This window comes from Paenibacillus sp. ALJ109b, assembly GCF_010747435.1.
Lineage (GTDB): Bacteria > Bacillota > Bacilli > Paenibacillales > Paenibacillaceae > Paenibacillus > Paenibacillus taichungensis.
This window is the reverse complement of sequence record NZ_JAAIFP010000016.1, coordinates 57,672-115,342: the sequence shown is the minus strand read 5'-3', so window position 1 is coordinate 115,342 and position 57,671 is coordinate 57,672. Positions and strand designations below refer to the sequence as shown.

The window sequence follows — 57,671 nt, the reverse complement described above, 5'->3', positions numbered from 1 at the left end:
AAGGGAAGTTTGCACAGGCGGCTGAGCTGCTGGAAGACATGTCACCCGATTATCCTGATTATTTGGCTGCTCGCAACAACTTGGCGCTTGCCTATTATTATATGGGGCTGTTTCCCAAAGCGAAAGAGACGATTGCCGAGGTACTGGAGCAGGAGCCAGGTAATTTGCATGCACTGTGTAATCTGGCGATTTTCCACCAGAACGAGAATCGAGCCGACCAAGTGCTGCTTCTGATCAAAAAATTGCGTGTCATCGTGCCTTTCCAGCACGAACAGGTCTACAAACTGGCTACCACGATGGGTATCCTGGGACAACATGATACGGCTTATGTACATTTCCGTCGCCTGTTGAAGGATGAAGAAACCGCTGCGGACCCGGCTCTCGCACATTATGCAGCAGTCGCAGCTTATAATACTGAACGTTACGATTCCGCTGAACGTCTGTGGCGTCATGTAGGCAAGCTGGATCCGGGTTCGGAAGTATCCCGGTACTATCTGTCGGGTCTTGAGGCTGTGAGACAAGGAGAAAAAGATCCGGAGAAACTAAGTTATCACTATCATCTGCCATTTGACGAGCAATTCAGACAATGGGAGAACTATGGCAATGGCATACCTGAAGAGATGAAAAATGATCCATTGATCCGTTCCTCTTTCTTCTGGGCGTTGCGACATGGGGATCGGGCTACCAAGCTTCAGGTCATTCATGCTCTTGGCATGATTGGTGATTATGAGGTGCAACAGGCACTGCAATCCTTTATCCAGGAACCTGGTGAGGATCAGGAATTGGTGGAAGCCGCTCGTTCCGTATTAAACGGTCTTAGTTCAGAAGAAGCTGAGCAGGATGATTCTCCTGTTCTGCGACCGCTAACTGCATTGAGCAAACGCACCATTCCGAAGATGGAGTCGATGACGGAACAAACGGAGACGAAAGCTTCTTCGCATTGGCAGGCGGTCGTGGACCGTGCGTTACAGATGTCTGAAGCCAAAGCCGAATTGCAGCAAGAAATGGAACGGCTGTGGACCGATTATGTATCTCGCGTACACCCGGAGGTGCCTGGCACGAAGCAAATTGAAGGTTTGGCTGCGGGATTGGAATATCTGGCTGCTAAAATTCATAGTCGTCCAGTGACCTACCAAAGCATAGCCGACCGGTATGGCATATCAGCTGCCACTGTCAGCAAATATGCACGGCAAATCAATAAAGTGTGCAATTCCAACCCACCGATCCAGTAAATGTTCCTTGAAAATCTCGCTTTGGGATAGACTTCATTGCGTGAAGGATACATAGGCCTGGAAAACGGGTAAACTTAACGAATAGGTCTCGACATGCCTGTAGGATATCATCATAGCAAGTTAATCGCCACTCAACACACTCTCAACCTTATTAAGGAGGCTGTATCTATATGTCTAAATACAGAACGATTGTGATCGGAACCGGACCTGCGGGTCTGACAGCAGCGATATATCTAGCTCGTGCTAATCTAAACCCACTGGTTATCGAAGGTCTTCAGCCGGGTGGTCAATTGACGACGACAACGGAAGTTGAGAATTTCCCTGGTTTTCCGCAAGGCATTATGGGTCCGGAACTGATGGACAATATGCGCAAGCAAGCGGAGCGTTTTGGAGCTGAGTTCAAAAATGGTTGGGTGGAAGAAGTGGATTTCAGCAAACCGCCCTTCAAGGTTAAAGTTGGAGGCATCGGAGAACTGGAAGCCGAATCGATCATTATCTCTACCGGCGCTTCGGCCCGTTATCTCGGTATTCCCGGAGAGCAGGAGAATGTGGGACGTGGGGTAAGTACCTGTGCCACCTGTGACGGATTCTTTTTCCGTGGTAAAAAGATCGTTGTTGTTGGCGGTGGAGACTCTGCGATGGAGGAAGCCAGCTTCCTGACCCGCTTTGCAACAGACGTTACCTTGGTTCACCGTCGGGACGAATTACGTGCATCGAAAATTATGCAGGATCGGGCTCGCAGCAACGAGAAGGTGAAATGGGCTTTGAACCGTACACCGCTCGAAGTTGTGCCTGAGGCTCTTGGTGTTAAAGGGCTAAAGGTACGCAATAACGAGACTGGACAGGAAGAATTGCTTGAAGCGGATGGCGTATTCATTGCCATTGGACACACACCGAATACGGGTTTCCTGAGCAACCAAATTACTTTGGATGAACACGGCTATGTTGTCGTTAAACCGGGTACAACCGAGACCAATATTCCGGGTGTATTCGCCTGCGGTGATGTTCAGGATACGAAGTATCGTCAAGCCATTACAGCAGCAGGTTCAGGATGTATGGCTGCAATGGACTGCGAGAAATTCCTTGAAGGCAGCATTGTGCATGACTGGAGCGAAACACTGGATAAGTAAGCATGAAAAGGGCATGGTTTGGCATAAATTAAGTAGAAGAGACAACGGGAAGTCTCATGATGTGAGAAGCCGGAAGGCTTCTCTTTTTTTGAAACCAAAGTGGGCATGAGATCGTATACATAATGGGCATATTAGCTGTGAGGTGAAGACTTTGGGGGAAATGATAAAAGATTGGTTACAAAATGCAACAGTGCGGCGTTTTCTCATTCTGCTGTTGTTTTGTTTGGTTCTATTCAGCATGGGGAGTATGCTGCACATGATTTTGCTGTTATTCCTGGTGACGTATGTCATGAACAGGTTGCAGCATTTTATCACAGAGAAGTTGAATCGTTTATTTCCGGTTAACTATAAAGTTGTAGTCATCCTGCTCTATCTTATCGTTATTGCAGCCATTGTACTGGGCATCTCCAGGTATTCACCACGAATTGTGGATCAGGTCGTTCAGTTAACGAATGAGATCATGAAGTTTCTTGATACCGCTGACGGGGATAATTTTGCTTCCAAAATTGCAGGTTATCTTCAATCGTTCGATATTAAAAACTATACCAACGATGCATTGAAGTATATTTTTGCGTTAAGCAAATGGTTGGAGTTCATTCTGTTGGTTATCATCCTGAGTCTGTTCTTCTTGTTGCAGAAGCGGGAGATTTCCAAGTTTACCTCCAAGTTCAAAACAAGCAAGATCGGCTGGTTCTATAATGAAGTGGCTTATCTTGGAGATAAGTTTGTATCTTCTTTTGGTAAAGTGATCGAGGCACAATTGTTGATTGCGGTCTTTAATACAGCTTTGACGATTCTGGGATTATGGATACTCGGTTTCCCGTATTTGTTCGCTCTGACCATTCTGGTATTCATGCTGAGTCTGGTACCCGTTGCGGGGGTTATCATCTCACTGATTCCGCTGTGTCTAATCGGTTATCAACTGGGTGGGTTACAGCTCAGTGTGATCGTGATCATTATGATCGTCATCATTCATGCGTTGGAGACGTACTTCCTGAATCCGAAGCTGATGGCGCACAAAACCAAATTGCCGATGTTCTACACGTTTATCGTACTGATTCTGTCTCAACATTTCCTGGGGATCTGGGGGCTTATCATCGGTATTCCGATCTTTGTCTTCCTGCTCGATATTCTGGACGTCAACAAGATGGAAAAAACGGAAGAGCCTGTACGTGTGGAAACGAAGTTGTGACCAGTAGCTGAATATCTGCTGAAGGATAGGTTTAGGGAATGTTCATAAAAGTAGAGAAACGCCTCCTGTTATGGGAAGGCGTTTTTTGCGCCGTTAGGGTTAAGGGTTGCAACAACTGAACCACGGGTGAGCTCATAATGAATCACGTCCTTGTTCTGTTCTATAAGATATTTCCATCTTATCGAACTGCCTGAGACGTGATTAGTAAGGATTGTCATGAGATTCAGATGACAATTGTCATCTTTTACGCATGGAACGAGTGGATATGCAATATCATGAGTTGAGGCCTCCTCCTCTATGGAGGAAGGAATAAAGCCTGCGTTTTTAATAGAGACAAATGAGGTTGTATACGTATTCAAAGATAGCCTGTGATGTTGTTCACAATAGCGAGGAAGCTAATCACAGCAAAGGTCTTATCGTCTTGACCCAGGCGTATCCTTCAATTATAGTTGGTACGTAGGATTAAACTATTATAGATAGATAAAGGTGGCTTGTAGCATGTCTGAGAAAATCTACGTTGGGGTCGATCTCGGCGGAACAGCAATCAAGGTCGGTATATGTGATGAACACGGTCAGCTTATGCATACGTATGAAGGACCGACTGAAGTGGATAAGGGCGTTGACACGGTCATTGCCAACATCGAAAAGTATGTCCGTCATATCGTTGCCGAATCGCCTTACAGCTGGGAACAGCTTGAAGGTGTGGGAGCAGGAGTGGCTGGGTTCACCAATGTACGCGAGGGAATTATCGTTCTTGCCCCTAACATTGGATTTCGGAATGTAGCCATTCGTTCAATTTTGGAAGAACGTCTGGGCAAGCCAGTCAAAATAGATAACGATGCAAACGTGGCTGCACTGGGTGAAGCTTGGGCAGGTGCTGGCAAAGGCGTGGACAACTGTGTGTGCTATACGCTTGGTACAGGCGTTGGTGGCGGACTGATCCTGAATGGCAAGATCTATCAAGGTTTCTCCGGTATGGCTGGTGAGCTTGGTCATGTCAGTGTTGTTCCTGATCTGGAAGCAATTCAGTGCGGATGTGGCAAAATGGGATGCGTGGAAACTGTATCTTCAGCAACCGGAATTATTCGTATGGCCAAAGATGCTGTAGAGCGTGGAGACCATACATCACTGGCACTCGTCGACAAGATTGCAGCTAAAGAAGTATTTGATGCTGCTAAGGCGGGCGATGAAGTTGCTCTTCGTATCGTCAATCGTGCAGCGTTCTATCTGGGCAAATCGATGGCGGCTGTAGCGGCTGTGATTAACCCGGAGATGTTCATTATCGGTGGCGGTGTATCCAAAGCGGGTAATATTTTGTTTGATGAAGTAAGGACTGTATTTGCGAAACTGACACCTGAACCGCTGCAAGAAGGGGTTAAAATTCTTGAAGCAACGCTTGGCAACAATGCAGGGATTGTTGGCGCGGCTGGTCTTCTCTTGCGTTCCTAGTAACCTCGTAACAGATAATCCGACAGCAATATGATAAGGAGGGGACATTTATGCTTGAAGGTGAAGTTTCACCGGGCACAGGCGCCACGCTCATTATCATTACGGGCATGTCCGGAGCAGGCAAGACGATTGCAGTACAAAGCCTGGAGGATCTTGGTTTCTTCTGTGTGGATAATCTTCCACCGGTATTGATTCCAAAATTCGCGGAGTTGATTGAGCAATCGAACGGCAAAATTGGTAAGGTCGCACTGGTTATTGACCTTCGCGGTCGTGAGTTCTTTACGGCTTTGTCCGAGTCACTGAACTATATTAAAGATCATTTTACCATTCATTGTGAAATATTATTCCTGGACGCGACAGACTCTGTATTAGTCCAGCGCTATAAGGAGAGCAGGCGCAGACATCCACTGGCTCCTGAGGGCATGCCGCTTGATGGCATCCGGCTGGAACGTAAGATGTTGGAGGAACTCAAAAATTCCGCCACTCAGGTACTGAATACCAGTACGATGAAGCCTGCTCAACTGAAAGAGCGCATCATATCCCGCTTTTCTCATCTGGAAAGCCATATGCTGTCGGTAAATATTACGTCGTTTGGGTTCAAATACGGTATTCCGATCGATGCGGATCTGGTGTTTGATGTTCGTTTCTTGCCAAATCCGCATTATATTGAACATTTACGTCCGAATACGGGACAGAATAGTGATGTATATGAATATGTTATGAAATGGCCGGAGACGCAGGCGTTTCTGACCAAGCTGCTGGATATGCTGCATTTTCTGATTCCGCAATACCGGAAGGAAGGCAAAAGCCAGGTTATTATTGGAATCGGCTGTACCGGAGGCAAGCATCGTTCGGTAGCAATATCGGAATATTTGGGCAAAATGTTGGGAAGCAGCGAAACTGAGGCTGTCACCGTGAGCCATCGCGACGCCGACCGGGACCGTCATTGAAGAGGGTGAAGGGATGAAAGAAGCCGGACCACGAAGAGAACGTCCGAGAATTGTAGTTATGGGCGGCGGAACCGGATTATCCGTGATGCTGCGCGGTTTGAAGGAAAAGCCGCTGGACATCACGGCCATCGTGACGGTGGCGGATGACGGAGGAAGTTCGGGCATCCTGCGTAATGAGTTGCAAATGCCGCCTCCGGGCGACATTCGTAACGTACTTACAGCGCTGGCTGATGTAGAACCGTTGTTGTCGGATATGCTGAATTATCGCTTCAATACAGGCGCGGGGCTTGCAGGCCACAGCCTGGGTAACTTGATTTTGGCTGCAATGACGGATATATCGGGCGACTTCGTGACCGCTGTGCGGGAACTTAGCCGCGTGTTTGCCGTTCGGGGTGAGGTATTGCCCGCAGCCGGGCAGGCCGTTATACTGCATGCAGAGATGGAGGATGGCTCGATTGTTACGGGCGAGTCCAAGATCCCTGAAGCTGGCTTACGGATCAAACGTGTTTTCCTTGAACCGGATCACGTGGAGCCGTTGCCAGAGGCTGTTGAGGCTATTCGTCAGGCAGACGCCATTCTGATTGGGCCAGGTAGTCTCTACACGAGCATTCTACCCAATCTGCTTGTGCCTAAGCTGGCTGAAGCTGTCGTTGAGGCGGACGCAGTGAAAATGTTTATTTGTAATGTGATGACACAGCCGGGAGAGACGGATAATTACACGGTGAGTGACCACCTCAAGGCGGTACATGAACATGTAGGACACCAAATTTTCGACTATGTCATTGTAAATAATGGTGATATTCCGCTGCAGGTGCAAAATAAGTATGCGGAAAAAGGAGCTAAACCGGTTGTGCTGGATATGAATGTGCTGAAGAGTGCCGGCTATCAAGTCGTTGCGGATACGTTGGTCCTATTCCGGACTTATCTGCGTCATGATGCCGACAAGCTGAGCCATCACATCTATCAACTTGTACAAAATTGGATGTTACGGAAGAGGTGAAGTCCCATGTCGTTTGCAGCACAGACCAAAAAAGAACTAACGATGATCGAAAGCGAACCGTGCTGCGAAAAGGCGGAACTTTCAGCCCTCATCCGTATGCTTGGTGCGGTGCAGTTATCGAATAAAAAAGTCATCTTGGATATTTCGACGGAGAATGCCGCCATTGCAAGACGGGCATACTCTCTGCTTAAAAAGCATTTTCAAGTGCATACGGAATTGCTTGTCCGCAAAAAAATGCGGCTGAAAAAGAACAATGTATATATTGTTCGGATTCCAACCATGGTACAGGAGATTCTAAAAGATCTGTACATTGTTTCCGAAGGATTTCTGTTTACTCCCGGGATCAGTGGAGAACTGTTCAATAATAACTGCTGTAAACGTGCTTATCTTCGAGGCGCATTTATGGCAGGAGGATCAGTCAACAATCCCGAAGGTTCATCCTACCACCTGGAGATTGCGTCCATGTATGAGGAGCACTGTCAGGCCCTTGTGGACCTGGCGAATGAATTTCATCTCAATGCCCGGTGTATAGAACGCAAAAAAGGATTCATCCTATACATTAAGGAAGGCGAGAAAATCATCGAGCTGCTCAGTATCATTGGTGCACATCAGGCCCTTTTCAAGTTCGAGGATGTGCGTATCATGCGAGATATGCGTAATTCCGTCAACCGAATCGTCAATTGTGAGACAGCGAACCTGAACAAAACGATTGGGGCGGCCGTCAGACAGATCGATAACATCAGACTGTTGCAAAAGGAAGTTGGTCTGGAGTCGTTGCCCGAAAAGCTTCGTGAAGTGGCTGAAGTGAGGCTCGCCCATCCGGATATCAACTTGAAGGAAGTAGGCGAACTGCTTAAGGGTACAGTTAGCAAGTCTGGAGTGAATCACCGGCTCCGCAAAATTGATGAGCTGGCAGAGAAGGTTCGTAACGAGCGTTACGGTTAAATTAAGAGTAGGGTAGCCTGGAAGCTGATTGTTTTGGTTTTCGCCAAAAAGTCAGTATAAAGTCAGCCCATAAGGATCTGGAGAGCTGCTCAGGTGTAATGAGGTGATGTAAAAAGGCTAAAATGGGTCATAATAATGACATCCCAATCACCCTGAGTTTTTTCTTCTAGTGTCCTGCTCTGGTTATATGGTATAATGTTATAAATATAATTGTGTATTTAATGTCCAGATTTCATAATAGGGGGTAAGTTTCCATGACAAAGCACCCGGTAGTTGTCCGTTTGAAAACGGGTCTCCATGCCAGACCTGCGGCACTGTTCGTTCAAGAAGCGAATAAGTACTCATCTGAAGTGTTCGTCGAGAAGGACGACAAAAAAGTAAATGCAAAAAGTATCATGGGGATCATGAGCCTTGCAATCAGTACTGGTACGGAAATCCAGATTAGTGCAGAAGGTGCGGACGCCGAACAGGCTGTAAACGCTTTAGTTAGTCTGGTAAGCAAGGAAGAGCTTGAGAACCAATAAGATATGATTTGAACCCAATGAAGAAGTCCCGAAAGGGGCTTTTTTGCGTTTTAAGGCTGTCAAGTGCAACATTATGGAATTAAGCCCGTCTGTTAGGTATCAAATCGATTTGAGTTTGAGATGTTAAAACTTAAGGAGGCTAACGTAATGGGTAAATTATGGTTGAAACCGCTGGGCGCGGTGATGGTTGCAGGTACATTGCTTGTAGGAGGTACTGCGTGGGTAGCACCTAGTAATTATGCGTATGCTGCTGAGGTACAGGGGGTACAGCAAAACGTGATTAACGTTGTGGGTACAGGTGAGATTCAAGTGAAGCCGGACATCGCTTATCTTTCCATTGGAGTGAACAGTACAGCAGATACTGCAGCCTCTGCTCAAAAAGCGAATGCAGCGAAAATTCAAAAGGTTAGCAATCTGCTGAAAAGTACATGGAAAATCAGTGCGGATGATATTCAAACGAACCAGTTCTATGTACAGCCTAACTACACGTATAGTGAAAAAGACGGAGAGAAGATCAAAGGGTACACAGCTCATCACACATTGACTGTAACGTACCGGGAGATGGACAAGATTGGTGAACTCCTGGATGCTGCATCCCAAGCTGGTGCCAACAATATTGAAAATGTTCGTTTTACGGTAGAAAAACCGGAGAACTTTGAAGCTCAAGTGATTGAGAAAGCTGTTGCCAATGCGGATGTGAAAGCTGGAGCAATTGCAAAAGCAGTTAAACGCCAACTGGGTGCTGTTCTATCCGTGAGTCAAGGTGACGCCAATGTACCTGTGTTCTATGCAAGTGAGGCTCTGATGTCCAAATCGTCAGCTGATTCTGCTGGTAGCACAGAAATTGAAACAGGACAGGTTAAAGTAAGCACAACGCTGAATATTACGTATGAAATGAAATAGGTGAAATAAAGTAAATAAAGGCTGGATGTCCGTTAAAGATGGGCTTGAGCTGGCGAAAGGCAATAATGACAAAGACGTTGTCCATCGGACAACGTCTTTTTTGTTATAAAGGCGGACTTTGATGAAGTTTGAAAAGAAGAGGTGAAATATGACGAAATGAATTGCTGGTTTTTGGTATCTTTTTTGTCCATTTGTTCGTAACAAAACCTTCATTATAGGCATCTGGATCGAACAACATTGTAACTGGAGCTGTAAACCTTTCCGGAATTGGGTTAATTATAATAAAGAGGTGAGCGTGTGGGGCATACGATCAAATCAGGATACATACGCAATGACACTCAATTTGAATTCGAGAGAGGAGTTTTATATATGACAACATGGAAAAAATGGACTAGTGCACTACTGGCGGCAGGAATTATTGTGGGGAGCGGGGCTGTATGGCAGGATAGTTCTGTACAGGCAGCTTCAGTATCCACGAAAGTGACAACACCTACTGAGGTAACTCTGAAATCAGGAGGCAAAACGCTTACTCAAAAAGGACTCCTTCAAGGCGGCTCCACTTGGGTATCGCTTACCGCAGTGAAAGATGTTGCAGGTGGAAGTTTGAAATATGATGCAAAGGCTAAGGAGTATTCCTTAACGGCAGCTAATAATACGATGACCATCAGCCTGATTGATGGGGCACCGAGTGTTAGAATTAATAACTACTATCCGCAAGTGGAAGCGAAGCTGATCAATGGCCGATTGTATATTCCGTTTTCTGCAATGAGAGATTATTTGGGTGTTCAGGGCAACTGGGATGGAAAAGCCAAGACACTGACGCTGAGCAAAGTGAAGCAAAATAGCGTGACAGTCAAAGCGGCAACAGTGAAAGTCAGCATCAAGAACGCTGAAGTCGATATTCAATATCCTCAGGTGAGCGGACTGGCTAACGATAAAGCAGAAGCAGCTATCAACAAGGTGCTGAAAGATGAAGTCGATGCTTTTGTAGCAGATTTCAAAAAACAAACCAAGGAATTTGGTGACGCTGCAGCGAACCGTCCATATGCATTTGAGAGTTCTTATGTTGTGACGTATAACGAAAATGGTGTGCTTGGGCTCATTACGCAAAGTTATCAAGATTATGCTGGCGCACATGGCATGACGTTCCGTACAGGTCACACCTTTGCTCTGGATTCCGGCAAGGAACTGAGTCTGGATGATGTGATCCAAAATAACAAAACCGTACGTGAGACAGTAAGTAAAAAAGTGGGAGATCAGCTTAAAGCAAGTGGTGGTTACCTTGAAGGCTATAAAGGTCTGAATAAAGATCAGGATTTCTATGTAACACCAACAGGTGTAGTTGTATTCTTCCAGTTGTATGAATACACAGCTTATGCGGAAGGCTTCCCGGAATTCCCGTTCACATACAAAGAGCTACTTCCTAAAGGCACAGAGCCGTTCAGTGGCTTAACAGCAGACAAGTAAAGTATGTGTTGAGCTTATTGCTAGCGTAACGATATGAAAGTTAAAGTGAATCGATTAAATATGTATCATGCACTCTTAAATTATCATCAAAAAAAGGACGCCCTCGTCATGTTGACGAGAGCGTCCTTTTTTCATATAGCCAACTCAACTGAGCGTTGCCGTTTGAGTTGGCTATATGGTTAATTGGCGATTCGGCTCGGCTTAGATGCCTTGGGAACCTACGTTTTCGATAACTTTATCGATGATACCGTAATCAGCAGCTTCAGCAGCACTCATAAAGTAGTCACGATCTGTATCTTTCTCGATACGCTCCAGCGGTTGGCCTGAGCGCTCAGAGATGATGCGGTTCAAGGTATCACGCATTTTCAGGATGCGGCGGGCACGAATTTCGATGTCCGAAGCTTGACCTTGCGCACCACCAAGTGGTTGGTGAATCATGATTTCGCTGTTAGGCAATGCAAAACGTTTACCTTTGGCACCTGCGTTCAACAGGAATGCACCCATGGAAGCCGCCATACCTACACAGATGGTAGATACATCCGGTTTGATGAATTGCATTGTATCGTAAATTGCCATACCGGCTGTAATGGATCCGCCTGGGCTATTGATGTATAAGTGAATGTCTTTCTCCGGATCTTCCGCAGCTAGGAACAACATCTGTGCCATGATGGCATTCGCCACAACGTCATTTACATCACTGCCAAGGAAGATGATACGATCCTTCAGCAATCTGGAATAGATGTCATAGGCGCGCTCACCCCGGTTGCTCTGTTCAACGACCATTGGAATATAACTCACGTGAAAAACCTCCTCGGAAATGTAAATGTTAAATTGGTGTTTATATATAAACTGTTACCGTATTACCCACATCATAAACAATTTCAAACAAAAAGTCAAAGAAAGTCAAACTAAGTTTGAAAAAAAAGAAACCTATTCGGTTTCATTGGTTAAAAGGGTTATGAGCTACTAATTAAGAATGGCGCGCCCGCCAAGAATCGAACTTGGATCTCAGGCTTCGGAGGCCTACGTCATATCCATTGGACCACGGGCGCACATTAATTATTGCTGCAAATATAGTTGCTTAAAAAGCAGTTTTGAAATAGAAGTTTCAAATATGTGACAGCAATAATGATTATAGCTCATGAATAATTGAATTGCAAGCAGATGTTCGTCGTGTTGGTTTGGAATACCCTGAAGTTGATCATGATGAAGATAAGTGGATAAAGAACGCAAATAAGTAAATGCTAAAAGAGGTTTTGGACATGCCATATGAAAAACAATAGCAAGCAATATGTAGATGAGTATTTTTGTTTTGCTTCTATATATGGTATCGAACATGTTGTCCTCGCTCATGGGAGATTGACATTGTGAAAATAGGCGCGTACAAACGCCTGAAACGTGTCGAATTAACGCTTCGAAACACTTGCATGTCGCGTCAGTTTTAGGTAGAATAGACGTGGGACTTAAAAAGTTAACCCGGGACGTTTTAGGGCCATGAAAGAGAGCTTGGAACGAGAAGCTTGCGGGAGTGGAAAGCATGCGAACGATTTTAGAAGTGCAAAAGCAGCTTCTGCCTGATCTCATGGATGTCTTGAAGAAGAGGTATACGATTCTGCGCCAGATCATGTTATCGGATGTGATCGGACGAAGAACGTTAGCTAATTCCATGCAGATGACCGAGCGGGTTCTGAGGGCTGAGACCGATTTATTAAAGGCTCAGGGACTTATTGAAATTGACAGTGCAGGGATGAAGATCAGTGAGGCAGGGCATGAATTGCTGCAGCAGTTGGAACCCGTCGCCAAAGAGCTGTTTGGATTATCCGAACTGGAAGAACGCATCAAGCAAGCCTACGGTCTGCAAAAGGTAGTTGTGGTTCCTGGCGATTCGGACATTTCTCCATTTGCCAAACGGGAACTGGGCAGAGCCGGAGCGAAGGCTCTGGGTAATATTATGAGTGATAACGATGTTGTCGCCGTAACTGGCGGTTCAACAACGGCTGAAGTCGCAGAGCAACTGACTCCGCCAACTTCGCTGAAAGGTGTCTGGTTTGTACCGGCACGCGGTGGGCTGGGAGAAAGCCTCGAAATTCAGGCCAATACGATAGCATCCACGATGGCAAAACGGGTAGGAGCTCAATACAAACTTCTGCATGTACCGGATTTGCTTAGTGATCATGCCTACGAATCACTAATCCAGGACCCAAGTGTTCAGGAGATTCTGCAGCTGATCCGAAAATCGCGGATCGTCATTCATGGAATCGGTGATGCCGTAGAGATGGCACGGCGCCGCAAACTTGCGACAGAGATCATAGATGAACTCCAGGAGCAAGGGGCCGTATCTGAATCATTCGGTTATTACTTTAATGATCAGGGTGAGGTGGTACATACCATGCTTACGCTGGGCATGCGACTCCAGGATATTGAACGAACCGATGTCGTAATTGGGATTGCGGGTGGCAAGAGCAAGGCTGCTGCCATACATTCGGTCCTGCGATTTGGTCAGGAAGATATTCTGATTATTGATGAGGCTGCTGCTGAAGTCATCGTCGCCGAAATGGAATAAGGTTTTATTTTGCACCACAACCATTGTTGTCTTGACGGACTTCACCGTCTGTCTTGAATATATAAGCTTCATAAAAAATCAATCAAAACTTGGGAGGAACTTACTCATGATTAAAGTAGGTATTAACGGTTTTGGACGTATTGGTCGTTTGGCATTCCGCCGTATTCAAAATGTAGAGGGCATTGAAGTTGTAGCAATCAACGACTTGACTGATGCTAAAATGCTGGCTCATTTGCTCAAATATGATACAACTCAAGGTCGCTTTGATGGCGATGTTGAAGTACACGATGGCTTCTTCAAAGTGAACGGCAAAGAAGTTAAAGTATTGGCTAACCGTAACCCAGAAGAATTGCCATGGGGCGACCTGGGCGTAGATATCGTTCTGGAATGTACTGGTTTCTTCACAACTAAAGAAGCAGCTGAGAAACACTTGAAAGGTGGAGCTAAGAAAGTTGTTATCTCCGCACCAGCTACTGGCGACATGAAAACCATCGTTTACAACGTAAACCATGAAATCCTCGACGGTACTGAAACTGTAATCTCCGGCGCATCTTGCACAACAAACTGCTTGGCACCTATGGCAAAAACACTGCAAGACAAATTCGGAATCGTTCAAGGTTTGATGACTACAATTCACGCTTACACTGGCGACCAAAACACATTGGATGCTCCACACCCTAAAGGTGACTTCCGTCGTGCTCGCGCAGCAGCTGAAAACATCATCCCTAACACAACTGGTGCTGCTAAAGCAATCGGTTTGGTTATTCCAGAACTGCAAGGTAAACTCGACGGTGCAGCTCAACGTGTACCAGTAGCTACTGGTTCCCTGACTGAGCTCGTAACTGTATTGGGTAAAAAAGTTACTGCTGAAGAAGTTAACGCAGTAATGAAAGAGGCTTCCGATCCACAAACTTTCGGATACACAGAAGACGAAATCGTATCTTCCGATATCCAAGGTATCACTTTCGGTTCCCTGTTTGATGCAACTCAAACTAAAGTTCTGACTGTTGGCGACCAACAATTGGTTAAAACTGTAGCTTGGTATGACAATGAAATGTCCTACACTGCTCAACTGGTTCGCACTTTGGAGCACTTTGCAAAAATGATCAAGTAATATCTGCAATAACATAGAGCGGAAACAGATGCTATTGTTTCCGCTCTTTATATATCAACATTTTGCAAATTTCTCAAAAACACCAGGATTGACAAGGGATTTGGGCCCTTGATTGGTCCACCAAATACATGGGTGCGGAGGAAATACAGATGAACAAAAAAAGTGTACGTGATATCGAATTGACAGGAAAACGGGCTTTTGTCCGTGTAGATTTTAATGTGCCGCTCGAAGATGGTAAAATTACAGATGACAAACGTATTCGTGCCACGCTTCCTACGATCAACTACTTGATCGAAAAAGGCGCTAAAGTTATTTTGGCAAGTCACATGGGTCGTCCAAAGGGCGAAGTTGTTGAATCCATGCGTTTGACTCCAGCTGCAGAGCGTTTGTCCGAATTGCTCGGTAAAAAAGTTGTTAAAGCTGACGATTCCGTTGGCGATGCAGTAAAAGCTCAAATCGCTGAACTGAACAACGGCGACGTATTGTTGCTTGAGAACGTTCGTTTCCATGCAGGCGAAGAGAAAAACGATCCGGAACTGGCAAAACAATTTGCTGAACTGGCTGATGTTTTCGTTAACGATGCATTCGGCGCTGCTCACAGAGCACACGCTTCGACAGAAGGTATCGCTCACCTGTTGCCAGCAGTATCCGGTCTGTTGATGGAGAAAGAACTTGAAGTGTTGGGTAAAGCAATCTCTAACCCTGAGCGTCCTTTCACAGCAATCATCGGTGGTTCCAAAGTTAAAGACAAAATCGATGTGATCGACAACCTGCTGAACATTGCAGACAACGTAATCATCGGTGGCGGTCTGACTTACACGTTCTTCAAAGCACAAGGACATGAAATCGGACAATCTCTGTTGGATGATTCCAAACTGGATGTTGCTCTTGGTTTCATTGAAAAAGCGAAAAAATTGGGCAAAAACTTCTACCTGCCGGTAGATATCGTTGTATCTGACGATTTCAGTGCAAGTGCAAACACACAAATCGTTGACATCGACGGCATTCCTGCAGACTGGGAAGGTGTGGACATCGGACCGAAAACGCGTGCAATCTATGCTGAAGTGATCAAAAACTCCAAGCTGGTTGTATGGAACGGACCAATGGGCGTATTCGAAATCGAACCTTTCTCCAACGGTACACGTGAAGTTGCCGAAGCTTGTGCAGAGACAGCAGCATACACCGTAATTGGCGGTGGTGACTCCGCAGCAGCAGCTGAGAAGTTCAAACTGGCTGACAAAATGGACCACATCTCTACAGGTGGCGGTGCATCACTCGAGTTCATGGAAGGCAAAGTGCTTCCTGGCGTAGTTGCATTGAACGACAAGTAAGCTTTAAGCTATAGCATGAAGGAGTTGAAAACCATGAGAACACCGATTATCGCAGGTAACTGGAAAATGTTCAAAACGGTTTCCGAATCCAATGACTTCATTCAGGAAGTTAAAGGAAAAGCGGAAGTTGAAGGCGTAGAGACTGTTATTTGCGCACCGTTTACGAATCTGCCATCTCTGGTAGAAGCCGTTAAAGGCACAAACATCAAAATTGGTGCACAAAATCTTCATTTTGAAGACAATGGTGCATTCACAGGTGAAATCAGCGGCGTTATGCTGAAAGACCTGGGTGTGGATTATGTCATTATTGGTCACTCGGAGCGCCGTCAATATTTTGCGGAAACCGATGAGACTGTCAATAAAAAGTTGCACGCAGCATTCCGTCACGGATTGACTCCAATCTTTTGCCTTGGCGAAACGCTTGAAGAGCGCGAAGCCAACCAAACGAAAGACGTATGCAAAGTGCAAACAGAAGCTGCTTTGGCAGGTCTGTCTGCAGAGCAAGCGGCACAAGTGGTTATCGCTTATGAGCCAATCTGGGCGATTGGTACAGGCAAATCCTCCACTTCCCAAGATGCGAATGAAGTTATTGCTTACATTCGTACGCTCGTGAAGGATCTGTACGACCAAAAGGTAGCAGATGCAGTTCGTATTCAATACGGTGGCAGTGTTAAACCTGAGAACGTAACAGAATACCTCGGACAAAGCGACATCGACGGCGCGCTTGTTGGCGGTGCCAGCTTGCAGCCGGCTTCGTTCATCGCGCTTGTTGAGGGGGCGAAGTAATGACAGCTCCAAAACCTGTAGCACTGATCATTATGGACGGCTTTGGTCTGCGTAACACGGAGGAAGGCAACGCGGTAGCGCAAGCCAAGAAACCGAACTATGACCGTTTTATGAGCCAATTCCCACATACAACTCTCACTGCTTGCGGTGAAGCTGTAGGTTTGCCCGAAGGGCAAATGGGGAACTCCGAGGTAGGTCACCTGAACATTGGGGCCGGCCGGATCGTATACCAGGATTTGACTCGTATCTCCAAATCGATTCGTGACGGTGAATTTTACGATAATGAGACACTCGTTAAAGCTGTTCGCGAAGCGAAACAAAACGGTAAAAAGCTTCACTTGTATGGTTTGTTGTCCGATGGCGGCGTACATAGTCACATCGACCACTTGTTCGCTATGCTGGATCTCGCCAAAAAAGAAGAAATGAATGACGTATACATTCATGCCTTCATGGATGGCCGTGATGTTATGCCAGATAGCGGTAAAGAGTTCATGCAGAAGCTGATTGCCAAAATCGAGGAAGTCGGTGTAGGACAAATCGCAACGGTTCAAGGTCGCTACTATGCGATGGACCGTGACAAACGTTGGGAACGTGTTGAGAAATCATATCGTGCCATCGTTTATGGAGATGGACCAAAATACACTGATCCACTCAAAGCGGTTGAAGAATCGTATGAAAAATCCGTATTTGATGAATTCGTTGAACCAACGGTTATCGTTAAAGCGGATGGCCAGCCGGTAGGTTTGGTGGAGAGCGGCGATTCCGTCATTTTCCTCAACTTCCGTCCTGACCGTGCGATCCAACTGTCGCAAGTATTCACGAACCAGGATTTCCGTGGCTTCGACCGTGGTCCGAAGTTCCCTGTGGGCTTGCACTTCGTGTGCCTGACCTTGTTCAGCGAGACCGTTGAAGGTTATGTGGCGTACTCGCCTAAAAACCTCGACAACACGCTGGGTGAAGTTCTGGTGCAAAATAACAAGAAACAATTGCGTATTGCAGAAACCGAGAAATACCCGCACGTAACCTTCTTCTTCAGCGGCGGCCGTGATGTTGAGCTTCCGGGCGAAACACGCGTGCTGATCAACTCACCTAAAGTTGCAACGTACGACTTGCAACCGGAGATGAGCGCGTATGAAGTAGCTGACGCATGTGTTCGCGAGATTGAAGCAGACAAACATGATGCCATCATTCTGAACTTCGCTAACCCTGATATGGTTGGACACTCCGGCATGCTGGAGCCTACAATTAAGGCAGTAGAAGTAACAGACGAATGTATGGGCCGTGTTGTGGATGCAGTTCTCGCTAAAGGCGGCGTTGTGCTGATTACTGCGGATCATGGTAACGCGGATATGGTGTTCGATGAGCAAGGACGTCCGTTCACGGCTCACACAACGAACCCGGTTCCATTCATCGTTACAGATGCTAACGTTACCCTGCGTGAAGGCGGAATCCTCGCGGATATCGCTCCAACGATTCTTGACTTGATGCAATTGCCTAAACCGGCTGAAATGACAGGTACATCCGTCATTGCTACCCGTAAATAAATTACTCAACACCATATATAAATTGGGCGGTTTGGCGTTTGCCTATGAATGAAGGCAGCAGAAATAGTCTGAAGAAGCAACGCGCTCGCCTTTATCGCATGATTTCAACTTATGAAGATAAGTTCAAAGAAATCAGGAGATAACAGCGATCGGAAGACGATTCTGCTGACGTAGTGAAATAAGGGCAAACACAATTTGGTCCAAAATTAAAATTCCAAATTAAAAGGAGATTATCACTCATGACTATTATTTCTGACGTGTACGCTCGCGAAGTCCTCGACTCCCGCGGTAACCCTACAGTTGAAGTTGAAGTATACCTGGAGTCCGGCGCAATCGGACGCGCTATTGTTCCATCCGGTGCATCCACTGGTGCCCACGAAGCTGTTGAGCTTCGCGATGGCGACAAATCCCGTTACCTCGGTAAAGGCGTTCTGCAAGCTGTTAAAAACGTAAACGAAACAATCGCTCCAGAAGTAATCGGTATGGATGCATTGGATCAACTGGGTATCGACAAATTGATGATTACTTTGGATGGTACGCCAAATAAAGGTAAACTGGGTGCTAACGCAATCCTGGCTGTATCCATGGCTGTAGCTCGTGCAGCTGCTGACGCTCTGGATCTGCCATTGTACGTTTACCTGGGCGGATTCAACGCTAAAGCACTTCCAGTACCAATGATGAACATCATCAACGGTGGTGAGCATGCTGACAACAACATCGACGTTCAAGAGTTCATGGTTCTTCCAGTTGGAGCTCCAAGCTTCAAAGAAGCTCTTCGTGTAGGTGCGGAAATCTTCCACAACCTGAAATCCGTACTGAGCTCCAAAGGTTTGAACACAGCTGTAGGTGACGAAGGTGGTTTCGCACCGAACCTTGGTTCTAACGAAGAAGCAATCACTACAATCATCGAAGCAATTGAAAAAGCAGGTTACAAACCAGGCGTTGACGTATTCCTGGGTATGGACGTAGCTTCCACTGAGTTCTACAAAGATGGTAAGTACACACTTGCTGGCGAAGGTAAATCTTACACTTCCGCTGAGTATGTTGACCTTCTGGCTTCATGGGTTGAGAAATACCCAATCATCACAATTGAAGACGGTATGTCTGAAGATGACTGGGATGGTTGGAAATTGCTCACAGAAAAATTGGGAGACAAAGTACAACTCGTTGGTGATGACCTGTTCGTAACGAACACAGAGCGCCTGGGTAGAGGTATCGAAGAAGGTATCGGTAACTCCATCCTGATCAAAGTTAACCAAATCGGTACATTGACTGAAACATTCGATGCAATCGAAATGGCTAAACGTGCAGGATACACTGCTGTAATCTCCCACCGTTCCGGTGAGTCCGAAGACAGCACAATCGCTGACATCGCTGTTGCAACAAACGCGGGTCAAATCAAAACGGGTGCTCCTTCCCGTACAGACCGTATCGCGAAGTACAACCAATTGCTCCGCATCGAGGATCAACTGGGCGAACTTGCTCAATACAATGGTCTCAAAGGTTTCTACAACCTCAAAAAATAAGTTGTCTTACGACAACTCATGGGCAAGCCGGGTAACCGGCTTGTCTTTTTTATTAAGTTGATTTTAATTACTTAAGAAGATTAAAAGGTTGAGAATGGTGGGGTTATCTCAGTAATTGAGGAAATGCCACTACTTGTATCACATTAATAGCTGTGTTACAATTAAAGTAACTGTTTTTATGGTGAGATGTTATGCCCACATGGGTAGGAGGTGGAAAGAATGGATATTGCTTTGAAATTGCTGCTCGTGGTGTTTTCGATCGGTCTAATCACTGTAGTATTGCTGCAGCACGGGAAAAGCGCTGGTTTGGCGGGTGCCATCTCCGGTGGTGCGGAACATCTTTTCGGTAAAACGAAAGCGCGCGGACTGGATCTTTTCCTGCAACGTGCAACAGTTGTACTGGGTGCAGGATTCTTCATTTTGTCTATCATCGTTACGGTTGTCTCCAAGTAAGCTGGAGTGCCTTATGTAACGCGATAGTTTCGAGCAGGAACGCTTGAATGATTAACCTTCGTTTCGAGAAGAAACGGAGGTTTTTTAATAAATTCATCCATGACCAGTCTTTTCCAATGAACCACATGATTCTGATCTTCGATTTCTTCTCACTTCCGTTCGGTTACCTTCCTACATATTCGCCCTGTTCTGGGCCGATTCTTTTCTGTCTTTTCGAGAGCAAAACACATGTAGCATAAATGCTGTTATGATGCATGAAAGCGCGGTTATGCAAGGGGCCATGCATGCTTGGTTTATTTTGCAGGGTACGGATGCGCCGGATTGAATTCGTGTATACTAGGGTATGAGATAGTGAGGCCTGCGGTAAAGGGCTTTACATCTGTAAGGTTACTGTTACATAGAGAGATGAGACAAGATTACACTTTTATGTTTCCCGAGGTGAATATTAATGATAACAGAACAACAATTGCTCGACTTCATGCGGGAAACCGCTTATAAACCGATGACTTATCAGGAACTGGAACAGCACTTCGAGATTGAAGATGCGGCTGATTTCAAAGCCTTTTTAATTATGCTTAATACGCTGGAGGAATCCGGCAAAGTCTTGCTGACCCGCAATAACCGCTACGGTATGCCAGAACGTATGGATTTGGTGCGCGGACGTTTGCAGGCTCATGCAAAGGGGTTTGCTTTCCTCATCCCTGAGGATCGGGAACATCCGGATGTGTACATCCACGCTAACGATATGAAAAGCGCGATGAACGGCGATACGGTATTTGTTAAGGTTACTTCTCAAGGGCCTTCTGGTGGGCGTTTGGAGGGTGAGATTGTCCGTATTGTTACCCGTGCGGTCACGCAAGTGGTCGGTGTATTCCAAAGCCACGAGGTTTTTGGTTTCGTCATTCCGGACGATAAGCGGATTAACCGAGATATCTTCATCCCACGTACGAACTTTAATGGAGCTGTAGATGGGCAAAAAGTTGTTGCAAAAATTATCAGCTATCCAGAGGGCCGGGCAGCAGCAGAAGGTGAAGTGATCGAGATTCTCGGTCATAAGGATGAGCCGGGTATTGATATTTTGTCCGTAATCCGTAAACATCAGCTGCCTGAAGCCTTCCCGGATGAAGTGGTGGAAGAAGCGGAAAAAGCACCGGATGCCATTACGGAAGAAGAAATTATCCAGCAAGGTCGCCGTGATCTGCGTGGACTTAATATCGTTACGATTGATGGCGAAGACGCGAAGGATCTCGATGACGCTGTCAATGTGGAGAAACTGCCTAACGGTAACTACCGTCTGGGCGTTCATATTGCCGATGTAGGCTATTATGTGCAGGAGAACTCCAAGTTGGACCAGGAGGCTTACAACCGCGGATGCAGCGTGTATCTGGTGGACCGTGTTATTCCGATGCTTCCGCAACGGTTGTCCAACGGGATCTGTAGTTTGAACCCACAAGTAGATCGCTTGACCCTTTCTTGTGAGATGGAGTTCAACGACCAGATGAAAGTTGTGAAACACGACATTTTCACAAGTGTGATCAAGACCAAAGAACGGATGACGTATTCCAACGTTCGTAAAATTCTTGAAGGTGAAGAGCCTGAATTGTTGGAGCGTTACAAGGATCTGGTGGATGATTTCCACTTGATGAAAGAGATTGCCTTGAAGCTTCGTGCGATGCGTATGCGCCGCGGTGCGGTTGACTTTGATTTTGAAGAATCCAAAATCATCGTGGATGAAGAATGCAAACCAGTGGATATCGTGAAACGGGAGCGTTCGATTGCGGAGCAAATCATTGAGGAATTCATGCTGGCAGCCAATGAAACAGTAGCGGAGCATTTCCACTGGTTGAAGGTTCCGTTCATCTATCGTGTGCATGAAGATCCAGATCAGGAAAAACTGCAAAATTTTCTCGCCTTTGCGGCGAATTTCGGACACCACGTCAAGGGACGTGGCAACGCGATTCATCCACGGGCGCTTCAATCCCTTCTTGAGGATATTAAAGAAACGAAAGAACAGACGGTTATCAGTACAATGATGCTGCGTTCCATGAAACAGGCGAAGTATGATTCTGAAATGTCAGGTCACTTTGGCCTCGCGGCAGAATTCTATAGTCACTTCACATCACCGATCCGTCGTTATCCCGATCTCGTCATTCACCGTGTTATTCGGGAAGTAATTGAGAACAATGGGGCCTTGCCTGAGAACCGTCAGGAGTATTTGGCTGGGCGTATGGCCGATATTGCGCAACAGTCTTCGGAACGTGAGCGTGTGGCGGTTGAAGCTGAGCGGGATACAGAGAAAATGAAGAAAGCCGAGTACATGCTCGATAAAGTCGGCGAAGAGTTCGAAGGCATGATCAGCAGTGTTACCAGCTTCGGTATGTTCATTGAACTGGAGAATACGGTAGAAGGTCTGATTCGCCTGAGTGCGCTCACAGACGACTATTACCATTTTGATGATCAACATATGGCTCTGATTGGCGAACGCACCTCCAAGGTCTTCCGCATCGGTGATGAGGTGAAGATTCGTGTGGCGCGTGTGAGCATGGAAGAGTACACGATTGACTTTGAAATGGTCGACATGAAACCTCGCGGCGAACGTCCTGGTGGCTTCACTGGTGGACGTGGAGGTAAAGGTGGACGTCCTGCTGGTGGCGGAGGACGCGGTGGCGCGAAGAGTGGTTCCGGTGGATTCAGTGGCTCACGTGGTGGTAAAGGTGCCCCAACTGGTACTGGAGGCAGCCGTGGTGGCAGATCTGCCGATGAAAGCAGCAAAGGCGGCCGTGGCGGTCGTAGCGGAGCTTCGAACACAGCCGGAAGCGCGGGTGGCAAAGGTGGCGGCAAACCGAGAGGAGAGCGTCGTGCTGGAGATACTGGCGGATCAGCAGGCCGGAGCAAGGGAGCGGTAAGCTTTGGTTTTGGTTCGGGCAAAGGTGGTTATAGCTCTACAGCAGGTGGCCAGGAAGGCACTTCAGCTAGTGGACAAGGGAATGGTCTGAACAGCGGTAGCAGTCGCGGTGAAGGGAGCTTCAAATCCGGCAAAGGCGGAGGTAAGGGTGGCAAAGGCGGTAGTGGACGCAAAAACACCTCACCTAGCGGTGTGTTTATCGGAGAAGGAGCTACACCAGGCGGTGTTCAGGAAGGCGGAGCACCACGTCGTAAGCGTAAAAAGAATAAAGGTGCACCTGCCAACGGAACGGCGGCTTTTGTACGGAAGAAGAAAAAGTAATCGCGTTTCGCTGAACATGAAATGAGTGTAATGAGAAGGGGCGGCGCAGACCGCCTCTTTCTTGATTTTAACAGCGGTCCTTGCTACAATTAAGGTCTGGCATGTGGTACCTGAGGAAATGTGTGGTGCGCTGCTGTAGAGCATAGGTACCGGCTTATTTTACGGAGAAGGAGTGAGGACATGGGCAAGAATGATGGACAGAGTAAAGTGCTTGCACAGAATAAAAAGGCTTCCCATGACTACTTCATTGAAGATACGTATGAAGCGGGCATGGTGCTTACCGGAACGGAGATAAAATCTCTTCGTAACGGCCGTGCGAATATTGGCGATGCATTTGCCACGATTCGGAACGGTGAGATTCATATTCACAATATGCATATTAGTCCTTTTGAACAAGGGAACCGTCATAATCCAATTGATCCAACCCGTACGCGCAAACTGCTGATGCATAAAGTGCAAATTCACAAACTGCTAGGGCTGTCGAAGCAGGACGGATACAGCATTGTGCCGCTGAAGATCTATATTCGTAACGGGTATGCGAAGCTCTTACTTGGACTGGGTAAAGGTAAGAAGCAGTACGATAAACGGGAGTCTGCTGCAAAACGCGATGCACAACGTGATATTCAACGGGTACTGCGCGAGAAGCAGAAGGTTGCTCGTTAATTGGAATTGATATGCGTGAATTGCGCATGGCAAGTTAGTTAGTGATAAGTGCATTATGTTAGAAATTAAGATCTCAGGTTTTACCCGTAGTTGGGTGGAGCTTGGGATTTTTTTGATCTGATTAGAGGTTCCTTGTTAAGGGGAAGCGGTGTAATGAGTTTGGCGCAACACGCTCATTTGCCGTGCGCCAGTCAGATTATTGTGCCGGTTATGATATGAGATACACCAGTTGTTGCCACGTATCCTGTCTATTAAGATGTTAGGTTAGTACAAGTTAAAACTGTATGGTTTATTGGCAAGGTTGATGGAGTAAGTTTGCAGATGGCTGCGTAGTTTGTTCGGATCGTGGGTAAGATAGTTAAGTGGAACTGTTTGTGAATCGTTGGCATTCGGTACTCAACTTTACTTCCCTTGAGGGACGCGGTATAATATGTAGACGCTTGAGCCTCATATGTGTGTTGGTTAAACTTGCACAGTTGCTCAGTCTGCTGGAACGTCTTCCAGCAATCTGTACTATATCGGTGATTGTTCCTATGTTATGATGTTCTTGTAGCAAACAGGAATGCCGAGTTTGAAAGAAGCATCTTTTTACCTTGGAGGAAAAAGATGTGCAGCACCTTTGCTCCGTATTCACGGATTAATCCTGGAGCCCTTCTTATATGAGGGGGCGTTTATGGATTCGACGGGGATAGTTCGAGCATGGGTAGCGGGTAGTGGGGACGCGTCCACTTCATCAACGCTAAAGCCTATTAAACGGCAAACAACAAACAAACTACGCTTTCGCAGCCTAAGAAACTGTGTGCGTGCTTCTAACCTGCATCGCCCATGTGACAGGATTAGGGGCTAACAAGTAGTGGGATACGCTGTCACATCTCCGCCTGGGGTGTGCTGAAGAAGACAATCAGGCTGACCCAACGTATAGCCGGTTACGGGGCGATACTCGGGTGACATCAAAACTGTGACTACACCCGTAGAAGCTTATGTGTCGTTATCTTCGGACAGGGGTTCGACTCCCCTCGCCTCCATTAAAAAAGCCAGCCAGCATATGGTTGGTTTTTTTCTATTGTCTAAAATGTAGACATAAAGTAGACTTTACCTTATTAACATACAATTTGATCTATCTGAAAAGGAGAATTATATGAAAGTAAATTTCAAGGTTGAACCGATAGGACAAGGTTTATTTTATAACGGCAATATTAATAATTCAATTATAGTATATGATTGTGGTAGCAATAACATTAATAAATTAAAGGAAATGATTTCAGAATTTGAATTAAGATGTAATGGAAATAAAATAGATGTATTGATGATTTCTCATTTTCATGAAGATCATATAAACGGTATTGAATTATTATTATCAAAATTTGAAGTAGACACTGTTATTTTACCCTATATAAGCAACGTAGAAAAAGCACTCTTACTAGCAAAACCAAACTATGGTAAATCGCAATATAGTCTCGAGATGTTGATTGATCCAGTGCGTTTCTTTCTGAGCGAAGAAAGACGAGTCCAGCGGGTTGTACTTATTGCACCAGGAAGTGGAACAACAAGTATAGATAATGAAGACTTTCAGATTGATAACAATGATAATAATGTTTTTAATTTAGTTTCAATAAAGGAAGATTCTGATTTAATTGAGAAGCTTACAGTTGATACATATTATGGAGAACAGTTGAATAGGAAGAAATTGTTTGTTTTGAAGCATGACCAATACATGATATTGAGGAATATCTGGAAGTTTAAATTTTTTAATTTGAAAACAGAATCTACTGTTCTTGATAAGTTTGAGGCTGAAATAACTTCCATACTAGAATTAGATAATATTAAGGAATTAAATAAGCAATTAAAAGATGAATCAGTTAGAGAGCAAATAGCTGAATGCTATGCCAGTTGTTTTAATAAAAGAGGGGCTAAATTTAATGATACATCCCTTGTTGTATACCATGAACCTATCAGAAGTGATCATATTAAAATCTACTCATATGTTGAAGGTTGTGCAACACTTGTAAATAATGAAGATCTCTTTGGTTTCACCTGGTTCCATAATCATAATCTATCAACTTCTTTTACAGGACAAATGCTATGTGGTGATATTTGCCTAAATAAACAAGATAATTACGATGAATGGAAAAAACATTATAACAAAGAATTACATAATATATCTTTTATGTTATTACCTCATCATGGATCAAAGCATAATTGGAACAATAAAATAGTTAGTGATTGTCATAACCTAGATTGGTATCTAGCATCTGCGGGTTTCTCTAATAAATATAGTCATCCAAGTATGCAAATAGTTAATGAACTGGTTTCGAAAAACAAAAGTTTCATTAATGGGAATGAGTTGGTTGGAATGGTTATAACTTTCCAGTTTGAGTAATTTACTTATAAATTCTGAAAAAGACATCTTAGAAAAGGGTTCTAAGATGTTTTTATATAAAATTTCCCTTATAAAATGTGACATGACATGAACTCAAATAATGTATTACTTGGTACTTGTTCATCTTCAAAGGGATTAAAAACAATTAGGTCAATTGTGCATCGTTTATTATAAGACTCCACCAGAGCTCTCTCGATCTCTTGCACTTCCTGATCATCCAGTACAGGTTTCCCACGTCTCTCCTGTTCTCTCATGCGAGTCTAGATGCTCGACCCCTTAAACGACAAATTACGACAAAATATCTTATGGAAATAGTGAGTTAGACATGGGATGATGAGGAGAAAGTCGAATGAGGAGATGTATTAAGTGATTGAGAAGAAAAACCTGTATGTAGCAAATTTTAACTGTACTTTTAGTAAGGACAAAAATAATGAACCGCTGCTTAGTTACTTTGAGACGATAATCTTCCCTGCATTTACACGGGGGACGGTATACAAAAAACCTAAGTCGGATAATGAATTTTTATTTGAAGAAGTTGAATTGAATTTCAAAAATGGAGTTTTTGTGTTAATGGGATTAATTGTGAAAAAAACACATCTTGAAATCAAAACAAGATATGATGAACAAGGAGTGTTAACCACAACCAATGATTTAGTGCAGTCTGATCCATTTTCTTATTTTATAATCAATCTCCAGAACCATAGAATGGTACTGGTTCAGAATCAAAAAGGTAGTCCGACTGTGACTGATTTCGATAGAACTGCCTCACATATTCTATCTATGTACGTTAGAGAACATAATAGAAATGTAAGTCAAAACGAAAATAGATTACCCAAACCCAACCTTAATGTTGTAACTGTTCCTCACTCAGGGAAAATTGAAGAAGAACTCAAAAATATTAGTAAAATTGAAAGTGCTGTTCTTAGATTCTACCCTTTGAATGGTGACATCTCTGCAAATGAACTATTTAATGAATTGAGAGAAATGTTGGATAAGCTTGATAGTAAGACAGGAAGTACACAGTTTAATAATCCTCAAAATCATAAAGAAGTAACAGATATATTAAAAGATACAAAAGGGACTGTAAGACCAACCTTGAGAGTGGTTTACGATAATGGTTCTAGAAGAACATTACGTGAAAATGATTTTAGCGAAAATACAAAAATTCAACTGGATGAATCATCATCTTTTCACAAGAATATGAGTGAAATTTCTGAAAAAGTTGTAAACCATCCACACTACAATGATACTAGTGTGGAAAATGCTAGTATTTATCAAAGATATTTGTCAAAGCTTGAGATATTTTTTTCTAAGAGAAAACAGGAGGAAAAATGAATGACAATATAAAGGAATCAATAAAACATATTCTTGACGATAATAGCTTCAATAAGCTAATTCTGAATAGTATAGCTTATTTAAAGCTTAGTGTACGAAGGAAATTAGGATTACTATTATTTTGGATTGTAATTTTCATAGCATATCTGTTTCTCTTTAATGAACATATTGAAGCTATAAAATCTACTAAAGATATAATTAGTAATGTACAATCAATAATTATATCAATATTTTCAATTGTTATAACTGGTTATGCGATATTTCAAGCTTTAACTAACGGCAAGACTTTATTAGCTATGCTTAAAGTAAATAAAGAAAAAATGAGTAAGTTTCAAGAATATAATTATTTTTTCTTTTCTATTTCGCTACTATATTTATTTGTCATCATTTTTAATTTTGTATTAAGTATTTTCTTAAACAATATTCCCGAGGACTGGAGTCTTTTATTTTTCAGTAAAAAAACAAATGATACATTGTATGCTGTAGTTATCAGCTCTTATATAACTTTTGTTATAAATGCTTTAATAGAGATGAAGTCATTTATATATAATTTATATCAACTATTTTCAACTCATGCTGTAGCAAGTGCTATACAACAGATTGAAAATGAAAAAAAATCATAATGCACAAAAAAAGGTTGCTCCTAAAGGGTACCCTTTTTTTGTGCAATGTGTTTTTAGTTTTTGTGTTTGTGTAAAGAGTACAAAGACTCATATTATGACATTTTTCTGATTTTTAATGTTATACTAAATCATGAGAAATACAAATCATACCAATGATGGTGAGATTTAAAGGTGGGATATAACCATGAGAAATGGATATAAAGAGTTGAGGGAAAAATTCGTTGAAAATTTAAAAAAAGACCTAATAGGTCCTTATGATGAAAATGAGGTACTCTACGAGAGCCCTGCATCAAGTTACATTATGGGAAGGTTAAGCCCAATTTCAGAAAATGTGATAATTGATGAACTAGATAGTAGTATTTTTGAGGAAGATCGGGGAGAAAATGACGAGGATGAATTTGAGTCTACAGAACTTTCTGAGGAACTTCATCCAAGTAAAAATAAACAAAGTTCTGCCGGGTTAAAAGTGTTTTTATCGAATGACGCACAAACAATATTAGCAAAAGTAAGATGGGCTGATTATATAGTAAATGTATCTAATGAAGAAGAAATAAGCACGCGTAAATATAAAAGAGAAGCTAGAGAGTTCACAAAAATAGTTGACATCACTAGTGGGAACGTTGCTGGAGAGTTAATCGAAAAAGAAATATATATTAGTTGGATAACACATAAATTGCATAATAATAATAAAATGGTCTCAGTATACGTAGAGAACAGAAGGAAACAAGAGGAAGCTAATGATCCTACTAAACATATATACCAAGTTGAGTTAATCTTGCAATCTACTGATGATACAGAGATATTCTTATCGGAATCTTATGCACATTCTAAAATTGAGGAGGAGGACTTTTTTTATAACAAAAAGCCTATTTTTTCACGAGGATATGGATGTGCTGCTGAATGGGAAGACGTTACTGGTCACACCGCTAAAAGAATATTAACAAGTTTTATTCCAACCAAAGAGATCAATGGAGTTGATGCTGAAATCGCTGAGTTTAAGGGCTATTTCTCAATGTTAAAATACTCAGAACCCAGCAATAAAGAAGAAATTATAAGCGAACTCCTTGATCTTGTAGAAGATTATAAGGTATGGATTGAAAGAATGAGATTTCATGAATATATGAAAAATCCGACATACATGGATATCGGAAGCGATAAGATAAATGTCTGTATGGAGAACTTATCTAGGATGTCAAAGGGAATCAAAATACTCCAAAATGACAATAAGGCATTTAGTTCATTTGTTCACATGAATAGATCACTACACCTCTCTAGAAGTATGGGAATGTACTCAAGAAATACAGATGCTAGTAAGAGTCTTGAGAATTATCAATATGACCATTCTTTTTGGAGACCATTTCAAATAGGATTTGTTCTTCTTAACATTGAAGGAATTGTTTTCCCAAATACACATGACCGAGATGTTTTAGATTTGCTCTATTTCCCTACTGGTGGCGGTAAGACCGAAGCCTATCTTGGTGTGATTGCATTTTTATTATTTCATAGAAGAATTACTAGAGGAGAATCTTCTCATTATGAGAAGGATGGTGGAGTTACAGTAATTGTTAGGTATACTCTTAGACTTCTAACAACTCAACAAAGAGATAGGATGTTAAGGCTCATTTCTGCATGTGAATTATTAAGGAGCGAAAATACTACCCTTTTCGGAGATGAAGAGTTTTCAATTGGGTTCTGGGTAGGAAGTACTGTCACGATAAATAAGTACTCAGAATTAGTGGAGAGTAAATATAACCAATCTTATAAAATTGAAAACAAAATAAAAAACTTGAGAGGTCAAATTCTTAAGTGTCCTTGCTGTGGTTCGAAAATTGAGAAAGCATCATATAAATTAGATATAGAAAACAAGAGTTTTAAAGTCTTTTGTTCTAATAAAAAATGTTACTTTAATCATTCCCATATTCCTGTTTACTTAATTGATGAAGATATCTACAAAAAGACGCCTTCAGTAATAATCGGAACGGTTGATAAGTTTGCTAGAATTACTTTCGAAGAGAAGACAAACCTTCTATTCGGAAAAAGGAATCTCGCGTGTACAGACTGTGGAAGCTTATTGGATATTGAATCTATAAAAGTTTGTACTGAAAAAGGACATATAAAAGAAGGGAAACAGAAAGTAGTAAAACCTTTTTATCCACCAGAACTGATACTACAAGATGAACTTCATTTGATTACAGGACCGTTAGGAACTATTTATGGCAGTTATGAGATGGCTATAGATGAATTGTCAAAAGTATATGAAAATGAAAAGGTTATACTTCCAAAATATATTGCTTCAACAGCAACAATAAAAAATGCTGATAAACAAATTACTTCTTTATATGCTAGAACAACATTTAATCAATTTCCACCCAATGGGCATGATTCTGACGATTCCTATTTTGCATGTGAAAAAAGTATAGGTGAATATCCTTTCAGAGAATATATAGGTGTCAGCTCACCATACACTTCTATGAAAACAACAGTTTCACGTGTGTATGCTGTTCTATTACAAACTGCCGAAAGGTATAAAAATGATCCTATTTATAAAGAGTTTATTGACCCTTTCTGGACATTAGTTGGCTATTACAATAGTAAAAGAGAACTAGGAGGAGCTGTAAGACTAATACAAGATGACATTCCAGCGAGAACACTTGTTTTAAAAGAAAAAAATAAAGATAAATGGCCTAGAACGAACCTGATCTACGATGAAATAACTTCTAGAAAAAACTCAAGAGAGATACCTAAAGTGTTAGAAAAGTTAGAAACTTCCTATGGCGAAAAGGGATATGCTTATGATGTTGTTGTTGCGACTAACATGATTCAGGTAGGTATGGATGTTGAAAGGCTAGGATTAATGGCGGTAACAGGACAACCAAAAACAACAGCCGAATATATTCAAGCTACTTCAAGGATAGGAAGAAAAACTCCTGGGTTGGTAATAACTATTTATAATGCATATAGATCGAGGGATCTATCACACTATGAGAATTTCACCACTTATCATTCTCATTTATACAGATATGTTGAAGGTAATTCAGCGACTCCTTTTTCAGCGAGATCTAGAGAAAGAAGCCTACATGCAGCATTAATAGCAATTTTAAGAGGCAAGTTTGAGGAGTTAAGAGATAACAAAGTTGGAGCGAGAGCTATTGAAGAATTGAGTGAAGAAGATATAAACAAAGTTTTACAAACTGTTAAAGATAGAGTTATGACAGTGGATCCGAATAACTGGGAAAAAGCATTGGAGGATATTAGATACTTTTTCGATGAATGGATAAATTTATCTAGGAAATACAAAAACTTATATTATCACGTATCTACATTTAATCCAGGATACAGAATGAAAAGATTACAGAGATTACTTAAAGTATTTGGGGAAGATGGGGTTGACCATGAGAAGTCGACATTAAATAGTATGAGGAACGTACAGAATGAAGTAGGCCTTTATTTATGGGAGGGATGAAATTGGAAATCGGGGAACTCAGTCAAAGTCAAATTATCACATCATTTGGACCAGGCTCTATAATAGATGCAAAGTTAGACTCAGTTGTACCTCTGGATATTAGTCATTGGTCTAGCCATGGGGGAAAGAATGGCAATAAGATATACTTTAATAAGCTAGCTTCATATTTGAATGTTAAGTATTTTATGGAACCTAAACAGGGTAAATCCTCTATACCAGTTGTTATATTTCCTGATTGGCACGTTTGTTCCAAATGTGACTATTTATTTGAAGTGTCAAAAATAGGTAGTTCGTTAAAAGAAGTTTATAGTTATAAGGGGCTTTTATGCCCTAGTTGTAAAAATGGTAAAGCACATCCATCTCGCTTTATTGTAATGTGTGAGAAGGGACATATGGATGAATTTCCGTACCGTGAATACTTGCATGGAGGAAAGACTAATTGTTTAGGTGAATTGAGTTTGAAGACAGGAAGTTATACGTCGTCCTTGAACTCAATTCAATTAAAATGCGATCAATGCAAGGCCACGAAAAAAATGGGGGACTCATTAAACAAAGACAGTTTCAGTTTTATGAAATGTTCGGGCAGACACGTGCAGAAACCCAAATCAAAAAATGAGAATTGTGATGCAGAAATTATACCTAGTTTGAGAGGTGCAACTAATGTATATTTCTCAATTGTAAGAAGTGCCCTGGAAATCCCTCCGTGGTCGGATCCGCGTTTTCAGATTGTGGAGGAAAAGGCTGTCCACGTAAAGCAAATAATTGAAGACCGACAAGAAATGTGTGAAATTGATGAAGAAGAATTTGATTATGAAAAAACTCTAAACAGTGCTTTAAGATTAACATACAAGAGCATTGAGGATGAGAGTTTTCCTTTTGAGGAATACAAAGAAATCTTCAATAAAGTAGCAGAGGGAGTTACTCAATACAGTGAAATTAAAGAAAGCGAGTATAGATCCATATTGAATCATGAAACTATAAGTAAGAACTATTTATCAAGCTTTCTTGCAACAGATGTGGATATACCCTCTTATCTCCAAAAGTACTTCTCAAGGATTATTAGGATTGAAAAAGTTAGGGAAGTAACTGCTTTAAAAGGTTTTGCTCGTGGTACGTATCCTGATCCTGAAAGTGACAGCTCTGCTAGTGAGGTAAATCTCTCTGGTAGAGACATTGGATGGCTACCAGCAATTAGAACAAATGGGGAAGGTATATTTATTGAGCTTAATCATACTGAAGTTCAAAACTGGTTAAATCGTTTTAATTCGAGTGCTATCTCAGATGTATATAATAACGAATATAAAGCATTTACTGAAAAAAAAGGATGGGAGTACAGAAATAAAAAAGATGTTGTTTATGGTCTACTACACACTCTTTCTCACATATTAATAAGAGAACTCGCATTACATTGTGGTTATTCAACAACTGAGTTGAAAGAAAGAATCTATTATAGTAATAATATGTGTGGCCTTCTTGTCTATACAGGAAGTGGCGATTCAGAGGGGACACTAGGTGGTTTAGAGGAAATGGGAAAAATTGAGAATTTTAAGGGTATTCTGCTAGAAGGGCTTAAAGCTGCTTTAACATGCTCAGGTGACCCGAGTTGTGTGACAAGTAATCCAGGAAATGGAGAGCTAAATGGAGCTGCTTGTCATGCTTGTTCAATGATTCCCGAAACAGCTTGTGAAAATGGAAATAGGCTTCTTGATCGAAGATTGGTCGTTCCAACTAGTTCTAATTCGATTAAAGGATACTTTGAGGATTTGATAGTAGATATATGTGGAATAACTATAGATTAGACTACCTTTCAGATGAAATAGAGTCTCGAAGAGAATTTTTAGAAACATTAGTCTCAAATATTCTTGCTGATTTCCTAAAATCAAAAAATGAGATTAGTAGGCTGTTAAATGCTAACTTCCCCAATATTTCCTTGGAGGAAAAGAGAGATCTTCTGTATTTATTCTTAAAATCACACAAAGTAGATACAATGGACAAAACTCACATGGTTTGGTCAGGACCAGAAGTGGCTGGAATAAGAGGAAGGAATACTGAAATACTATTTGAAGAATTAATTCAAGGAGCTAAGTATAGCATTCTTATTTCTATTTACTCACTAAGTCAGTATGCAGGTAAACTACTACGACTATTAAAGAGAAAGGCAGACTTAGGGGTTTATGTTGAAGTCTATGTGAACGACTATACAGGTAAATCGAAACTTTTAGCACCACTAATGGATTCAAAAAACAATAAATTATCAGTATATGAATATGTGGGTTCTGATAATTCCACTCAAGCACTTCATGCAAAGGTAATTACAGTTGATGGAGAGAAGTCAGTGGTAACCTCTTCAAACCTTTCCTTTAATGGGATGGACGGGAATTTAGAGTTAGGGGTATTGTTACAATCTAAAGAACGGTCTAAAGAAATAAGGTCTATTTTCAACACAATGCTTGAAAAGGGATACTTTGAAAAAAAGAGGAATACGTAAGCTTATTTTTGTATTTTCCCTTTGACTAGTTAATTTTTGTATAGTAATAGGTTATAATTATTGAAAAAAGAATTAGGAGCAAAGTATGAATTTTATAGATTTGTTTGCCGGTGCTGGTGGGCTTTCTGAAGGATTCATACGTCAGGGATTTGAACCCATAGCACATATAGAGATGGATAGATATGCTTCACTTACTCTAAAAACTCGTGCAGCTTTTCATTACTTAAAAGAACATGAGAAGCTTGAAATCTATCATGCTTATTTAAGAGGCGAGATAGATCAAAGCAAACTCTATAGTGAAGTTGATGCTAAGGTTTTAAATACTATAATGAATATGGAAATCTCTGATTCAACAATTGAAGAGATTTTCAGAACCATTGACGATAATCTAAAAGAAAAAGGTATAAGTTCTATTGATGTGCTTATAGGTGGGCCACCTTGCCAAGCCTATTCGTTAGTTGGTAGAGCTCGTGATCCGTATAAAAAAGAAAATGATCCACGGAATTACCTCTATCAGCAATATGTTAAATTTCTTGAGAAATATGAACCGAAATTATTTTTATTTGAGAATGTGCCAGGGATTCTTACTGCTGGAAAAGGACATTTATTTGAAGATGTCAAGAGGATAATGGATGAGTCGGGGTATAGCATAGAAGCTAAAGTTCTAGATGCAAGCTCATTCGGAGTATTACAAAAGCGAAAGCGTGTAATCTTAGTTGGATGGAAAAAAGGAATCAATCTTTTTTATCCTGAATTTAATGAAATATCCCATAACTTCCTTGTGAATGATCTGTTGTCTGATTTACCTGTACTTAATCCTGGCGAGACTAAAGATTATCATTATCATTCTTCACCAAATCAATATCTTATGGATTTTGGCATTCGCGATGAGAACGATATCTTAGTACAGCATATTAGCAGGTCTCATAACAGCAGAGATAGGGAGATATACAAATCTGCAATTAAAAAGTGGAATACAGAAAAAAAACGGTTGAAGTATACAGATGTACCTGAAGGTGAGAGAACTCATAAAAATGTTACATCTTTCTTAGATCGATTCAAGGTAGTAGCTGGTGATATTGGTTACTCACATACTATGGTGGCTCATATTGCTAAAGATGGGCATTATTATATTCACCCAGATATTAATCAGTTGAGGTCTCTTTCTGTGAGAGAGGCAGCAAGAATTCAATCTTTTCCAGATAATTTTTATTTTGAAGGTCCTAGAACTGCGGTATTTACTCAAATTGGAAATGCAGTCCCACCTCTAATGGCTGAAAATATTGCTAAAGAAATAAGTTTATTATTGCAAGGGAAACTCCCAAGACAAATAGAACTAACTATTTAATTCGTTAATTTCTGTTATATGGATATATATTATCATTCTAGAATAATAAAAAGAGTACTTTGAGAAAATTCTCAAAGTACTCTTTTTATTTGTTTTTGGGTTAAAGGAGAGATTTGTAAATGTATGATGACGAGATAAAGATTTTATTATCCCAAGCTTTAATGGAAGATGTAAACGGTAGGATTATAAATGAGCTGTTTAATCATTTTCCTACTATAGAAAATTTATTATTCTGGTAATACTAATTTAATAGACTTGGAGTGAGAACATTGACCTTAATGACTTATGAAAAGAAAAAAGAAATTCAGATTTCAGATTATAAGAATTTAGTTGAGAAACTAAAAGGGAAGGATCGTTGTTTCATTATTCAAATTCCAAACTGAAATGATACGAAGGTTAACTGCTGATGATGGAGCAGAATTCACACAGCAGAGAATTATTGACTTTTTGAATATAATAAAAGAAGTAGTTAATGATTTCCTGTTATGCAATAAGTGTAATCAAACATATAAATTTAGGATCTGTACCGGACTAAGTTATAAAAAAGATAATGCGATTGAGTTAACTTGTTAAGGGTGTGGCGATTGTTATACTTCATTCTGAGGAGCGAAGTCATTTTACCTATTTTAACTTTGAAGCATGGAGAGAAGTAGATAATTTAAGGAAGAGATCTAGGGGATTCTCTATAAGTTATCGACTTAGTAGTTCACCTAAGAGGACACTTCTTTTTATGAACGATAATAAAGAGATACGCGCTGAAATATGGATTAATGGCTATCAAGTTTTTCAAGCAGAGGAAGTGAAAAGTTACTGGGACTACTCAAAAGAGATAATTAAAAAAAGAAGAAAAAATGAGGAAATACAAGTAACTTTTACTCGAAATGAGAATGAAACGATATATGAATTAGATGAAGCTTTTATGAATAACTAATTTTAGGTATATAACACAACCATCAATCAGTGTTCTGATTGGTGGTGTTCACTTTAAGATATAATAAGGAATAATTTAAAACTGGAGGGGGACTCAAGATGTTGGAAAATCGAGAACAGCTCCAAGAAATTTTAAATAAAGCAAATCAACATGCACGGAAACAAGCTAAAGAATCAGGTGCTTCTATTTATTATATAAAGAATAACAAACGCTTTCGTGAGGATGCTGCGGGTAATAAATTCGAAATTATATATGATGCTACTGGGAAACGCCAGGAGTTTGAGTATCATGAGTGAAACCAGACCAGTCATGGCGGTGTTTGCTGGAACCAATGGAGCAGGGAAAAGTACACTCAGCATGCAAATGAGAGAGTGGCTTGGTGAACTGGTTGATCCAGATCAAATTGCAAGATAGTTGAAGCCAGAAGACCCGCGTAGTGCTGACCCTGTCTGTTGGAAGGAAGCTGTGAAAAGAATCCGATCACTCATAAAAAGTGGCGAAAACTTTGCTATTGAAACGACATTATCTGGATCATTTGTTCGCCCCTCGCCTCCATTAGAGTAAGCAAAAGCCACCACCCAGTGATCTGGATGGTGGCTTTTCATTTTATGATATAATCATTTAAAAAAAGGAGTAAGGCGCTGTATGGATTCGCAGAACTGACAGCATCCATCATATGGAGCAAAGTACTATCCAGTTCAAAATGGACTTCATATTTTGGAATAACTATCCCTTTCATCCTTGGAAATTTTCTAAAAACATGATGACGAATCGAAGCCGACTTTGGCAGAGTTGGAGGATGGTTTACCTTAGCCAGTCAGCTTATGCAATGGAATCTTGATGCTCGAATCGTGGCGCTGGTCGCCATCCTATTCCAATTGCATACTGTGATCTCTGGACTAGACCGGAGCATATAGTCATGGAATAATAGGGGAGAATGTAGACAGGCAGTTGCAGAGAGGGGTCATTGTTTTATGGTTAATATCGCGTTGGTAGATCAGGTATCTGTTAGGGAAAAGGTTGTGGCGTTCACGTTTGATGATGGGCCCCATCCGGTGTATACACATCAAGTGCTTGAGATATTCCGCCGTGCGAGTGGGCGGGCGACGTTTTTCATGATCGGCAAAGAGATGGAGGCTCACCCGGAGATTGCGGCGGAGGTGCACCGTGAAGGGCATGAGATTGGAAACCATACGTACACGCATCCGGACCTGACAAAGCTGACGCTGAAGGCAGCTGGAGAGGAACTGCAACGTGCAGAAAGGCTTGTTCAAGAAATTACGGGGCAACCTACCCGCTGCTTCCGCCCGCCGTATTTTGGCGTGAACGATGACATTCTGTCTCTGGCGGCGGAGCGCGGATATCAAACGATTGGTGCGGTAAACGGTGATGCGAAGGATTGGGACAATCCCGGCGTTGAGCACATTCTGGAGCATACCCGGTCTGCGGTGAAACCCGGGAGCGTGTTAATTTTCCATGACGGGTACGGGGATCGTTCCGAGACAGTGGAAGCAGTTCGAGTGCTGGTGGATGAACTTGTCGCGGAAGGGTACCGATTGATCACGGTAAGTGAATTGTTGAGATTTTCTTCGTAATCGTTAAACAGAGTATTGTAGATTGGACCCATCATTCATTGAAATGATAGGGTCCTCTTTCTTGTCCAGTATCCACCAGCCCAGAAGTTTAATTATTGAACAACGGCTCCGTGCGAAGCAAATAGTTACCCCGTACTTCCGCCGTCCAATTGGCAAAGACCTCTCTCCATTGAACACTGTTAAAGAAATCGTCTACGGATTGGTTGTCGGAATCCCAGTCAACAAATATGTTGAGAGGTGTGATTCCTCCGGCCCAAATTCCATTACTGACGTCCGTTCCCTTCTCCCTCACTAATAAGATTGGAATACCGAATTGAAAGGCCATGGCAGGCTCGATTTGAGAAAAAGTCGATCCTTCCCAGAACGGAGTGGTCGTTGGTGGCTCTCCTACATTGGAATCAAGAATTTGAACATAAAATCTGCGGAAGTTGATTGCGAGCAATCCATAGCTTGAAAAAACCAGGCGTCGTATATTCGTTAGAATGTTTTCCGGGATTGTTCACTAACGGGCAATGTGCGGGGAAAGAGCAATGCATCTTCAATTTCCCTAATCAGACGGGTCAGAAATTGTTCTTGCAGGTCATTTACCGTGTTGGTTGTACTCAAAAATATAGGAATACGAAAAGCACGGTCTACACATGCATCGATAGCGGATGTTGTATCCTTTTCATTATGAATGGACTTAGTTGGACTTGAGGAAGAGGTTCTTAAATTACCGCGGACGGGTGGAAGCTCCGTTACCATGCTTACGGGAGAAAGCTTTTTCATGGCAATAGGCTGAGTCTTAATTTTATTTTTGGGATTACTCAATGTTCACATCTCCAATGCAAGGATCTGGTTTATATTTAGCCCAGTCTATGCACATTAGCCCATTTGTGTGACGTGATACTCGTGAGGGGGCAAGCCCCCTTTACCCCATCAACCGATTACTGTATTTTTTTGAAATTTTACTTCGTACTAGAATGTAATTTATAATAATAAGTTAATATAAACCGCGTCAGGAGGATACAATGGACTTTATCAAAAATCAACTAGACGGAACTGGCATGAGTGAACAAACCATTGGATATCTTTCGAATTTGATCATGGTGTTATTTATAGCTGTGGTCTCCATACTGGCCAATTTTATAGCCAAAAAAATCGTACTGAAGATTATTATCCAAATCATAAACAACAATCGGTACACGTGGGATAAAATCATTGTGGAGAAAAAAGTGTTCCACAACCTCTCGCATCTGGTACCGGCAATTATCATTTATTATTCTGCGTATGTCTTCCCATCCTATCAAGCTTTGATTGAAAAAGCAGCTTTAACTTATATGATCGTCATAACCATCACGGTATTAAATGCGTTACTTAATGCCTTTGATACCATATATCGTTCTTATGAAGTTTCCAAGATCAGACCCATTAAGGGATACATTCAGGTAGCCAAGATCATTCTTTTCATTATTGGAGGCATTATCGTCATCTCGAGCCTCATTGGACAGAATCCATTGATTATTCTCAGTGGACTCGGCGCTTTATCAGCTGTTCTGATGCTCGTCTTCAAGGACTCCATATTGGGACTGGTGGCAGGCGTGCAATTATCATCGAATGACATGGTGCGTGTTGGTGACTGGATTGAAATGCCCAAATATAATGCCGACGGCGACGTCATTGATATTACATTAAACACGGTGAAGGTTATGAATTTCGATAAAACGATCACGATGATTCCGAGCTACGCGCTCATCTCCGATTCATTCAAAAATTGGAGAGGCATGCAGGTGTCCGGTGGCAGAAGGATTAAGCGAAGCGTCTATATCGATACAAGCAGCATAAGCTTTTGCACCAAGGAAATGATTGGCGAATTTCAGAAGATCCACTATCTTACGGATTATCTCGAGACAAAATTAAATGAAATTAACGAATATAACATGGAACACCATATTAATACGGAAAGCATTGTGAATGGTAGACAGCTTACGAATGTGGGTGTATTCAGGGAATATATCCATCAATATCTGAGAAATCATCCGAAAATTCATAAGGACATGACGTTGATCGTGAGACAGTTAGCGCCGGGAGATAACGGGCTACCACTTGAAATCTATGCCTTCAGCAATGATATCACCTGGGGTGTGTATGAATCTGTTCAAGCGGATATTTTTGACCACATCTTCGCTGTTGCGCCGACATTTGGCCTTCGTGCTTTCCAAAATCCAACAGGTCATGATATCGTGCAACTCAAAGAAAGCCCCCAGTATTCGAGAGGATATTGAGATATGTTATTTACCTAATCCAAAATGAATATCAACAGAGGAAGCACCGTAAAGGTGCTTTTTTTTGTTCAAAAAGTGACATATACACTATTTACAAAAATGGAAATAATTAATAGTATATGCATATGGGCATGATTTCCATATTTTCTTTTACACGTATCGTATCTTGAAGCTAGAAATAAAATGTCCCGCTTTGAAGATTGGAAAATTTAATGGAGGTGAATTTCGTGGCACGTGTATTAGTTGTAATGATGCCTGCAGAAGGTCATATCAATCCGACGCTCGGAATAATCAAGGAACTGATAGAGAACGGCGATGAAGTCGTCTACTGTTGTACGGAAAAATATCGGACGAAGATTGAAGCGTTAGGCGCACAATTTAAAGCATACTCCTTCAACGAGGCAACCCTGCTTAACAACCCAGATATGAAGCCATTTGAAATCAAGCACCCTTATCAATTTTTATATATGGTTTTGAAAAAAATTATTCAACGGTTTATTCCAGATGTTCTGAATCTGATCGAAAATGAAACCTATGATTATTTAATTTTTGACTCCTTAATAGGCTGGGGAGGACAAATTTTAGGTGAAAAGCTGGGTATCCCAGCGGTATGCTCAACCACCACTTTTGTTTTTGTGGAGCCTCTCGGATTCGGTAATAAAAATCAACTGAAGGATGACGATGAGGAGGTCAAGAAGCTATATAACGGCATCATCGAGATGTCCCAGCAATTAGCTTCCCAGTTCAATGTAGCTGTTCCTTCTCTGTCAGAACTTTCTGGGCATCCAGGACAACTGAAGATTGTTTATACAAGCCGCTATTTTCAACCCATGGGGGACAAGCTGGACGAAAGCTTTATGTTCACGGGCCCATCTATTACACCTCGTAAGGATGCACCATCCTTCGCAAAGGAATCTCTGCATGCCGTTTATAAACAGGCGGTTTATATTTCGATGGGAACCATTTTAAATAAGGATCTTGATTTTTATAGGCTGTGCTTTACGGCTTTCGGTGATTTGCCTGTGCAGTTTATATTGTCTTCAGGGAAGGACACTGATTTGGAGCCGATTGCTGATCTCATTCCTGACAATTTCATCATCAGACCCTATCTCCCACAATTGGAAGTGTTGCAGGGTGTAGATGCTTTTCTGACACATGCGGGCATGAACAGTACAAGCGAAGCATTGTATTATAATGTACCCTTGGTCATGCTCCCGTTAACCTCGGATCAGCCGCGTGTAGCAGGCCGGGTGCAGGAGCTCGGAGCAGGGGTCATCGTGGATAAAAATAACCTTACACCCGACGTACTGAGAAACGCGGTATTAGAAGTGCTCGGCAATGCCTCCTACAAGGAACATGCTGAGCTTATTGGGAAAACGTTACGCGATGCTGGCGGGTACAAGCAGGCTACTATGGCCATTCATAACTATATGGGCAAACGGTCGTTAACGACCATGCCCATCTCTTCGCTTGAATAAAGAGGCGACTTGCCTCTGTTACAATAAGACGATAAGCCACCACTCCGTATAACGGAAGGGTGGCTTATATTTGATTCATCCGCGTATGGAGGGGTAGAATAAACGGAGAGGGCATATCACCTTTTCCATATCGTTTTAGTATATCTTTCGCAAAGGAGAGTTTACCAGATGAATCATACAATTCCGGAATATACGTTGAATGATGGCTTAAAAGTACCTGCCATTGGCTTCGGTACCTATAGTTTAAAAGGCGAAAAAGGCGTTAAATCCATAGCGTCCGCAATGGATGCAGGTTATCGACTGATTGACACAGCGTATAACTATGAGAACGAGGCGACTGTCGGGAAGGCCATTAAGCAGAGCTCCGTTTCCAGAGAAGACCTTCTCATTTCATCTAAACTGCCAGGGCGTTACCATGCTTTTGAAAAGGCGATTGTAGCCATCCAAGAATCTCTATACAGAGCAGATCTGGATTATTATGATCTATATCTGATTCACTGGCCGAATCCCAAGCAGGATATGTATGTGGAAGCGTGGCAGGCACTCATTGAGGCGAAAAAACGCGGATATATCCGTTCCATCGGAGTTAGCAATTTCCTTCCGGAACACAATGAACGCCTAATTAAGGAGACGGGAATAGCGCCAAGTCTGAATCAGATTGAGCTGCATCCATTCTTTGACCAAGCGGATCAGCGGGAGAAGGATTCGCAGCATGGCATTATTAACGAATCGTGGAGTCCGATTGGTCGTGGTAATGATGCTGTACAAGATATCGTAAAAGATGAGCAGATCCTTCGTATTGCCGAAGCTCATGGCAAAACGGGTACGCAGGTTATTTTGCGCTGGCATACCCAGCTTGGGTCAATTCCTATTCCTAAAGCTGGCTCGCTTCAACACCAGCAAGAAAATATCGATATTTTCGATTTCGAGCTGAGCGAGAAAGAGATGGGAGTCATTTCTTCATATAATCGTAAAGATGGACGACTGTGGAATCAGGACCCGAGTGAATACGAAGAATTTTAAATTGCTGAATTTGAATACGTGCCATACACCGTAAGGTGGGGAAAATGAGTATAAAGGAAACATAGCCTCCTATTCTACAGAGATGTAGATAGGAGGCTTTTTGTTGTATTAAAAAAGTGGATGCAATTGGAGCAGGAGTAATATGGGCGAAGTTAGTGATACAGCTAACTACTCAACCAATTCCTTAGATCTCTGCGCCATATCCTGTAAAACGCGAGCCACCCGACTTTTTCTGCCTTTTGCTTTTCTCTGTATTCTTGCAAGCGATCTTTTATACGCTTCCACATCTGTTTGAAGCGCGAAGTGTTTGGCAGCAATCCGCAATGTTTTCTTTAACAATCGTGCGGAAGAACGTGTTGTTCTGGACCGGAAGCCTCTGCGCAAGATTCGCAGCGTTTTTTTGTAGGTTTGGAGGTCAGCTGATGGTGGTACTACGCAGAATAAATTTAGTGCGGAATCATTGAATCCATAGGTTTCGAGCATGATTTTCAGATTTTCTGTATTGAGCACTTCCCCTCGGAAATGTGTAGGATGTTCTTGATGATAACCTACGACCTCCTTCATACAGTAGAAGGGCACTTTCAAACGATGCAGTCTGTAGCCCAGATCCCAGTCTTCAAGCCCATACAGTACAAACCTTTCATTGAAACCTCCAACTCGATTCAGAAGGCTTCGGCGAATGGAAACACACCGCGTGACGAGCAGCATCCATGGAGCCACATCGGTGCTGGCAAATTGTTTGATGACACCAGGCGGTATTTTGGTTGGGAAAATCACTTTGGACAATGTATCTGTCTGATGAATGATATCTTCCGGTGTGACCAGTGGGACGATTTCATTCGCTGCATCAAATTCAGGACGCCATAAGTTTGAAGGGGTAAGGATTGAACGGCAATGATCTTTTTCCGATGGCGAGAAGTCTGGATAGTAGTGGGTATAAGCATCGGCAAAGGAATGTGGAAAACCCGAAACGACGGCTCTGGGATTTTTACGATGATATTGACGCACGGTTCGAATAAATTCGGGTAATGCCAGAAAGTCAGCATCACAGAAGATAACATATAGCCCTTTGGCATGCTGAAGTCCCAAATTCCGGATCGCTGATCTGCCACGTTGCTCCGTCTGCGATACGTAGGTCAAAGGATATGAAGACTGGAATGCTTGGATCTGTTCTTTCGTTCCATCAGTGGAACCGTCATCAGCTACGATGACTTCGAAAAGGTGCTTCGGGTAGGTTTGTGTCTCTAAGGCTGCCAGAGTAAGCGATAACTGATGGGCCCGATTATAGGTTGGGATAATGATGCTGTAGCGGATCGCCATTCCTGTTTCCTCCTTCACGTTGTTGGACGCTCCTTATGAAAAAAACGAACACGCTCAATTAAGAAGTGATATTAGTTTATTCCATATATGTGGCAGCGACTGGTCAAACACCTTATGATTTTGGAAACGGGCTTGATCGATCTCCTTCTTGCGCTCACGCTCACCGTTCAATCTGGAAATATGATCTTGATCTCTTGCATTCATGTGCAAATCCTGCGTAGCACAAGGAAATATCAAATTTTGGATATGTCGGCAAGAATGGACGATAGCCAATATAGCGGGCAAACGGTAACTTTATGGAGAGCGATGACAGAGCTGCTTATCCACGATACACATTCAATGGGGGGACGTGAAGTGATGAAAAGGTCATGGAGAAAACGACTGACAATTGGTATCTGCCTAATGATGAGTATTGCTGCTCTTGGGGGCTGTTCAGGGGGAAATGGAAGTACAGGTGAAGCAGGAGGAGATGGACCTACCCCCATTTCAATCTGGATGTCGATGAATACCAATGCTTCCATCACACTCAAGAGCATGAATGAAATTACGGCGATTAAGGAATGGGAGAAGAAAACCAATACCAAAATCGAATTCCAGCATCCCGCTGTGGGTGCCGAGACCGAACAGTTCAATGTCATGATAGCCTCAAATCAGCTGCCTGATGCCATGTTTGTCAATGGAGATTACGCCAAGCTATTCAATGATGGTATCATCATTCGACTTAACGAACTCATTGATGAATACGCTCCCAATTTGAAAAAGATCCTGGAAGAGAATCCTGAGGTTGCCAAACAGTTAAAAGCCGACAACGGAGATATCTATGCAATACCGCATCTGCGTCTAGGGGAATACAAAACCTTCGGCGGTACGTTCATCCGTCAGGATTGGTTGGATGAGCTAAAGCTGGAGAAACCGGAAACGCTGGAGGAGTGGGAGACGGTACTCAAGGCCTTCAAGGAGAAAAAAGGCGTAGCAGCGCCGCTATTGTTTGGCGCACCACCCAAAATGAGCACGATGGGACCAGCCGCACCGACATATCTGGAGGCTTACGGCATCACTAATAGTACGTTCATGAAAGATGGCAAGGTGGTCTATGGGCCAATCGAGCCGGAATATAAGGAATTTCTCACGATGTTCCATCGCTGGTATCAGGAGGGATTGGTTGATCCCGATTTTGCTACTAATGACCAGAAAACATACGACGCCAAAATTTTGAGCAGTCAAGCTGGTGCATTTTTCACCTTTATTGGTGGAGGTGTAGGCCGCTACCTGCCCGCTCTGCAGGAAACGGATCCGAACGCCAACCTGACTGCCACACAATATCCGGTGCTGAATAAGGGCGATGAACCACTGTTTACCGGACGTTCCTGGGAGTGGAGCAGTAGCGGTGTTGTGCTCACCAATAGCAACAAACATCCGGAGGAAACGGTCAAAGCACTCGATTATTTCTTCAGTGAAGAAGGACATATGCTGAAAAATTTCGGTGTGGAGGGTCTCACCTACACGATGAAGGACGGTTACCCGACCTATACTGATGAGATTTTGAAAAATCCGGACGGCCTGTCGGTTGCTCAAGCCATGGCCAAACATTTTATTGCGAACTATCCCTTCGTTGGGGAGGATGACGATCGGTACAACGAGCAATATTATCAGCTCCAACAGCAGAAGGATGCGGCGGTTCTGTTCTCCAAATACAGCGAGAATACGCTGAAGGTGGGCCTTCCTCCGACAAGTCTGACGACAGAAGAATCCACGGAATACAGCAAGATCATGAGTGATATTGGAACCTATCGGGACGAGATGTTCGTCAAGTTTGTCATTGGGGTTGAGCCGATTGAGAACTTTGACAAGTTTGTGGATCAGATCAACAAGTTTAACGTGAAACGGGCTATTGAAATTCAGCAAGCTGCCCTGGATCGGTATAACACCAGATAAGGAAGAGATGTCTAAGGGTAATGAAGCCTTTTTACGGCTTTGCTGCCCTGGACGCCCTCTTTGGAATGAAAAAGGAAGGGGATGAAGGAGTTGTCGCACAAGTTTTCCTTGTTATGGCTCAATTACAAAAAGAATAAAGCCATCTATTGGATGGCTCTCCCCGTCGTTTTATATTTTCTCGTCTTCAAATACCTGCCGATGTACGGAGCCATCATTGCGTTCAAAGACTACTCGGTGGGCAAAGGCATATGGGGAAGTGATTGGGTCGGATTGCAGCATTTTCGTGATTTCTTTCAGAGCTATTATTTCTGGCGAATTCTGAAGAATACTCTTTTGCTAAGCTTTTATCAGCTGTTGTTCGGTTTTCCGGCTCCCATTCTTCTTGCTCTTCTGCTTAATGAGCTCAGACATGAAATCTTCAAACGTACGGTGCAGACGATCTCGTACATTCCTCACTTTATTTCCATTGTTGTCATCTGTGGCATGATAGTTGATTTCTCATCCCGAGATGGACTGTTTAACACCATCATTGGTTATTTTGGCGGTCAGAGCAGTGCGCTTCTCAGTGATCCAGCCAATTTCCGTACCATATATACCGCCTCATCGATCTGGCAGGAGCTTGGTTTCTCTAGCATCATTTATTTGGCTGCGCTTAGCGGCATTAACCCCGAGCTCTACGATGCTGCCAACGTGGACGGTGCGAGTCGGCTTCGCCAGGTGTGGCATATCACGCTTCCTGGCATCATTCCGATGATTATGATTCTCCTCATACTCCGCATTGGTGGATTGATGGAGATTGGGTTCGAGAAAATTATTCTGCTCTATAATCCGAATGTGTATGATACAGCAGATGTGATCTCGACGTTTGTCTACCGCAAAGGGATTAGTGAAAGTGCTGAATTCAGCTATACAACCGCGGTGGGTCTCTTCCAGTCGGTCATTAACTTTGCGCTGCTAATCGGTGCCAACCGTCTATCCAAGGTGATATCCAATACGAAACTGTTCTAGCCAAGAACGAGGTGAAGGGAGGGATTTCTTTTGCGAATGAAAAGGTCCATTGGAGAGCGGTTGTTTGGCGGTGCGAACGCGATTCTGATGACAGGGCTGATTATCGTAACCTTGTATCCGCTGCTGCATGTGCTGAATGCATCGCTTAGCGACTCAGGTCAACTCATGGCCCATAGAGGCCTGCTGCTTTTCCCCAAAGGAATTACAATGGAGAGCTACAAGCTGGTGCTAAGCAACCCCAATATTCTGTCCGGATACCGGAATACGATATTCATTGTGGTGGTGGGCACGGCGCTTAATCTGCTGTTCACCATTCTGGGGGCGTACACGTTGTCCCGTAAAAGCTTTATGCTCCGCAATCCGATTATGCTGGCGATTGTGTTTACGATGTTTTTCAACGGCGGAATCATACCGTCTTATCTGTTGATCAACAACACGCTTCATATGGGCAACAGCCTCTGGGCTCTGATTGTACCCGGTTTGATCAGCAGCTATAATCTGATTATTATGCGAACTTCCTTTGCGGAAATCTCGGAAAGTCTACTAGAGTCGGCACGTATAGACGGGGCGGGAGAGATGCTCATTCTGTGGCGGATTGTCGTACCATTGTCCATGCCCGTCATTGCGGTGATGATTCTCTTTTATGGCGTTGGTCACTGGAATTCATGGTTCAGTGCGATCCTGTATATTCGGGACCGGAACCTGTTTCCACTTCAACTGGTGCTGCGAGAAATTCTGATTCAGAACAGTACAGACTCGATGACCACAGGAGCGACCGCTATGGACAAAGAGGCCATCGGGGAAAGTGTAAAATACGCAACCGTCATGGTAGCGACCCTGCCTATATTGTTCATCTATCCGTTTCTGCAGAAATACTTTGTTAAAGGTGTTATGATCGGAGCAATCAAAGAATAGAGTTGCCTTATCAAGCCATACCAAATAACAAACGGTGAGGAGGAGACGCATGAAGAGAAAAAGCATCCTGTTATCCTGGGGCATTTCTTACATGGTCATTCTGCTCATACCGATTGTGATCGGTGCTGCTGTTTTTGCCGAGTCTCGCATGTTGCTTGAGGAAGAAGTTAATCGTTCCAACATGGTGCTGTTATCTCAGGTACAGGAAACCATTGATAACCAGATTGGTGATATTGGCAGCATTAGCAATCAATTAATGGCTGATTCTCAACTCATGAGCTTCATTAATCATGCATCTGAACAGGATGCCCGCTGGAGAGTCATGGGGATTGATCTGATCAAAAACCTGAAATCTACACGCGTCGGAAACGGCTTGATTAGTGAACTATACATTTATATCAAACAACCCGATATCGCGTTGTCCTCGTCTTCACTTATTCAAAAAAATTATCTATACGACATGTTCTATCAGGGCACCAATGTAACCGAGGAAGCATGGACCCGGCTTATGCATGATTCCGGTAAGAGCATGTACCGAAAGATGGAGGTTCGGAGTGAAGATCGACGGATTGAAGACACGCTGGTCTATATTCAGCCGTTTCCTATTCAAAATGGCGCTGAAAGCCCTGCGACCTTCGTTGTTAATCTGGACCCCAACCGATTCCAGCAAGCCATTGATAACGTACGTTTGGAAAAAGAGAGCACCGTGTTCATTCTGGATCACGACGGTCAAACGTTATTTTCTACCGGATCACTTGAAACCCCTTACATGAATGGGGAGGACCTTAATCTTTTCGATGATGCTGGGAAAAGAACGGAAACGATCGATTGGAACGGAGAATCCGTGACCATATCGCAGATTTCTTCTAAGATCCAGGACTGGAAGTATGTATCCATCATACCTACCCGAATCTATGCCAAGAAGCTGACGGTAATCCGCGATATTACGCTTGGAGGCGTTGCTGCAGGACTTATCCTTGGCGGGGTGGCAGCCTGGTGGTTCACCAGACGGAATTACCGTCCGCTGGGACGGATCATGAACATTATCTCGGATAAGGTCAAATGGAAACTGGAACAGCCGGACGATGAATATGGCATTTTGCAATCTGTTCTGATCCAAGCCTGGGAAGAGCAGGATCAATTTGCGAACAGGCTTAAGGATCAGCAAAGCGTTATACGGAGCAGTCTGCTCTCCAAGCTGATGAAGGGAAGGGTACAGGTGGGTGAGGAGTTTGCATCGACCCTGGAACGTTCGGGTATTCGGTTCGAGACGGAATCGTTTGCCGTATTGCTCCTGCACATTGAGGATGTTGAAGGACTGTTCCGTTCCAGAGTACGTGAGCAGGACCAGGAGGAGAAGCACCAATTTGTGCACCTGATTCTGACCAATGTGCTGGAGGAGATGATCGGCTCAATCGGTCATGTATACTCTGCGGACATTGATGGAAGAATTGCGTTCCTGATCAATATTCGGGAGTGTGAGGAGGATACCAGTCATCGGTTAATTCGTGCAGTCGAAGAAGCTCAGCGTTTCATCGGCTCCCGATTCTGCGTGTATTTCTCTGTTGGCGTTAGCCATGTTCATCACCGTATTGCGGAGATCGCAGATTGTTTCCGGGAATCGGAAGAAGCGCTGGAATACAGGCTGATTCTGGGGATCGGTCAAATTATTGACCCGAACCGAATTCGTCGGCCTAAGGAGGAGCTGTATTACCCTCTTGATCTGGAGAGACAGCTCATCAATTATATCGCTACAGGCAATTATGCCCGTTCCACGGAAGTGATGAACGAGATTCTCATGACTAATTTTGCGGGAGAACCCTTGTCTGTTGAACTGGCTCGCTGTCTAATGTTTGAGTTGATTGGTACCTTTCTGAAAGCTACCGAACAGATCAAGACGGATGACCAGAACGAGATGACGCAGCGCAACGATCTGATTCGGCAATTGTTTGCATGTGAGACCTTTGAGGAGATCGAGTCCGAATTGCTTCGGATACTGGAGACGGTATGCCAGACAGTGCATGAGCGCAAGCGTTCCCGCAGTGAGGAATTGAGGGATCAACTGGTGGAATTCATTCATGAGAGTTATGCAGATGTCAATTTGGGCTTGACCCATTTATCCGAGCGGTTTCGTTTTCATCCAACCTATGTCTCCAAGTACTTCAAGGAACAGACAGGGGTCAACGTAATAGATTACATCAACCAATATCGAATTGAGCAATCCAAGAAAATTCTACAGGCAGAGGAACTGACGATCCAGGACGTATCCGAGCGGGTGGGTTTCCTGAACAGCAATTCGTTCATTCGTGTCTTTAAGAAATATGAGGGAATTACACCCGGCCAATATAAGCAAAATAGTAGACTTGTCCAGCAAGAGGGTTGAAGAATATTACTTGTCTAGAGGAGGAACTGTTCCATGTGGAAAAAAGCTATTGAAGATGCACTCCATGTCACCCGGCGTAATATAGATCGATTTGAAGGGCGCTTTCCCCATGTTAGTAATGGGGATGAGCATTATGTGCTTAACGATAATACGGAGTGGACGGCAGGATTCTGGTCAGGCATTCTGTGGTTATGTACGGAGTATACTCAGGACCCGAGGTTTCGTGAGGCAGCCGTGAATAGCGTCGATAACTTCCGTCGGCGAATGGAACAGAAAATCATTTTCGATCATCATGATATTGGTTTTCTCTATTCCTTGTCATCTAAGGCACAGTGGATTGTGGAGCATGACGCAGCCGCAAAAAAGCTTACGATTGAAGCAGCCGATATGCTAATGAAACGCTGGCGGGAGGATGCTGGACTGATTCAGGCCTGGGGACGAAAAGGTGATGTGAATAACGGAGGGCGAATTATTATCGATTGCCTGCTCAATCTTCCGCTGCTGTTCTGGGCGTATGAACAGACCAATAACGAGGAATATCGCCGAATTGCCGAGCTGCATGCGCTGAAAAGCCGCCGTTTCCTCGTTCGTGGAGACGACTCAAGTTATCATACTTTTTATTTTGATCAGACTACCGGAGAGGCCATTCGAGGGGGGACGCATCAAGGCTACAATGATGGTTCTACCTGGACTCGCGGACAGGCATGGGGGATATATGGTTTTGCACTGTGCAGCCGCTATCTGCAAAGTGCAGAGATGCTGGAGACAGCCAAACGTCTTGCCCGTTATTTCCTTGCCCATCTTCCGGAGGATGAAGTAGCGTATTGGGATTTTGATGCCCCGCAAACGCCTGACACGAAACGGGACAGTTCTGCATCGGCTATTGTTGCCTGTGGTCTGCTGGAAATTGCCGGGCGGCTTGATGAAGCCGATTCTGAGCGGGAGACTTTTCGGAATGCAGCGGAATCATCCATGAAATCCTTAATTAATCATTATTCCACGCAGGGCTCGGACACAGCTGAGGGTCTGCTGAAGCATGGTTCTTACTCCGTAAGAGGTGGAGATTCACCTGATGATTACACGATCTGGGGCGATTATTTTTATCTTGAAGCGTTAATGCGTCTGGAACGAGGTATTCCTGGCTATTGGTACGATCGTCAATAAAGTGATTATGAACAAATTCCTTGCCGATGAATCAAAATATTTTGACCCAAAAGAAAAAGCAGCGATTCTTCCGTGACGACAGAATCGCTGCTTTTTAATCTTTATATGTGAATACGTGCTGTTAATTTTGCGTTTTTGGCGCAAGCTCAATGGCGGAACGGATGGCGGCCAACATGCTTTTGTCATCGGCGATGTTTTTACCTGCGATGTCAAAGGCTGTTCCATGGTCTACAGAAGTACGGATAATGCCGCCTTTGAGACCTACCGTAATGTTCACACCTTCTTCAATACCCATGACTTTGATTGGTGCATGTCCCTGATCGTGATAACAAGCCACAACGATATCGAAATCGCCACGGCCAGCGCGGAAGAATAACGTGTCCGCTGGAAGTGGACCAACGACGTTAATGCCTTCCTTTTGCGCACGTTCAATGCCGGGCTGCAGTTTTTCTTCCTCTTCACCATTACCGAACAATCCGTTCTCACCTGCATGCGGGTTGATACCACAAACAGCTACACGCGGATTTTCGAAGCCGGCTTTTTTCAACGTATCATGAGCAAGTTTAACCACAGTGTATGTTCTTTCCGGGTTGATGCTCGCAATGGCATCAATCAGGCCCATATGTGTCGTAAGGTGAATTACTCGCAGATTGGGTGTAGTCAGCATCATGGAGAAATCCTCGGTATCGGTCAGATCGGCCAAAATCTCGGTGTGACCTGGATACAAGTGCCCACCTAGGTGCAAGGCTTCCTTGTTCAGAGGCGCCGTGCAGATGGAGTGGATTTGCTGTTTTTTGGCTAGATCAATGGCTTTCGCCAGATACTGAAATGCTGCATCTCCCGCAACGGCAGATACTTTTCCATACTCCAGATCTGCAGGAATGAGATCCAGATCAATAACGTCCACAGTACCGAATTCATACTTGGCTTCGGATGGCTCATGAATAGCATTTACCTTCAGGCTCGATCCGATGACAGGCAGGACACGCTCCAATATTTTTGCATCGCCAATGACGAGTGGATTGCAATTGTTGTAGACCTCCTGATGGCCCAATGCTTTCATAATGATCTCGGGTCCAATACCTGCTGCATCGCCCATTGTAATTCCTACGGTTGGTTTCATACGGTAACTCCTCCTTTTAATTTTTCAATGGCATGGATGAAGACGTCGGGCTTGCCGAACCCGCCCGCTTTGGTAATCACGTGCAGATCCTCAATTCCAATAAATTTCGATATCGGTACACCAATTTCAAGCTCATCAAGCAGCTCAAAACCACTGATATTCCACTTCATACAGATTTGCTTAGCTGTATCTCCGCCTGTCATGGATACACCTTTGAAGTACCCATTCTCCAGCAGTTTGGCGCAGATTTCACCTATGGCCCGTACAATTTCATTGCTGACCTCGGTGTGATTAAGTCCTCTGACTTCACCCGTAGCACGTGCCAGTTCAATATCTACCTGTTCGGCGGTTGAATAGAGAACAACGTCATTGCCTTCCACGGCTTTGGCCATCACTTCCTCATACACACGCTCGATTTCTTGCTCACGATCTGCCGATCCCGATACGGCTTTGAAGGAGTGGAACGGAATGGATGATACGTTAGTTTTCTGTAGCAACAGCTTGAGCTGCTCACGAGAGTTTTTGTTCACACTCCCTACAACGGTGAGGATTGGACCTGGATTTGCCGGAATGGTCAATTCCGCAGACTTGGCTCCCAAGCCGTAATGAGTGGGAAGGTAGTTCGCAATTCCCGCCGATCCTGCCCAGGCAAATGAATAATCCAGCTTGCTGGTGATGCTTAGAACCTGCTCCAAATGCTGCTCATCTGTCGAGTCGACGAGGATATAGGGAATGCCTTTTGCCTTAAAGGTTTCCAGTTGCGTCTTCATATGATTTGTACCCGATTCAAGATCACTCACCGTAATCTCGCCCACTTCATACTTGGTCTGGAGCTTAAGCAAATCCGGAAGATATGAAAGGGTCACAGGTGTCTTCGGATCATTCGCAATCTCGGTATCGGCCAGTGGAACCCCGTTCAGATAATGTGTGCCATTAAGAATGGTGCGGTTGTTCTTAGGATAGCCCGGGGCAATCATCATGAAGTCCGGTTTGACCACATCGTACAAAGCGTCGATCTCGATCCCGATGTTTCCGCGCATGGTTGAATCCATTTTTTTGAAAATGGTGCCAAATCCGTTCTTTAACAGCAGTTCGGCTGCTCGACTAACCCGCTGATACGCATCCTCCGGTGTGATGGAACGGCTATCGGTATCAAAAACGACCGCGTCGTAATTACGAATGTTATCTTCGTCCATGTTGAATAGTACGCTTGTCTTTAATCCATGACGGGCAAGCTGCACCCCGCTGTCATTGGCGCCGGTCAAATCATCTGCAATAATGGCTAATTTCATGCAGTCATCCCTCCTTGAAAATCAAAATTAAATATAAGTCCGGTCAGCTAAATTTAATGCATTTATGTGGACGGTCTTTGATTGTATTTCTCGACACCGCCTGATTTCTCCAGCCTTTTGGAAAGGAATCCGATGAAGATCGGCAGCAGAATGGCGGTTGTCACAACACTCGCCGCAATCTGCACGGTAGCGATTTCAGCAATTGGAGCAAATGAAGCATTGGCAGCCACGATGGCAGCAGGTGTACCTACAGCGTTACCGGCTGTGGAACCTTCCGAAGCTCCGACAATAGGATTCCAGCCAATGGCTTTGAAGAGCAGGTAGCCGACGCCGCCAGTAATCAATACAGTAATTACACCCAGCATAATGCCGCTAAGTCCGCCTTGAATGATGGACGAGAAGTTGATTCCCATACCCAGTGAAAAGGCGAAGAATGGAACGAGCTTGTCGCTGCCTTTGTGCAGCCATTCAGCAAGGTTGCGATCCAGGTTACCGATAACAACACCGACGATCAGTGGAAGCAGTACGGCTACAAAAGCCATCGGGGAGAACATGCCGTTGGCGAAGCCCATCGCACCGAAAATAGAGAGTGCAACCATGGTAAGAAAAGGTCCATCGCTGAGTGCGAGGAACGGATAAGCCGCCTTGTCATCTTCTTTGCCATATTGTCCGGCCAATGCGATGTACAGTCCACCATTGGAATTCGTCATTGCAGCGATAATAGCAAGCGGTGCCAAACCAAGGAATAAACCATTGGAATCCGCAAAATAGATGGCGATCAAACCTAATACTGCACCAACTGCCCACTTGAACACAAGCAATGTAACGCCTTTACCAACCGAAGAACCTGCTGTCTTGAACGTAATTTGTGTACCAGCAATCAACAGGAACAGGGCGATCAATGTACTTGAGCTATTTACGAACAGGGCTTCCGTGAAACCCCCGATTCGCAAAGCATTCGGAAAGAATGTGTTAATGGTTGCACCGAGCAACAGGGGAACAACCATCATACCGCCAGGAATACGATCTAATGTTGCTTTAATGTTCATAGTAGTGGCTCCTTATGAAGTAATCGTTTTTATAAAGCGTTTGCAGGGACTATGTTATCCCATATTGTTTATTTTAGCAACACTTAATTATTGTAAATTTTAAGTAATAGTTATAAGTGTTTAATTATGCAACACATATAATCATAAAAAAAGCGTAAACCTAAAGTTACTCTTTAAGTTTACGCCATAACGTGGCACGGTTAATCCCCAAGCGATCGGCCGCCTTGGATTGATTATTGTTTTCCTCATGTAGAACGAGTTGAATAATCTCTTTTTCGATTTCTTTCAGCGTACCACTAAGCTTCATCGTATTGGGTGAGGGCTGTTCACCGAGCAGATGTGATAAGGTCTCAGCTGAGATCACGTAGTCCTGTTCGTTCAGTGCAGCCTGTTTGATAAGATGCCTCAACTGGTTCACTGTCATATGCGGAACTTGATTTCTAATTAGCTGCAACGCATCCTCTTTCATCTTCACCGCAACCGTTCCATACTTCTGGTAGTAATCACTGAGGAAATGCTGGATTAGTGGCGCAAGATCCTCCTGCCTGTCTACAAGGCTCGGCATAATGATCGTATTCAGCTCGACATCCAGCGTTCTGTTTGAATTCAATCCCTTTTCCCCCAGGATGAATACCCCGATCTGCCTCTGTAGACAGGTCTGAATGAATGAGATCAATTCCTCATCCTTCGAGCCATCTTCCAAATGATTAATTTCCACGTTGCGAACTTTGGAGAGGGGGATTTTGTGCAAATGGCCTGGAGGAACCTGAGCAAGCTCGATTTGGAGCATCAGCCCACCGCTGGAGTACATCTGATGAATATGTTTTACCAGAAAAGACTTGCCCGAATCCGCTTCACCTAGTAGATAAATGGGTTCATGGTTCTCGTAAACCGCCCGGATATTTTTCAATACGGCCTGCATGGCAGGGGATTCGGCAACGATCGGCTCCATGGATATATCGGTATATGCCGTTATGCCGAATTGTGCAAAAGCATAGGGCTGTCCTTTTTCAAGGGAGTATACTTTATAGGTTTTGTTATTTAACGTCGTTTCATAGGCCGTTACCGTAAGTTGGTAATCATCCACGATGAACACATTTTGAACTTGGGATTGATGGAAATCCAGGTTGGTATTGGTGAGATAAATGTGATTATCGGTGAGTGGATTCTGCTCAAAATCGGTCAAATTCTCAAATACAACCTCGTTCTGCTCGTTTAAAACAAGAAGATTAGGATGCTCTTGGGTGACCAGATTGTTCAGTATGACGGAAATTGCGTGATTTTTGCTTAAGTACCGATATACCAACTGTGCATCTTCAAGCGCTCTGAGGATGGATTCCTTGCCAGACTGGATCAGCAATCCTTCCATTCCATAGGTTTTGGCTGTATTCACGGTGATAACATCTCCAACAATCTGACGGTACCCTGACGCTTTCAGCTCCAACAGCAGCCTTGCCACATCCTCGGAGCTGCGTATGGTATACACCTTTAAAGGCAGTTCCATCAGATCGATAATCGATTGTGCCCCTGAAGTAATGTTGGCAAAGCCAACGATAGCGGTTTGGCCGTTGAACTGGCTTGCGAGCGTTAGCGAACGAATCATGTCATATCCGGATAACTGCACATCAATGACGGGGATGGTTACGGCATCCTTGATTAGTTGGGCAGTACCGCCGCGGCTAATCATAATCTCCGCTCCGTTTCGTTCAGCTTGGGCCGCCAATTCGGCGCCTTTCATCAGGTCACCCACCTCATATTGAATGGCCAACTGGGGGAATAGCGGAATACATTCTTCTATAATAGTAGTCATGGATTCGTAAGGGGCGATAATATGAACTCGTGTACGCATAATTTTCCTGCCTTTTATAAAAATCATTCATAGTTCCTGCTGGTACATCAGACCAGAGGGCTTTCCTTATTATAGCCAACTTGCAGAGGAATGGCATCCCTGGGCCAGCGGAGTTAGTAAAGCAACCAATCAAAACGCGAAAAAATATTTATTTGCTTTGCGCAAACAAATAAATTATGATCAGATTGGAGGTGATCATTTTTGGCAAGTAATCGAGATGAGCTGGAGAAGTTGGCTTACGGTACGTTAAGAATAGTTAAAGAATTTACGCATGCACAAAATCTTCGGTCAGATCTGGACCGTCTAACGTTTGAGATTCTGTTGTTTGTCAAGGAACAGGGAGCTGTGAGGATCACGGATATTGCCAGCAAACTAGATTTGAATCCCTCATCAATCACCCGGAGAATTCAGGGATTGAAACTGTCTGGTCATATCGTTGCGGTCTCAGATCCGAATGATTTACGGTCCAGTTTGGTTACCTTATCTCCATTGGGAGAAGAGGAATTATCTGATTTCCTGAAAGTGAGTATTGATGGTTTGGCACATATCTTGCGCGATTGGAAAGACAGTGAGGTTCAGATGTTTGCCGAACAGTTATTAAACTATGCGGATTCCATGCGTACATGGCGTCTGGCTAAAGGAGCGGACTCAAATGTCGGCCAAAAATGAAAACCCTGACCAAAGTAAGCAATATGCTAATTCGGGTA

The 57,671-nt window shown here is 43.4% G+C and carries 49 protein-coding genes, 1 tRNA gene and 1 other RNA gene (2 of these 51 cut by a window edge); 41 read left to right on the top strand and 10 right to left on the bottom strand.

The genetic code is table 11. The features are described from left to right. The 10 genes from G3352_RS17655 to G3352_RS17610 form a co-directional block, all read left to right on the top strand. A protein-coding gene (locus G3352_RS17655) for a tetratricopeptide repeat protein (RefSeq protein WP_163758388.1) crosses the window boundary here: on the top strand, positions 1 to 1,232 show its 3' portion. It extends 502 nt beyond the left edge of the window; only the last 1,232 of its 1,734 coding nucleotides appear in the window; the start codon falls outside the window, past its left edge; its stop codon occupies positions 1,230 to 1,232. A gap of 170 nt (positions 1,233 to 1,402) precedes the next feature. Then, complete coding sequence (trxB, locus tag G3352_RS17650) at positions 1,403 to 2,362, top strand: thioredoxin-disulfide reductase (RefSeq protein WP_063566502.1); 960 nt, start codon at positions 1,403 to 1,405, stop codon at positions 2,360 to 2,362. A 160-nt stretch (positions 2,363 to 2,522) separates the two neighbouring features. Further along, positions 2,523 to 3,554, top strand: a complete 1,032-nt coding sequence (locus G3352_RS17645; protein WP_163758387.1) for an AI-2E family transporter — start codon at positions 2,523 to 2,525, stop codon at positions 3,552 to 3,554. Between the two features lie 498 nt (positions 3,555 to 4,052). Further along, positions 4,053 to 5,003, top strand: coding sequence for an ROK family glucokinase (locus G3352_RS17640; protein ID WP_063566497.1), 951 nt, complete (start codon positions 4,053 to 4,055; stop codon positions 5,001 to 5,003). Positions 5,004 to 5,053: 50 nt separating this feature from the next. After that, on the top strand, positions 5,054 to 5,953 hold the full coding sequence (rapZ, locus tag G3352_RS17635; protein ID WP_053782949.1) for an RNase adapter RapZ: 900 nt from the start codon (positions 5,054 to 5,056) through the stop codon (positions 5,951 to 5,953). 13 nt (positions 5,954 to 5,966) lie between these two features. Continuing rightward, the gene (locus G3352_RS17630) at positions 5,967 to 6,953 is read left to right on the top strand and encodes a gluconeogenesis factor YvcK family protein (RefSeq protein ID WP_053782950.1); all 987 of its coding nucleotides are present in this window, start codon (positions 5,967 to 5,969) and stop codon (positions 6,951 to 6,953) included. Positions 6,954 to 6,959: 6 nt separating this feature from the next. Then, positions 6,960 to 7,898, top strand: coding sequence for a DNA-binding protein WhiA (whiA, locus tag G3352_RS17625; RefSeq protein WP_163758385.1), 939 nt, complete (start codon positions 6,960 to 6,962; stop codon positions 7,896 to 7,898). Positions 7,899 to 8,152: 254 nt separating this feature from the next. After that, complete coding sequence (locus G3352_RS17620) at positions 8,153 to 8,422, top strand: HPr family phosphocarrier protein (RefSeq protein WP_017691248.1); 270 nt, start codon at positions 8,153 to 8,155, stop codon at positions 8,420 to 8,422. Positions 8,423 to 8,569: 147 nt separating this feature from the next. Next, positions 8,570 to 9,325, top strand: a complete 756-nt coding sequence (locus G3352_RS17615) for an SIMPL domain-containing protein (protein WP_163758383.1) — start codon at positions 8,570 to 8,572, stop codon at positions 9,323 to 9,325. Positions 9,326 to 9,694: 369 nt separating this feature from the next. Continuing rightward, the gene (locus G3352_RS17610) at positions 9,695 to 10,792 is read left to right on the top strand and encodes a stalk domain-containing protein (RefSeq protein ID WP_163758381.1); all 1,098 of its coding nucleotides are present in this window, start codon (positions 9,695 to 9,697) and stop codon (positions 10,790 to 10,792) included. 201 nt (positions 10,793 to 10,993) lie between these two features. On the opposite strand, the gene clpP is transcribed toward G3352_RS17610, so the two are convergent. Both clpP and G3352_RS17600 read right to left on the bottom strand, forming a co-directional pair. Beyond that, entirely contained in the window at positions 10,994 to 11,590 is a 597-nt protein-coding gene (gene clpP / locus G3352_RS17605; RefSeq protein WP_079344952.1) for an ATP-dependent Clp endopeptidase proteolytic subunit ClpP, read from the bottom strand. Positions 11,591 to 11,769: 179 nt separating this feature from the next. Beyond that, positions 11,770 to 11,844 (bottom strand) — tRNA-Arg (locus G3352_RS17600). A 485-nt stretch (positions 11,845 to 12,329) separates the two neighbouring features. Here G3352_RS17600 and G3352_RS17595 point away from each other — a divergent pair. From G3352_RS17595 to G3352_RS17545, 11 genes are all read left to right on the top strand, one after another. Further along, positions 12,330 to 13,355: a sugar-binding transcriptional regulator gene (locus G3352_RS17595; RefSeq protein ID WP_076291987.1), complete on the top strand. Its 1,026-nt coding sequence runs from the start codon at positions 12,330 to 12,332 to the stop codon at positions 13,353 to 13,355. 106 nt (positions 13,356 to 13,461) lie between these two features. Then, positions 13,462 to 14,469, top strand: coding sequence for a type I glyceraldehyde-3-phosphate dehydrogenase (gene gap, locus G3352_RS17590; protein WP_056695277.1), 1,008 nt, complete (start codon positions 13,462 to 13,464; stop codon positions 14,467 to 14,469). Between the two features lie 149 nt (positions 14,470 to 14,618). Then, complete coding sequence (locus G3352_RS17585) at positions 14,619 to 15,800, top strand: phosphoglycerate kinase (RefSeq protein ID WP_163758379.1); 1,182 nt, start codon at positions 14,619 to 14,621, stop codon at positions 15,798 to 15,800. Positions 15,801 to 15,833: 33 nt separating this feature from the next. Continuing rightward, the gene (tpiA, locus tag G3352_RS17580; RefSeq protein WP_110002076.1) at positions 15,834 to 16,586 is read left to right on the top strand and encodes a triose-phosphate isomerase; all 753 of its coding nucleotides are present in this window, start codon (positions 15,834 to 15,836) and stop codon (positions 16,584 to 16,586) included. Further along, entirely contained in the window at positions 16,586 to 18,130 is a 1,545-nt protein-coding gene (gene gpmI / locus G3352_RS17575) for a 2,3-bisphosphoglycerate-independent phosphoglycerate mutase (protein WP_163758377.1), read from the top strand. Before tpiA ends, gpmI begins: the two co-directional genes overlap by 1 nt. A 239-nt stretch (positions 18,131 to 18,369) precedes the next feature. Next, on the top strand, positions 18,370 to 19,656 hold the full coding sequence (gene eno / locus G3352_RS17570) for a phosphopyruvate hydratase (protein ID WP_076291983.1): 1,287 nt from the start codon (positions 18,370 to 18,372) through the stop codon (positions 19,654 to 19,656). A gap of 219 nt (positions 19,657 to 19,875) precedes the next feature. Further along, a complete protein-coding gene (gene secG / locus G3352_RS17565) occupies positions 19,876 to 20,109 on the top strand; it encodes a preprotein translocase subunit SecG (RefSeq protein ID WP_024629498.1) in 234 nt (77 codons plus the stop codon). A gap of 448 nt (positions 20,110 to 20,557) precedes the next feature. After that, complete coding sequence (rnr, locus tag G3352_RS17560; protein ID WP_163758375.1) at positions 20,558 to 23,335, top strand: ribonuclease R; 2,778 nt, start codon at positions 20,558 to 20,560, stop codon at positions 23,333 to 23,335. A 180-nt stretch (positions 23,336 to 23,515) separates the two neighbouring features. Next, positions 23,516 to 23,998 (top strand): SsrA-binding protein SmpB, encoded by a 483-nt coding sequence (gene smpB / locus G3352_RS17555; protein WP_024629496.1) that lies wholly within the window; start codon positions 23,516 to 23,518, stop codon positions 23,996 to 23,998. A 663-nt stretch (positions 23,999 to 24,661) separates the two neighbouring features. Continuing rightward, positions 24,662 to 25,026, top strand: a transfer-messenger RNA (tmRNA) gene (gene ssrA, locus G3352_RS17550). A 110-nt stretch (positions 25,027 to 25,136) separates the two neighbouring features. Beyond that, complete coding sequence (locus tag G3352_RS17545; protein WP_163758373.1) at positions 25,137 to 26,378, top strand: MBL fold metallo-hydrolase; 1,242 nt, start codon at positions 25,137 to 25,139, stop codon at positions 26,376 to 26,378. Between the two features lie 68 nt (positions 26,379 to 26,446). On the opposite strand, the gene G3352_RS17540 is transcribed toward G3352_RS17545, so the two are convergent. Further along, complete coding sequence (locus G3352_RS17540) at positions 26,447 to 26,632, bottom strand: YolD-like family protein (protein ID WP_163758371.1); 186 nt, start codon at positions 26,630 to 26,632, stop codon at positions 26,447 to 26,449. A 112-nt stretch (positions 26,633 to 26,744) separates the two neighbouring features. Here G3352_RS17540 and G3352_RS17535 point away from each other — a divergent pair, with 112 nt between their 5' ends. The 10 genes from G3352_RS17535 (at position 26,745) to G3352_RS17495 (ending at position 38,161) form a co-directional block, all read left to right on the top strand. Beyond that, positions 26,745 to 27,713 carry a hypothetical protein gene (locus G3352_RS17535; RefSeq protein WP_163758370.1) on the top strand — a complete coding sequence of 323 codons (969 nt, stop codon included), beginning with the start codon at positions 26,745 to 26,747 and terminating at the stop codon, positions 27,711 to 27,713. Beyond that, a complete protein-coding gene (locus tag G3352_RS17530; RefSeq protein WP_163758368.1) occupies positions 27,710 to 28,336 on the top strand; it encodes a hypothetical protein in 627 nt (208 codons plus the stop codon). Before G3352_RS17535 ends, G3352_RS17530 begins: the two co-directional genes overlap by 4 nt. A gap of 184 nt (positions 28,337 to 28,520) precedes the next feature. Beyond that, on the top strand, positions 28,521 to 31,799 hold the full coding sequence (drmA, locus tag G3352_RS17525; RefSeq protein ID WP_163758366.1) for a DISARM system helicase DrmA: 3,279 nt from the start codon (positions 28,521 to 28,523) through the stop codon (positions 31,797 to 31,799). Between the two features lie 2 nt (positions 31,800 to 31,801). Then, the gene (gene drmB, locus G3352_RS17520) at positions 31,802 to 33,598 is read left to right on the top strand and encodes a DUF1998 domain-containing protein (protein WP_163758364.1); all 1,797 of its coding nucleotides are present in this window, start codon (positions 31,802 to 31,804) and stop codon (positions 33,596 to 33,598) included. Continuing rightward, complete coding sequence (locus G3352_RS17515; RefSeq protein WP_163758362.1) at positions 33,577 to 34,287, top strand: phospholipase D-like domain-containing protein; 711 nt, start codon at positions 33,577 to 33,579, stop codon at positions 34,285 to 34,287. Before drmB ends, G3352_RS17515 begins: the two co-directional genes overlap by 22 nt. Positions 34,288 to 34,372: 85 nt before the next feature. Beyond that, positions 34,373 to 35,635, top strand: coding sequence for a DNA cytosine methyltransferase (locus tag G3352_RS17510; protein ID WP_163758360.1), 1,263 nt, complete (start codon positions 34,373 to 34,375; stop codon positions 35,633 to 35,635). A gap of 730 nt (positions 35,636 to 36,365) precedes the next feature. Continuing rightward, positions 36,366 to 36,566 (top strand): hypothetical protein, encoded by a 201-nt coding sequence (locus tag G3352_RS17505; RefSeq protein ID WP_163758358.1) that lies wholly within the window; start codon positions 36,366 to 36,368, stop codon positions 36,564 to 36,566. Between the two features lie 98 nt (positions 36,567 to 36,664). Further along, positions 36,665 to 36,862: a hypothetical protein gene (locus tag G3352_RS17500; RefSeq protein WP_163758356.1), complete on the top strand. Its 198-nt coding sequence runs from the start codon at positions 36,665 to 36,667 to the stop codon at positions 36,860 to 36,862. Beyond that, a complete protein-coding gene (locus G3352_RS31445; protein WP_275898437.1) occupies positions 36,855 to 36,980 on the top strand; it encodes a hypothetical protein in 126 nt (41 codons plus the stop codon). Before G3352_RS17500 ends, G3352_RS31445 begins: the two co-directional genes overlap by 8 nt. Positions 36,981 to 37,540: 560 nt before the next feature. Beyond that, complete coding sequence (locus tag G3352_RS17495; RefSeq protein ID WP_163758354.1) at positions 37,541 to 38,161, top strand: polysaccharide deacetylase family protein; 621 nt, start codon at positions 37,541 to 37,543, stop codon at positions 38,159 to 38,161. A gap of 88 nt (positions 38,162 to 38,249) precedes the next feature. On the opposite strand, the gene G3352_RS31715 is transcribed toward G3352_RS17495, so the two are convergent. Further along, positions 38,250 to 38,603, bottom strand: coding sequence for a hypothetical protein (locus G3352_RS31715; RefSeq protein WP_481856306.1), 354 nt, complete (start codon positions 38,601 to 38,603; stop codon positions 38,250 to 38,252). Positions 38,604 to 38,638: 35 nt separating this feature from the next. Then, a complete protein-coding gene (locus G3352_RS31710) occupies positions 38,639 to 38,971 on the bottom strand; it encodes a hypothetical protein (RefSeq protein ID WP_481856305.1) in 333 nt (110 codons plus the stop codon). Positions 38,972 to 39,171: 200 nt separating this feature from the next. Here G3352_RS31710 and G3352_RS17485 point away from each other — a divergent pair, with 200 nt between their 5' ends. The 3 genes from G3352_RS17485 to G3352_RS17475 all read left to right on the top strand — a co-directional run bounded on the left by G3352_RS17485 (position 39,172) and on the right by G3352_RS17475 (position 42,926). Then, positions 39,172 to 40,425, top strand: coding sequence for a mechanosensitive ion channel family protein (locus G3352_RS17485; protein ID WP_163758352.1), 1,254 nt, complete (start codon positions 39,172 to 39,174; stop codon positions 40,423 to 40,425). Between the two features lie 227 nt (positions 40,426 to 40,652). Further along, positions 40,653 to 41,903, top strand: coding sequence for a macrolide family glycosyltransferase (locus G3352_RS17480; RefSeq protein ID WP_163758350.1), 1,251 nt, complete (start codon positions 40,653 to 40,655; stop codon positions 41,901 to 41,903). A gap of 168 nt (positions 41,904 to 42,071) precedes the next feature. After that, positions 42,072 to 42,926 carry an aldo/keto reductase gene (locus tag G3352_RS17475; protein ID WP_163758348.1) on the top strand — a complete coding sequence of 285 codons (855 nt, stop codon included), beginning with the start codon at positions 42,072 to 42,074 and terminating at the stop codon, positions 42,924 to 42,926. A gap of 168 nt (positions 42,927 to 43,094) precedes the next feature. Here G3352_RS17475 and G3352_RS17470 read toward each other — a convergent pair whose 3' ends face one another. Further along, positions 43,095 to 44,246 (bottom strand): glycosyltransferase family 2 protein, encoded by a 1,152-nt coding sequence (locus G3352_RS17470; RefSeq protein ID WP_076291974.1) that lies wholly within the window; start codon positions 44,244 to 44,246, stop codon positions 43,095 to 43,097. A 246-nt stretch (positions 44,247 to 44,492) separates the two neighbouring features. Between G3352_RS17470 and G3352_RS17465 the strand changes: the two genes are divergently transcribed. The 5 genes from G3352_RS17465 (at position 44,493) to G3352_RS17445 (ending at position 51,651) form a co-directional block, all read left to right on the top strand. Continuing rightward, positions 44,493 to 46,181: an extracellular solute-binding protein gene (locus G3352_RS17465; RefSeq protein ID WP_240343126.1), complete on the top strand. Its 1,689-nt coding sequence runs from the start codon at positions 44,493 to 44,495 to the stop codon at positions 46,179 to 46,181. An 81-nt stretch (positions 46,182 to 46,262) separates the two neighbouring features. After that, positions 46,263 to 47,189, top strand: a complete 927-nt coding sequence (locus tag G3352_RS17460; protein ID WP_076291973.1) for an ABC transporter permease — start codon at positions 46,263 to 46,265, stop codon at positions 47,187 to 47,189. A 30-nt stretch (positions 47,190 to 47,219) separates the two neighbouring features. Continuing rightward, positions 47,220 to 48,104 carry a carbohydrate ABC transporter permease gene (locus tag G3352_RS17455; protein WP_072735774.1) on the top strand — a complete coding sequence of 295 codons (885 nt, stop codon included), beginning with the start codon at positions 47,220 to 47,222 and terminating at the stop codon, positions 48,102 to 48,104. A 49-nt stretch (positions 48,105 to 48,153) separates the two neighbouring features. After that, entirely contained in the window at positions 48,154 to 50,487 is a 2,334-nt protein-coding gene (locus tag G3352_RS17450; RefSeq protein WP_163758346.1) for a helix-turn-helix domain-containing protein, read from the top strand. Positions 50,488 to 50,520: 33 nt separating this feature from the next. Further along, complete coding sequence (locus G3352_RS17445; RefSeq protein WP_163758344.1) at positions 50,521 to 51,651, top strand: glycoside hydrolase family 88 protein; 1,131 nt, start codon at positions 50,521 to 50,523, stop codon at positions 51,649 to 51,651. Positions 51,652 to 51,772: 121 nt separating this feature from the next. On the opposite strand, the gene pdxA is transcribed toward G3352_RS17445, so the two are convergent. The 4 genes from pdxA to G3352_RS17425 all read right to left on the bottom strand — a co-directional run bounded on the left by pdxA (position 51,773) and on the right by G3352_RS17425 (position 56,991). Beyond that, entirely contained in the window at positions 51,773 to 52,774 is a 1,002-nt protein-coding gene (gene pdxA / locus G3352_RS17440; RefSeq protein WP_163758343.1) for a 4-hydroxythreonine-4-phosphate dehydrogenase PdxA, read from the bottom strand. Then, positions 52,771 to 54,066, bottom strand: coding sequence for a four-carbon acid sugar kinase family protein (locus tag G3352_RS17435; protein WP_163758341.1), 1,296 nt, complete (start codon positions 54,064 to 54,066; stop codon positions 52,771 to 52,773). Before G3352_RS17435 ends, pdxA begins: the two co-directional genes overlap by 4 nt. 62 nt (positions 54,067 to 54,128) lie before the next feature. Further along, entirely contained in the window at positions 54,129 to 55,115 is a 987-nt protein-coding gene (locus G3352_RS17430; RefSeq protein WP_063566472.1) for a 2-keto-3-deoxygluconate permease, read from the bottom strand. Between the two features lie 166 nt (positions 55,116 to 55,281). Continuing rightward, entirely contained in the window at positions 55,282 to 56,991 is a 1,710-nt protein-coding gene (locus tag G3352_RS17425) for a sigma-54-dependent transcriptional regulator (RefSeq protein ID WP_240343125.1), read from the bottom strand. Positions 56,992 to 57,165: 174 nt separating this feature from the next. Here G3352_RS17425 and G3352_RS17420 point away from each other — a divergent pair, with 174 nt between their 5' ends. Further along, the gene (locus tag G3352_RS17420; RefSeq protein WP_163758339.1) at positions 57,166 to 57,633 is read left to right on the top strand and encodes a MarR family winged helix-turn-helix transcriptional regulator; all 468 of its coding nucleotides are present in this window, start codon (positions 57,166 to 57,168) and stop codon (positions 57,631 to 57,633) included. Beyond that, a protein-coding gene (locus tag G3352_RS17415; protein WP_163758337.1) for a class I SAM-dependent methyltransferase crosses the window boundary here: on the top strand, positions 57,617 to 57,671 show its start. 800 nt of this gene lie beyond the right edge of the window; only the first 55 of its 855 coding nucleotides appear in the window; the start codon lies at positions 57,617 to 57,619; its stop codon lies off the right edge, out of view. Before G3352_RS17420 ends, G3352_RS17415 begins: the two co-directional genes overlap by 17 nt.

What these genes read in the sequence shown, in the direction of transcription:
- G3352_RS17460 (WP_076291973.1), top strand. Translation starts at nt 46,263, where the DNA reads ATGAAGGAGTTGTCGCACAAGTTTTCCTTGTTATGGCTCAATTACAAA.
- gap (WP_056695277.1), top strand. Translation starts at nt 13,462, where the DNA reads ATGATTAAAGTAGGTATTAACGGTTTTGGACGTATTGGTCGTTTGGCA.
- G3352_RS17640 (WP_063566497.1), top strand. Translation starts at nt 4,053, where the DNA reads ATGTCTGAGAAAATCTACGTTGGGGTCGATCTCGGCGGAACAGCAATC.
- G3352_RS17620 (WP_017691248.1), top strand. Translation starts at nt 8,153, where the DNA reads ATGACAAAGCACCCGGTAGTTGTCCGTTTGAAAACGGGTCTCCATGCC.
- gpmI (WP_163758377.1), top strand. Translation starts at nt 16,586, where the DNA reads ATGACAGCTCCAAAACCTGTAGCACTGATCATTATGGACGGCTTTGGT.
- G3352_RS31445 (WP_275898437.1), top strand. Translation starts at nt 36,855, where the DNA reads ATGAGTGAAACCAGACCAGTCATGGCGGTGTTTGCTGGAACCAATGGA.
- G3352_RS17500 (WP_163758356.1), top strand. Translation starts at nt 36,665, where the DNA reads ATGTTGGAAAATCGAGAACAGCTCCAAGAAATTTTAAATAAAGCAAAT.
- G3352_RS17430 (WP_063566472.1), bottom strand. Translation starts at nt 55,115, where the DNA reads ATGAACATTAAAGCAACATTAGATCGTATTCCTGGCGGTATGATGGTT.
- G3352_RS17645 (WP_163758387.1), top strand. Translation starts at nt 2,523, where the DNA reads ATGATAAAAGATTGGTTACAAAATGCAACAGTGCGGCGTTTTCTCATT.
- G3352_RS17595 (WP_076291987.1), top strand. Translation starts at nt 12,330, where the DNA reads ATGCGAACGATTTTAGAAGTGCAAAAGCAGCTTCTGCCTGATCTCATG.
- G3352_RS17435 (WP_163758341.1), bottom strand. Translation starts at nt 54,066, where the DNA reads ATGAAATTAGCCATTATTGCAGATGATTTGACCGGCGCCAATGACAGC.
- G3352_RS17465 (WP_240343126.1), top strand. Translation starts at nt 44,493, where the DNA reads ATGTCGGCAAGAATGGACGATAGCCAATATAGCGGGCAAACGGTAACT.
- whiA (WP_163758385.1), top strand. Translation starts at nt 6,960, where the DNA reads ATGTCGTTTGCAGCACAGACCAAAAAAGAACTAACGATGATCGAAAGC.
- G3352_RS17450 (WP_163758346.1), top strand. Translation starts at nt 48,154, where the DNA reads ATGAAGAGAAAAAGCATCCTGTTATCCTGGGGCATTTCTTACATGGTC.
- G3352_RS17510 (WP_163758360.1), top strand. Translation starts at nt 34,373, where the DNA reads ATGAATTTTATAGATTTGTTTGCCGGTGCTGGTGGGCTTTCTGAAGGA.
- G3352_RS17540 (WP_163758371.1), bottom strand. Translation starts at nt 26,632, where the DNA reads ATGAGAGAACAGGAGAGACGTGGGAAACCTGTACTGGATGATCAGGAA.
- G3352_RS17530 (WP_163758368.1), top strand. Translation starts at nt 27,710, where the DNA reads ATGAATGACAATATAAAGGAATCAATAAAACATATTCTTGACGATAAT.
- G3352_RS17495 (WP_163758354.1), top strand. Translation starts at nt 37,541, where the DNA reads ATGGTTAATATCGCGTTGGTAGATCAGGTATCTGTTAGGGAAAAGGTT.
- trxB (WP_063566502.1), top strand. Translation starts at nt 1,403, where the DNA reads ATGTCTAAATACAGAACGATTGTGATCGGAACCGGACCTGCGGGTCTG.
- G3352_RS17585 (WP_163758379.1), top strand. Translation starts at nt 14,619, where the DNA reads ATGAACAAAAAAAGTGTACGTGATATCGAATTGACAGGAAAACGGGCT.
- rapZ (WP_053782949.1), top strand. Translation starts at nt 5,054, where the DNA reads ATGCTTGAAGGTGAAGTTTCACCGGGCACAGGCGCCACGCTCATTATC.
- G3352_RS17615 (WP_163758383.1), top strand. Translation starts at nt 8,570, where the DNA reads ATGGGTAAATTATGGTTGAAACCGCTGGGCGCGGTGATGGTTGCAGGT.
- G3352_RS17610 (WP_163758381.1), top strand. Translation starts at nt 9,695, where the DNA reads ATGACAACATGGAAAAAATGGACTAGTGCACTACTGGCGGCAGGAATT.
- eno (WP_076291983.1), top strand. Translation starts at nt 18,370, where the DNA reads ATGACTATTATTTCTGACGTGTACGCTCGCGAAGTCCTCGACTCCCGC.
- smpB (WP_024629496.1), top strand. Translation starts at nt 23,516, where the DNA reads ATGGGCAAGAATGATGGACAGAGTAAAGTGCTTGCACAGAATAAAAAG.
- tpiA (WP_110002076.1), top strand. Translation starts at nt 15,834, where the DNA reads ATGAGAACACCGATTATCGCAGGTAACTGGAAAATGTTCAAAACGGTT.
- G3352_RS17505 (WP_163758358.1), top strand. Translation starts at nt 36,366, where the DNA reads ATGAACGATAATAAAGAGATACGCGCTGAAATATGGATTAATGGCTAT.
- G3352_RS17545 (WP_163758373.1), top strand. Translation starts at nt 25,137, where the DNA reads ATGAAAGTAAATTTCAAGGTTGAACCGATAGGACAAGGTTTATTTTAT.
- secG (WP_024629498.1), top strand. Translation starts at nt 19,876, where the DNA reads ATGGATATTGCTTTGAAATTGCTGCTCGTGGTGTTTTCGATCGGTCTA.
- G3352_RS17630 (WP_053782950.1), top strand. Translation starts at nt 5,967, where the DNA reads ATGAAAGAAGCCGGACCACGAAGAGAACGTCCGAGAATTGTAGTTATG.
- rnr (WP_163758375.1), top strand. Translation starts at nt 20,558, where the DNA reads ATGATAACAGAACAACAATTGCTCGACTTCATGCGGGAAACCGCTTAT.
- drmA (WP_163758366.1), top strand. Translation starts at nt 28,521, where the DNA reads ATGAGAAATGGATATAAAGAGTTGAGGGAAAAATTCGTTGAAAATTTA.
- G3352_RS17445 (WP_163758344.1), top strand. Translation starts at nt 50,521, where the DNA reads ATGTGGAAAAAAGCTATTGAAGATGCACTCCATGTCACCCGGCGTAAT.
- G3352_RS17515 (WP_163758362.1), top strand. Translation starts at nt 33,577, where the DNA reads ATGTGGAATAACTATAGATTAGACTACCTTTCAGATGAAATAGAGTCT.
- G3352_RS17470 (WP_076291974.1), bottom strand. Translation starts at nt 44,246, where the DNA reads ATGGCGATCCGCTACAGCATCATTATCCCAACCTATAATCGGGCCCAT.
- G3352_RS17475 (WP_163758348.1), top strand. Translation starts at nt 42,072, where the DNA reads ATGAATCATACAATTCCGGAATATACGTTGAATGATGGCTTAAAAGTA.
- G3352_RS17485 (WP_163758352.1), top strand. Translation starts at nt 39,172, where the DNA reads ATGGACTTTATCAAAAATCAACTAGACGGAACTGGCATGAGTGAACAA.
- pdxA (WP_163758343.1), bottom strand. Translation starts at nt 52,774, where the DNA reads ATGAAACCAACCGTAGGAATTACAATGGGCGATGCAGCAGGTATTGGA.
- G3352_RS17425 (WP_240343125.1), bottom strand. Translation starts at nt 56,991, where the DNA reads ATGATTTTTATAAAAGGCAGGAAAATTATGCGTACACGAGTTCATATT.